51 protein-coding genes and 3 pseudogenes (2 of these 54 running past the window's edge) are annotated in these 57671 nt (G+C 36.2%); 36 read left to right on the plus strand and 18 right to left on the minus strand.

Going from position 1 to position 57671, the window contains the following annotated elements:
• On the plus strand, positions 1-600 hold the 3' end of the coding sequence (locus NST02_RS02095) for an ISL3 family transposase (RefSeq protein WP_340949982.1). Its footprint begins 618 nt before the window's first position; only the last 600 of its 1218 coding nucleotides appear in the window; its start codon lies beyond the left edge, outside the window; it ends in the stop codon at positions 598-600.
• 211 nt (positions 601-811) lie between these two features.
• Complete coding sequence (locus NST02_RS02100; RefSeq protein WP_095314739.1) at positions 812-1519, plus strand: DUF554 domain-containing protein; 708 nt, start codon at positions 812-814, stop codon at positions 1517-1519.
• Positions 1520-1656: 137 nt separating this feature from the next.
• On the opposite strand, the gene yyaC is transcribed toward NST02_RS02100, so the two are convergent.
• On the minus strand, positions 1657-2286 hold the full coding sequence (yyaC, locus tag NST02_RS02105; RefSeq protein WP_095314738.1) for a spore protease YyaC: 630 nt from the start codon (positions 2284-2286) through the stop codon (positions 1657-1659).
• A 320-nt stretch (positions 2287-2606) separates the two neighbouring features.
• Between yyaC and NST02_RS02110 the strand changes: the two genes are divergently transcribed.
• The 6 genes from NST02_RS02110 to rpsR all read left to right on the plus strand — a co-directional run bounded on the left by NST02_RS02110 (position 2607) and on the right by rpsR (position 7804).
• Positions 2607-2804 (plus strand): DUF951 domain-containing protein, encoded by a 198-nt coding sequence (locus tag NST02_RS02110; RefSeq protein WP_095314737.1) that lies wholly within the window; start codon positions 2607-2609, stop codon positions 2802-2804.
• A 157-nt stretch (positions 2805-2961) separates the two neighbouring features.
• Positions 2962-4986 carry a molybdopterin-dependent oxidoreductase gene (locus NST02_RS02115; RefSeq protein WP_212934520.1) on the plus strand — a complete coding sequence of 675 codons (2025 nt, stop codon included), beginning with the start codon at positions 2962-2964 and terminating at the stop codon, positions 4984-4986.
• 131 nt (positions 4987-5117) lie between these two features.
• Positions 5118-6218: a redox-regulated ATPase YchF gene (gene ychF, locus NST02_RS02120; RefSeq protein WP_095314735.1), complete on the plus strand. Its 1101-nt coding sequence runs from the start codon at positions 5118-5120 to the stop codon at positions 6216-6218.
• Between the two features lie 333 nt (positions 6219-6551).
• Positions 6552-6842, plus strand: coding sequence for a 30S ribosomal protein S6 (rpsF, locus tag NST02_RS02125; RefSeq protein ID WP_306428732.1), 291 nt, complete (start codon positions 6552-6554; stop codon positions 6840-6842).
• Between the two features lie 164 nt (positions 6843-7006).
• The gene (gene ssb, locus NST02_RS02130) at positions 7007-7516 is read left to right on the plus strand and encodes a single-stranded DNA-binding protein (RefSeq protein WP_095314733.1); all 510 of its coding nucleotides are present in this window, start codon (positions 7007-7009) and stop codon (positions 7514-7516) included.
• Between the two features lie 45 nt (positions 7517-7561).
• A complete protein-coding gene (gene rpsR, locus NST02_RS02135; RefSeq protein ID WP_019157210.1) occupies positions 7562-7804 on the plus strand; it encodes a 30S ribosomal protein S18 in 243 nt (80 codons plus the stop codon).
• 18 nt (positions 7805-7822) lie between these two features.
• On the opposite strand, the gene NST02_RS02140 is transcribed toward rpsR, so the two are convergent.
• Together NST02_RS02140 and NST02_RS02145 are read right to left on the minus strand one after the other, a co-directional pair.
• Positions 7823-9384, minus strand: a protein-coding gene (locus tag NST02_RS02140; protein WP_340947812.1) for an IS3 family transposase whose coding sequence is annotated in 2 segments (ribosomal slippage) — positions 7823-8739 and positions 8739-9384 — 1563 coding nt in all. Because the reading frame shifts where the segments join, the coding sequence is not laid out codon by codon here.
• 1367 nt (positions 9385-10751) lie between these two features.
• Entirely contained in the window at positions 10752-10901 is a 150-nt protein-coding gene (locus NST02_RS02145) for a hypothetical protein (RefSeq protein ID WP_170211408.1), read from the minus strand.
• On the opposite strand from NST02_RS02145, the pseudogene NST02_RS02150 reads away from it, so the two are divergent.
• Positions 10885-10998: pseudogene (locus tag NST02_RS02150) on the plus strand (ATP-binding protein); the annotation flags it as partial. The gene NST02_RS02145 and the pseudogene NST02_RS02150 sit on opposite strands and share 17 nt — an antisense overlap.
• Positions 10999-11135: 137 nt before the next feature.
• Here the strand turns inward: NST02_RS02150 and NST02_RS02155 are convergent.
• Positions 11136-11429, minus strand: coding sequence for a hypothetical protein (locus NST02_RS02155; protein ID WP_095313862.1), 294 nt, complete (start codon positions 11427-11429; stop codon positions 11136-11138).
• 557 nt (positions 11430-11986) lie between these two features.
• Positions 11987-13153, minus strand: a complete 1167-nt coding sequence (locus NST02_RS02160) for an epoxide hydrolase family protein (RefSeq protein WP_095313867.1) — start codon at positions 13151-13153, stop codon at positions 11987-11989.
• Between the two features lie 408 nt (positions 13154-13561).
• Between NST02_RS02160 and NST02_RS02165 the strand changes: the two genes are divergently transcribed.
• The 17 genes from NST02_RS02165 to rlmH all read left to right on the plus strand — a co-directional run bounded on the left by NST02_RS02165 (position 13562) and on the right by rlmH (position 32900).
• Entirely contained in the window at positions 13562-14092 is a 531-nt protein-coding gene (locus NST02_RS02165; RefSeq protein WP_095313870.1) for a CGNR zinc finger domain-containing protein, read from the plus strand.
• A gap of 214 nt (positions 14093-14306) precedes the next feature.
• A complete protein-coding gene (locus tag NST02_RS02170) occupies positions 14307-15248 on the plus strand; it encodes a YybS family protein (protein WP_095313873.1) in 942 nt (313 codons plus the stop codon).
• Between the two features lie 37 nt (positions 15249-15285).
• Positions 15286-17259, plus strand: a complete 1974-nt coding sequence (locus NST02_RS02175) for a DHH family phosphoesterase (RefSeq protein WP_095313877.1) — start codon at positions 15286-15288, stop codon at positions 17257-17259.
• The gene (rplI, locus tag NST02_RS02180; RefSeq protein ID WP_095313882.1) at positions 17256-17705 is read left to right on the plus strand and encodes a 50S ribosomal protein L9; all 450 of its coding nucleotides are present in this window, start codon (positions 17256-17258) and stop codon (positions 17703-17705) included. Before NST02_RS02175 ends, rplI begins: the two co-directional genes overlap by 4 nt.
• A 250-nt stretch (positions 17706-17955) precedes the next feature.
• Positions 17956-19320, plus strand: a complete 1365-nt coding sequence (gene dnaB / locus NST02_RS02185) for a replicative DNA helicase (RefSeq protein WP_095313887.1) — start codon at positions 17956-17958, stop codon at positions 19318-19320.
• Between the two features lie 440 nt (positions 19321-19760).
• Positions 19761-21053 (plus strand): adenylosuccinate synthase, encoded by a 1293-nt coding sequence (locus NST02_RS02190; protein WP_095313889.1) that lies wholly within the window; start codon positions 19761-19763, stop codon positions 21051-21053.
• A 446-nt stretch (positions 21054-21499) separates the two neighbouring features.
• Positions 21500-22966, plus strand: coding sequence for a M23 family metallopeptidase (locus tag NST02_RS02195; protein ID WP_340947814.1), 1467 nt, complete (start codon positions 21500-21502; stop codon positions 22964-22966).
• A gap of 445 nt (positions 22967-23411) precedes the next feature.
• Positions 23412-24119, plus strand: coding sequence for a response regulator YycF (yycF, locus tag NST02_RS02200; RefSeq protein ID WP_095313893.1), 708 nt, complete (start codon positions 23412-23414; stop codon positions 24117-24119).
• Between the two features lie 8 nt (positions 24120-24127).
• The gene (gene walK / locus NST02_RS02205) at positions 24128-25969 is read left to right on the plus strand and encodes a cell wall metabolism sensor histidine kinase WalK (protein WP_095313895.1); all 1842 of its coding nucleotides are present in this window, start codon (positions 24128-24130) and stop codon (positions 25967-25969) included.
• Positions 25966-27294: a YycH family regulatory protein gene (locus NST02_RS02210; RefSeq protein WP_340947815.1), complete on the plus strand. Its 1329-nt coding sequence runs from the start codon at positions 25966-25968 to the stop codon at positions 27292-27294. Before walK ends, NST02_RS02210 begins: the two co-directional genes overlap by 4 nt.
• A complete protein-coding gene (locus NST02_RS02215) occupies positions 27275-28087 on the plus strand; it encodes a two-component system regulatory protein YycI (protein ID WP_095313901.1) in 813 nt (270 codons plus the stop codon). Before NST02_RS02210 ends, NST02_RS02215 begins: the two co-directional genes overlap by 20 nt.
• 7 nt (positions 28088-28094) lie before the next feature.
• Positions 28095-28889 (plus strand): MBL fold metallo-hydrolase, encoded by a 795-nt coding sequence (locus tag NST02_RS02220; RefSeq protein WP_095313904.1) that lies wholly within the window; start codon positions 28095-28097, stop codon positions 28887-28889.
• Positions 28890-28959: 70 nt separating this feature from the next.
• Complete coding sequence (locus tag NST02_RS02225; protein ID WP_340947816.1) at positions 28960-29523, plus strand: transposase; 564 nt, start codon at positions 28960-28962, stop codon at positions 29521-29523.
• Complete coding sequence (locus NST02_RS02230) at positions 29487-30350, plus strand: IS3 family transposase (protein ID WP_340947818.1); 864 nt, start codon at positions 29487-29489, stop codon at positions 30348-30350. The genes NST02_RS02225 and NST02_RS02230 overlap by 37 nt, the downstream gene beginning before the upstream one ends.
• Before the next feature lie 314 nt (positions 30351-30664).
• Entirely contained in the window at positions 30665-31882 is a 1218-nt protein-coding gene (locus tag NST02_RS02235) for a S1C family serine protease (RefSeq protein WP_137743743.1), read from the plus strand.
• A gap of 312 nt (positions 31883-32194) precedes the next feature.
• Positions 32195-32353 (plus strand): CxxH/CxxC protein, encoded by a 159-nt coding sequence (locus NST02_RS02240; RefSeq protein ID WP_137743744.1) that lies wholly within the window; start codon positions 32195-32197, stop codon positions 32351-32353.
• Between the two features lie 67 nt (positions 32354-32420).
• Positions 32421-32900: a 23S rRNA (pseudouridine(1915)-N(3))-methyltransferase RlmH gene (gene rlmH / locus NST02_RS02245; protein ID WP_340947823.1), complete on the plus strand. Its 480-nt coding sequence runs from the start codon at positions 32421-32423 to the stop codon at positions 32898-32900.
• Here the strand turns inward: rlmH and NST02_RS02250 are convergent.
• From NST02_RS02250 to NST02_RS02260, 3 genes are read right to left on the minus strand one after another with little or no spacing between them, the layout of a single operon-like run.
• Positions 32841-34562 (minus strand): recombinase family protein, encoded by a 1722-nt coding sequence (locus NST02_RS02250; RefSeq protein ID WP_340947825.1) that lies wholly within the window; start codon positions 34560-34562, stop codon positions 32841-32843. The two genes, rlmH and NST02_RS02250, sit on opposite strands and share 60 nt — an antisense overlap.
• A gap of 16 nt (positions 34563-34578) precedes the next feature.
• Positions 34579-34722 (minus strand): hypothetical protein, encoded by a 144-nt coding sequence (locus tag NST02_RS02255; RefSeq protein WP_340947826.1) that lies wholly within the window; start codon positions 34720-34722, stop codon positions 34579-34581.
• A 27-nt stretch (positions 34723-34749) separates the two neighbouring features.
• Positions 34750-35442 (minus strand): helix-turn-helix domain-containing protein, encoded by a 693-nt coding sequence (locus tag NST02_RS02260; protein WP_340947827.1) that lies wholly within the window; start codon positions 35440-35442, stop codon positions 34750-34752.
• Positions 35443-35741: 299 nt separating this feature from the next.
• On the opposite strand from NST02_RS02260, the gene NST02_RS02265 reads away from it, so the two are divergent.
• Complete coding sequence (locus tag NST02_RS02265) at positions 35742-36413, plus strand: hypothetical protein (RefSeq protein WP_145962255.1); 672 nt, start codon at positions 35742-35744, stop codon at positions 36411-36413.
• Positions 36410-37240, plus strand: coding sequence for a hypothetical protein (locus NST02_RS02270; RefSeq protein ID WP_340947830.1), 831 nt, complete (start codon positions 36410-36412; stop codon positions 37238-37240). Before NST02_RS02265 ends, NST02_RS02270 begins: the two co-directional genes overlap by 4 nt.
• Before the next feature lie 343 nt (positions 37241-37583).
• Here NST02_RS02270 and radC read toward each other — a convergent pair whose 3' ends face one another.
• The 4 genes from radC to NST02_RS02290 all read right to left on the minus strand — a co-directional run bounded on the left by radC (position 37584) and on the right by NST02_RS02290 (position 39684).
• Positions 37584-38192, minus strand: coding sequence for a RadC family protein (radC, locus tag NST02_RS02275; RefSeq protein ID WP_340947831.1), 609 nt, complete (start codon positions 38190-38192; stop codon positions 37584-37586).
• Between the two features lie 199 nt (positions 38193-38391).
• A complete protein-coding gene (locus NST02_RS02280; RefSeq protein WP_340947832.1) occupies positions 38392-38721 on the minus strand; it encodes a hypothetical protein in 330 nt (109 codons plus the stop codon).
• 2 nt (positions 38722-38723) lie between these two features.
• The gene (locus NST02_RS02285; protein WP_340947833.1) at positions 38724-39152 is read right to left on the minus strand and encodes a hypothetical protein; all 429 of its coding nucleotides are present in this window, start codon (positions 39150-39152) and stop codon (positions 38724-38726) included.
• A 25-nt stretch (positions 39153-39177) separates the two neighbouring features.
• The gene (locus NST02_RS02290) at positions 39178-39684 is read right to left on the minus strand and encodes a hypothetical protein (RefSeq protein ID WP_340947834.1); all 507 of its coding nucleotides are present in this window, start codon (positions 39682-39684) and stop codon (positions 39178-39180) included.
• 546 nt (positions 39685-40230) lie between these two features.
• Between NST02_RS02290 and NST02_RS02295 the strand changes: the two genes are divergently transcribed.
• From NST02_RS02295 to NST02_RS02330, 8 genes are all read left to right on the plus strand, one after another.
• A complete protein-coding gene (locus tag NST02_RS02295) occupies positions 40231-40467 on the plus strand; it encodes a TIGR04540 family protein (RefSeq protein WP_340947835.1) in 237 nt (78 codons plus the stop codon).
• A 32-nt stretch (positions 40468-40499) separates the two neighbouring features.
• Entirely contained in the window at positions 40500-42572 is a 2073-nt protein-coding gene (locus NST02_RS02300; protein ID WP_340947836.1) for a Druantia anti-phage system protein DruA, read from the plus strand.
• A 16-nt stretch (positions 42573-42588) separates the two neighbouring features.
• Complete coding sequence (locus NST02_RS02305) at positions 42589-44142, plus strand: AAA family ATPase (RefSeq protein ID WP_340947838.1); 1554 nt, start codon at positions 42589-42591, stop codon at positions 44140-44142.
• A 5-nt stretch (positions 44143-44147) separates the two neighbouring features.
• Positions 44148-45617: a hypothetical protein gene (locus NST02_RS02310; protein WP_340947839.1), complete on the plus strand. Its 1470-nt coding sequence runs from the start codon at positions 44148-44150 to the stop codon at positions 45615-45617.
• A gap of 5 nt (positions 45618-45622) precedes the next feature.
• The gene (locus NST02_RS02315; protein ID WP_340947840.1) at positions 45623-50257 is read left to right on the plus strand and encodes an FtsK/SpoIIIE domain-containing protein; all 4635 of its coding nucleotides are present in this window, start codon (positions 45623-45625) and stop codon (positions 50255-50257) included.
• Positions 50258-50325: 68 nt separating this feature from the next.
• Positions 50326-51003: a DNA/RNA nuclease SfsA gene (locus NST02_RS02320; protein WP_340947842.1), complete on the plus strand. Its 678-nt coding sequence runs from the start codon at positions 50326-50328 to the stop codon at positions 51001-51003.
• A 332-nt stretch (positions 51004-51335) separates the two neighbouring features.
• Positions 51336-52757, plus strand: coding sequence for a deoxyguanosinetriphosphate triphosphohydrolase (locus NST02_RS02325; RefSeq protein WP_340947845.1), 1422 nt, complete (start codon positions 51336-51338; stop codon positions 52755-52757).
• A gap of 34 nt (positions 52758-52791) precedes the next feature.
• Complete coding sequence (locus tag NST02_RS02330; protein WP_340947846.1) at positions 52792-53487, plus strand: hypothetical protein; 696 nt, start codon at positions 52792-52794, stop codon at positions 53485-53487.
• Between the two features lie 197 nt (positions 53488-53684).
• On the opposite strand, the pseudogene NST02_RS02335 reads toward NST02_RS02330, so the two are convergent.
• From NST02_RS02335 to NST02_RS02360, 6 genes and pseudogenes are all read right to left on the minus strand, one after another.
• Positions 53685-54515 (minus strand): annotated as a pseudogene (locus tag NST02_RS02335) (IS3 family transposase); the annotation flags it as partial.
• A 30-nt stretch (positions 54516-54545) separates the two neighbouring features.
• Positions 54546-55310: an IS21-like element helper ATPase IstB gene (gene istB, locus NST02_RS02340; protein ID WP_025909801.1), complete on the minus strand. Its 765-nt coding sequence runs from the start codon at positions 55308-55310 to the stop codon at positions 54546-54548.
• A 2-nt stretch (positions 55311-55312) separates the two neighbouring features.
• On the minus strand, positions 55313-56479 hold the full coding sequence (locus NST02_RS02345) for a DDE-type integrase/transposase/recombinase (protein ID WP_237071933.1): 1167 nt from the start codon (positions 56477-56479) through the stop codon (positions 55313-55315).
• Positions 56470-56874 (minus strand): HTH domain-containing protein, encoded by a 405-nt coding sequence (locus NST02_RS02350; RefSeq protein WP_340947847.1) that lies wholly within the window; start codon positions 56872-56874, stop codon positions 56470-56472. Before NST02_RS02350 ends, NST02_RS02345 begins: the two co-directional genes overlap by 10 nt.
• 135 nt (positions 56875-57009) lie before the next feature.
• Positions 57010-57310, minus strand: a pseudogene (locus tag NST02_RS02355) (transposase); the annotation flags it as partial.
• 359 nt (positions 57311-57669) lie between these two features.
• Positions 57670-57671, minus strand: partial view of a HEPN domain-containing protein gene (locus NST02_RS02360; RefSeq protein ID WP_137743761.1) — a 2-nt sliver only. Its footprint extends 631 nt past the window's final position; a 2-nt sliver of its 633-nt coding sequence is all that appears in the window; its start codon lies beyond the right edge, outside the window; its stop codon straddles the right edge of the window (only 2 of its three bases are visible, at positions 57670-57671).

The following is a 57671-nucleotide window of genomic DNA, read 5'->3' on the forward strand; positions in this document are numbered from 1 at the left end:
ATGAGCCCCTCTTTTAAAGCAGCTGTCCAACAGGCACTTGGAAAGCCCATTATTATCGCAGATCGGTTCCATTTTGTTCGCTATATTTATTGGGCACTAGATGGAGTGAGAAGAAGAGTACAGCAGAGTTGGCATGATTACGATCGGAAAAAGTGTAAAAGAATGCGTTACGTCTTTCATAGGAACTCAGAGAAGTTAACGGAAGACGATCGATGGTACTTAGAGCGTTACTTAGGTTTTTCGAATGAATTACGGAAGGCTTATCATCTTAAGGAATGGTTTTCTCAATGGTTTAAAAAGGCGAAAGAAAATGGAGTAAGTCATATCTCTGAGACAAAGGAATCCCTAAAGGAGTTTTATCGGAGTGTAGAAAAGGCGAATATTCCAGAGTTTAAAAAGGCGATTCGAACCCTCCAAAATTGGCAAATAGAAATCCTAAATAGCTTTGCTTATGATTATTCGAATGGGTTTTTAGAAGGGATCAATAATCTAACAAAAGTACTGAAAAGGAATGCGTTTGGCTTCCGAAGCTTTAAGCGTTTTAGAGCTAAAATCTTATTAACACATAAGTATAAAAAAGTGGGTGTTCATATTGGGTAAGGGCGAAGTAAGAGTTACTTCACCCCAACAATTGACGTTGAACCATTTTTTTTACAGTGGTATTGATCTTTTTGCAGAATGGTGGCAACAAAGCCAATAACCCCTTAAAAAACAGCTATTTTTAATCGATTTCATTTATGGACAAATGATAGAACTTGAAACTTGTACCAATTTGACTAAATCGAAATACATATATAACTAGGTGAAGCAGATGTTTTTGTTAGGAACGATTGTTAACGGATTATTGATCATCGTAGGGTCTCTGTTGGGAAAACTTCTTCATCGAATTCCAGAAGGGATGAAGGGGACTGTTATGCACGGCATTGGCTTGGCAGTAGTGGTGCTGGGTTTACAAATGGGATTTAAAAGCGAAAATTTTTTAATTGTTATTTTAAGTCTTGTTTTTGGTGCTGTTATAGGAGAATATTGTAAATTAGAGGACAAGCTTAATCAATTGGGCGCTTGGCTAGAAACAAAGATTGGCAAAGGAAACGGTCAAGGAAGCATTTCTGAAGGCTTTGTCACGGCTACATTAATTTTTGTCATCGGTGCAATGGCGATTATAGGCTCACTTGATAGTGGTATTCGAGGAGATCATGATGTGCTATTGACGAAGGCAATCATCGATGGTTTTACGGCACTTATATTAACGACCACTTTGGGGATTGGCGTAATCTTTTCGGCGATTCCTGTGATGCTGTATGAGGGAGCAATTGCCTCATTTGCTACACAAATTGATCGCTTTATTCCACAGGCTTTAATGGATAGTTTTATTGTAGAAATGACAGCAACAGGCGGAGTGATGATTTTTGCCATCGGATTGAACCTTTTAGGTCTCATAAAAATCCGTGTAGCTAATCTTTTGCCAGGGATTATTGTATGTGCCTTAATTGTCACCATAATACATTTTGTTAGTTGAAAATTCAGGCTTTGTAAATAAAACGATTTCGTGTAAAACCTTGGATTCACACGAAAACATGTAACAAAGTTTACATTAAAAAATTGGGCTGAAACAAGAATATAACGGATTCCTGTTTCGCCCATTTGCTTTCTTTTTCATGTGGTTTGCTCGTGATCCCAATCCATTTTTAAGCTTGACCAGGAATGGTTAGGATGATAGGTGCTGCTTGCTTCATAAATAGCGTTTGCTATTACTTTGGCCATTTTTAGGACTAGATTTAAGCGTGTGTTCTGAAGGACAAAAAATTCCATAAAGCCACTGACATTTACAATACCAGTGATATGATAATCACCGACCTCAGGCAGTTCTTTTTTTACACCGGCTCCTGGTTTTACAGGTCCCTCGCCAATTTGGATGACCCCCACACTTTTTAATCTCCCTAAACAAGCATCAATCCCGATAATAATTGGATCTAAATGTTGCCCTTTAATTTCTTGTATCTTTTCCTCTAAATTTACTGCATGGATTGGATCTTCTAATGTGCCGTATACATGGAAAGGGGTAATTTCTTTTTCATCTAATAAAGTTCCGATTAGTGGACCTAACGAATCTCCAGTGGAACGATCGGTACCAATACAAACAAAAACAACTGGACGATTCACTATACGTACGGGTAACATAGAGACAAGTTCAATGGCAAGCTTCTGAGAGGCTTTTTGCTCATCGTAAAAAATTCTCGACTCAGAGCTTCCGCTTTTATCAAACAAGCTAGATTTAAGATTCATTGGTTCCACTCCTACAAATATAGTAGTAACAGTATACGGATCAATGTGCGAATGTATACGTACTAGTTTTAGGACAAGCTATAAATAGGAGATTTATACTAGCTGAAGGGTGGACTTTAGAGTTGTTTTTGCCCAAATTGTTGATTGCTTATGAACGGTGAAACGAAGATTTCAAATATCAGCATCAACTTATAACAAATACATTTTTTAAAAACAACTACTACAAACGAACTGAAAAAATTGCTACAATGGTTATACTGTTAAAAGCTTGTCGATATTTGAAGATTTGATATACGGTGTTGATAAAGGAGTGATTCACGTTGGAACAAAAGGAATTCGGCTTAAATGATATTGTTGAAATGAAAAAACCACATCCTTGCGGAACGAATCGGTGGAAGATCATCCGTTTAGGAATGGATATACGAATTAAGTGTGAAGGTTGTTCCCACAGTGTATTGATTCCTCGAAGAGAATTCTCGCGAAAAATGAAAAAGATCCTCGTAAAGCATGAAGAGTAATCTTTATGCTTTTTTTACTACATTAAATTGAAGCCCTAATCAAGATGCTGCCTCCAATATCAATAGTCATAGGCACGATTCATGAATTCGAATATTTGCATATAGGAATTTTCTTTTATAAAATTCAAAAAAAAACGATCGGAATGGAGGGAGAAAAATGGCGAAGGTATATGCGTCTGCGTGTCCATTAAATTGCTGGGACAGCTGTGGTTTTAAAGTGACAGTGGAAGACGGAAAAGTATTAAAGATAGATGGAGACGAGTCTCATCCCATTACGAAAGGAAAAATCTGTGGTCGAGGACGGATGCTTGAGAAGCGCACGAATTCTGGAGAAAGATTGCTTTATCCGTTGAAAAAGATAGATGGACAGTTTACTAGAATTCCTTGGGAGCAAGCATTAACAGAAATTGCTGAGAAAATGCAAGCGGTGAAAGAAAAGCATGGTTCGACAGCGGTTCTCCATAGTCATGATTATGCGAACGGCGGTTTATTAAAGAATCTCGATCAACGCTTTTTCAATTGTTTTGGCGGTGTCACAGAGCTAATAGGTTCTATTTGCTGGGGCTCCGGTATAGAGGCGCAAAATTGGGACTTTGGAGATGCCTATAGCCATGCCCCTGAAGATATTTTCCATTGTAAAAACATTATCGTTTGGGGTAGAAATGTCGCGAGAACAAATATGCATCTCTTTCAAGCATTACAGAAGGCAAAAAAACAGGGAGCAAAACTGATTGTGATTGATCCAATTTTCAATGCCACGGCGAAAATAGCCGATCTCCATCTTACCGTTAAGCCGGGAATGGATGGTTTTTTAGCTGCTGGAATTATGAAGGAAATTCTTAGATTAAAATTGGAAGATCAAGCATTTATTCAAGATCATTCTGTTGGATTTGAGGATCTAAAGGACTTATTGATTGGAGTTACGTTAGAAGAGCTTTCCCAATTAGCGGAAGTCTCAGAAGAATTAATGACGGAGCTTGCCAAGATATTTTGTGATCGGCCAACCGCTACTTTTATCGGTTTGGGGATGCAGCGTTATGAAAATGGCGGAAATACAATTAGGCTTCTTGATGCACTAGTTGCGATTAGTGGCAACATAGGCATTGCTGGAGGAGGAGCCAATTATGCCCATAAGCAAGTGGGGCAAAGCTTTAATACTGCTTCATTAACTTTGCCTGAAAAAAAGGAACAGCATCGCAGTTTCACGATGATGGAACAGGCGGAACAAATTCTTGCTGCTAAAAGCCCGGAAATCAAAATGATTTTTGTTACTTGTGGAAATCCATTGACACAAGTTCCTGATACAAATGTTGTGAAGAAGGCTTTTTCATCTGTTGACACCCTTGTTGTGATTGACCAGTTTATGACTGATACCGCTGAACTGGCTGATTATGTGTTGCCAACGACAACTGCTTTTGAAGAAGAGGATATATATTATTCTTCCATGTATCATGCTTATGTTAATTATGGTCCAAAACTTGTCAATGCTCCTGGGGAGGCATGTTCGGATCTATGGATTTGGACAGAATTAGCGAAACGACTTGGTTTTGGTGAAGATTTTAACTATACAAGGGAAGATTGGATTAAAATGGGCTTGGGAGCGTTGCAAGAAAAGGGGATTACCCTAAAGAAGCTAAAGGAGCATGCCCACCTTGAATTACCAGTCGATCCTATTCCATGGAAAGATCGTCGTTTTAAAACCCCAAGTGGGAAATTTGAATTCACGTCGCAAAAGGCTGCACAAAAGGGGTTTGAAGGAAAGTTAACATTGGCTCTGCCAAGAGAATCAAAATGGTCCAATGCTTCGGTTGCAGAAAAGTATCCGTATCAATTATTGACGATTCACCCGCTGCGTTCCAATCACTCTCAGCATTATCATGTTATCAGCCCAGAGCCGAAGGTGAAGATTGAAATTTCCAAGAATATTGCTGCTGATTTGCAGCTAAGAAATGGAGATTATGTCAGGGTTTGGAATGAGCGTGGGGAGATAAAAGGGTATGTGAGCATTTTCGAGCAGGGAGTACATGCCAATGTCATTAATATTGATGAAGGAATCTGGGCGAAATATGGCGGCACTGTTAACCAACTGACGTCTAGTCGAGTATCGGACAACGGTTTAGGAAGTACATTGTACGATTGTTTAGTTAATCTTTCCTTAGTAGAGCGGGCATCTGGGAATTAGAACTTTCTTGTCTTTTATTCAGTAACTCTCTATAATTGGTTAAGGTTAAGTTCTTTAGCATGATCCATTTGTCGAACAGACAGATATAAAATAATGAATAAATAGTTTATTGTGATGAGGAGTGACTTTGGATGGCCTTAACGGCAGGAATAGTCGGGTTACCGAACGTAGGAAAATCTACTTTATTTAATGCAATTACACAAGCAGGCGCAGAATCAGCCAACTACCCATTTTGTACGATTGATCCAAACGTTGGGATTGTAGAGGTACCAGACGATCGTTTGACAAAATTAACAGAATTGGTACAGCCGAAAAAGACGGTTCCTACTACTTTTGAATTTACAGATATTGCTGGGATTGTAAAAGGAGCAAGTAAAGGGGAAGGGCTAGGGAATAAATTTTTGGCTAATATTCGGGAAGTGGATGCCATTTGCCAAGTGGTTCGTTGTTTTGAGGACGAGAATATTACCCATGTCTCAGGAAAAGTAGATCCATTGGATGATATTGAAACAATTAATTTAGAGCTTATTTTAGCTGACCTTGAATCTGTTGAGAAGCGGATTGGCCGCGTTGGCAAATTAGCAAAACAAAAGGATAAGGAAGCTGTGGCAGAGCTTGAAGTGTTAGAAATGCTAAAGGATGCATTTGAAGCGGAAAAACCTGCAAGAACGGTTGATTTTTCTGAAGAACAATTGAAAATTGCGAAAGGCTTGCATCTATTAACCATTAAGCCTGTTCTTTATGTGGCTAATGTTGGGGAAGACGATGTAGCAGATCCATCTTCCAATGAATACGTTCAAAAGGTAAGAGAATTTGCTGCTGGAGACAATGCAGAGGTAATTGTAATCTGTGCCAAAATTGAGTCTGAAATCGCGGAACTTGAAGGGGAAGAGAAAGCTATGTTCCTGGAGGAGTTGGGCATCGAAGAGTCTGGCTTGGATCAATTAATTCGCGCTGCGTATCACTTGCTTGGTCTAGCGACTTACTTTACTGCTGGTGTCCAAGAGGTTCGCGCTTGGACATTCCGTAAAGGGATGAAAGCACCTCAATGTGCGGGTATTATCCACTCTGATTTTGAAAGAGGATTTATTCGCGCCGAGACAGTCTCTTACGATGATTTGCTTGCGGCAGGAAATATGGTTGCAGCTAAAGAGGCAGGGAAAGTACGTCTTGAAGGGAAGGATTATGTCGTCAAGGATGGAGATATTATCCACTTCCGCTTTAACGTTTAATTTTTAGTGTATAGGCTATCCTTTTATAAAAGACAAGAAAAAGAGCATCCAATCGGGTGCTCTTTTTTGCCTTCCAGTGTCCAACAGGTTTAAAAATCGTAGCACGTAATGGCCAAATCGACGCAACCTTGTGGAAAATATGGAGTAATCCTCATATTTATTTCACCAGGGGATCACTTAAGAAAAATTACATGCAGGATAAATTCAATTTTTTATTATATGATTCCAGCTGTTGTGTTTGCTACATATATATGGTATAATTTCTTCTTGTGAGTAATGAATATTGCTCCTTGCCCTTTATGAAAAGGGCCGTTAGTCCAAAAGGAGGTGAATGTGATGAGAGCGTACGAAATTATGTACATCATCCGCCCAAATATTGAAGATGAAGCTAAAAAAGCACTTGTTGAGCGCTTTGACGGCATCCTTACTGATAATGGAGCGGAAGTAGTTGAATCGAAAGAATGGGGTAAGCGTCGTCTTGCTTATGAAATCAATGATTTCCGTGACGGTTACTACCATATCGTTAAAGTTAACGCTGATGCAGCAGCTGTCGAAGAATTCTCTCGTTTAGCTAAAATTAACGAGGATATCATCCGCCACATCGTAATTAAAGATGAAAAGTAATTTGATATAGAAATGTTTCACGTGGAACATTGAACAACGGTTTTTGTATGGTGTTGCGAAAAACCGCATCCTTTTTTATACACTCCTCCAATTAACGTATGAAAATGCTTAAAAGAAGGACGTTGTATGAATATAGGAATTTAAGAGGAGAGGGGTTGATTCTGATGATGAATCGTGTAGTTCTCGTTGGACGATTAACGAAAGATCCTGATTTGCGATATACACCAAATGGTGTTCCTGTTGCTACTTTTACCCTTGCTGTGAACAGAACGTTTTCAAATCAACAAGGTGAAAGAGAAGCTGATTTCATTAACTGTGTCGTTTGGCGTCGTCCTGCAGAAAACGTGGCGAACTTTTTGAAAAAAGGTAGCCTTGCTGGTGTTGATGGACGTATTCAAACCCGTAATTATGAAGGACAAGATGGTAAACGCGTCTATGTTACAGAAGTTGTAGCTGAAAGTGTACAGTTTCTAGAGCCAAAGAATGCTTCTGGAGGAAATCCAGGGGGATTTGGCGGTCAGAGGGAACAAGGGAACCCATATGGCAGTAGTGGCAATCAGAATCAACCATTCCGTGAAAACAATAACAACAACCAAGGCTATACACGAATTGACGAGGATCCATTTGCTGGTGGAGGACAAATCGATATCTCAGATGATGATCTTCCGTTCTAATTCGGTACAGCAATGACCTAACATCTAAAAGAGGAGGGAAATATAATGGCAGGTGGAGGACGCAGAGGCGGCCGCGCTAAGCGCCGTAAAGTTTGTTACTTTACAGCAAACGGAATCACTCACATCGATTATAAAGATGTAGATTTACTTAAAAAGTTTATCTCTGAACGCGGAAAGATTTTACCTAGACGTGTGACTGGAACAAACGCTAAATACCAACGTAAATTAACTGTTGCAATTAAGCGTGCACGTACGATGGCATTACTTCCATACGTTACTGGAGAATAACAATAAAATAAAAAAGTTCTAAACGGCTTTAGCTCTATATTCTATAGGGCTAAGGCCGTTTAATCGTTTTTGATATCTTTCATGATTATAGAATTGTATGTACTCATCTATAGCTAACGATAGTTCTTCAAATGTCGTGAACTTACGCCTATAATATTTCTCACATTTGAGTGTTCCCCAAAAAGATTCCATTGGTCCGTTATCAATACATCTACCCACTCGGGACATGCTTTGTTTCATTTTTGCTTTATCTATTTTTCGTTTAAATTTCTTGGAGGTGTATTGAAATCCACGGTCACTATGAATAAGAGGACGTTCTCCATTCAAAAGTGCTGTAGCTTTGTCAAGCGTCTTGAATACAAGGTTATTATTATTGGAATGCCCAAGGACATAGCTAACAATCGATCCATCGTATAGATCGCGAATGGCGCTTAAATAAGCTTTTTTAGTTCCATATTTAAGTTCTGTGACATCTGTAACCCATTTTTCATTAGGCTTTTCTGCTGTAAACTCGCGATTTAGGACATTTTCTGCCGCATGCTGAGGGGTAGAGGGTTTGTATGATTGTTTCTTCTTTACCCGAATAACCGAGCGTATGTTTGCGATCCCCATTAATCGATAGATTCTTTTGTGATTAATATCCTCTTCAAACTTTCGATTCATATGTAACGTCATTTGACGATAACCAAAGGTTCCATCTACTTTCTCTTGAAGAGTTTTCATTTCTTTCATAATTTCTTCATTCAGAAGTTCTCGATCTGTGGGTACGCGTTTTAACCATTTATAGTAAGCAGCCCGTGATATCCCAGCTATTTCACAAAGTAAGATAATGCTTAAATTCTCTTTTTCATGAAGCTCCTGAATAGCGATATACTTGTCCTCAAATCGGATTTGGCTTATCTTCGCCTCCTTTCGATCTCCTCTAACTTTTTTAAGAATAGGTTTTCTGCACGTAGCCGTTCATTTTCCCGTTCTAATCTTTTCATTTCCAGCTGGATCTTCTCTTCTGGGGATAGCTCGGATTCTATTTTATTTCTTCCACGTTTATCTTTTAGTGCTTCGTCTCCGCCATCTTCATACTTCTTAACCCACTGGTACACTTGTTGATAAGAGACCTGGTAGGTCTCAGCTGTTACTTGATAATCTTTTCCGTTCCCTAGACAATCGAGTACAATTTGAATCCTCTCATCCCAAGTAGTTTTTCTCCCTTTAGTCATAGATCTCGTCCTTCCTTTTGACGTATCCTTTAATTCTCTATGACTATTATTATACTGCTTAATCCACCTTTGGAGGACGGAATGACTGGATATTTCATACTTTTCGACAACTCCAATTAAAGAGTGAAGACCTGACATATAATCACTGACAGCTAATAGTTTTAATTCCTTCGTGTATCTTTTCCAGGTTGAACATTCCTTTAAACCTTCAACCCCATATGTATCAAATTTGTATTTCCACTTCCTAATTGTAGATTCACTCACCTTATACCTTTTACCAATCTCAACTAATGTAGCTGTGCCATCTTCCCACATTTTTAAGATTTCTAATTTTATTTCAGGTAGATAGGATCTTTTAGACATAAAAAACTCCCCATTAAATAGCCAGATTTTTATTTTTTAATCTGTCTACCTAATGGGGAGCATATCAATCTCTAAACTGCCTTTTTATATTTAATAGTAATCAAACATGATATATCTTTCATTTTAGGATGTGAGACTAGGTCTTGTAACTATTGTTATTGGTATAATATGTAAGTTTAGCCAAGAGGAGAGGGATTTTATTCCTCTCGCTAGTGGGGGGAGAAGAAATGAGGGTTGAAAAAACGCAATCTTCAATGGTATTAGTAGATCTTGAATGGAGGATTGTTCCAAAAGTCTTAAACTTTACAACCATGTTGGAATAAAAGGGGATATCACCCAATACTATTAGTGGCTACTAGAGGTGGCTTAGAAAAAGAGATAAAAGAAAAACTAACAAAAGAAACTGGTATTTTAGATAGATATAATTATTCATCTACTGGTGTTTTTAAAGAGCTGGCAGTTACAGGTATAATTAGAGTTATATTACATTCCCTTTAGAATATAGAATTAGTACATTATCCTTGTACTAGCTATATTATTAAAGTAAGTATGAGCCATTTTACATCTTGAAGCAATTAGAGGGTTTATTACAAAATAATCGAGCGAAGAAACAATGATTTGATTTGGGATATTATCACTATTCTTTTAATAATTTTTCAAAGCTACATTGTCTTCAAAAACTTATTCTATTAGTTTCTTATCAAACAATTGGTAGAGTTGGGGAAAGTTATAAGTAAGGATAAATTAAAAGAGTTAATACAAATCCTATTCCTGAATAATGACAAAGAGTTATACTACATGGTAGAAAAAATAAATGCAGCTTCAAAATCATATGGAATGATTACCATTAATAAAAAAGTTACTAGTGTTATTAAAACAATATTATATTTTTGATTTTAAGAAGTGGAACTCAGCAAGTTCCACTTCTATACTTGAACACCAATATTACTTAGGAAAAATCTCTTCTCACTGTCCATCCAAATAGAAACAAATATCATATTTAGTAGAATATGGTAGTGTCAGAATAAAATTAGGTTTACTAGAATTAGCAAATTTTCAGTATGTTTATCACAATTCTTAGCATGCTAAAACACCAAAATTGATCAAATATTATGTACCTAATAGATAAAAAAATATTAATAAACAAAAATAGAACAGGAACTTTTCACTTTTTTTCCTCTTCTTTTCAATAAGTAGGAATAGAATTAACACAATGAAAACAGACGAAAGTATGTCTATAACTAACATAATTAAATTCACCACTTTCTAATTATTCTATATTAATTGTACTCAAAAGTATATCTTGTTCTTATGTAAATAGGAACCTTTCTTTATTAAAGAAAGGGTTCCTAAAATTAAATCTTATTTTAATATGCTTGATGTGATATTGTCCCAAGAATTTCATATGCACGTTGAATATCACCATGTGCCGAGCTAGAAGTGTTGTACATTCTTATAGCCAATGCCCCAACTGCTCCTGCAACGGTAATTGCTCCCACAATTGTAGCCACAGCCATATTGGATCGCCTTCTCCACCATGCGACCACTTTTAATGTAAAAGGGAATTCTTATCGGCTTCGAGAGAAGCAAAAAGCCGGTGTCACACCTGTATAAGTTTAGCGATGATAAATAGGAATTTAGAACCGTTGAAAAGAGGGAATTTCAAAACGTTGTTGACACCAAAAAATTAAGACATTCTTTTGTTGAGTAAAACGACTTTATCTAGAATAGTAAATTGCATGCGAAAAAGGTCAGTAATCCATGCTAATAGATATATGTTCACCAGTGTCCCAAGAATATTGGCATTTCAAACAGCTTAAGTGATAATATTGGCCAACAATAATAGAATCTGAATTAATGTGAACTTCATGATCGTAATTCGGATTTGAACAATTTCTAAAGTACTCATCTGTCAAATATTGAGTTTTGCCAGCATTAGAAGAGACAATCAGTGCTACAACTTTTCTGTGAGTAGTCTCTTCTGCGTCATCGTATTTAACAAACTCCTGTGCTGAATTGAAGCTATTAAAAAACTCAACTTGCACTTCATTAAGGTACTCCTCTAAATTTGAATGTACTTTGCTAGGATTATTGGGCTCACTAAAATCTTTTGAACTACTAGATAGAAATTCTACCCTATTATAATTGATACCGAATTTTTTTTTAATTCTCTAGGTTAATATAAAGTAAATGGGCGAGTAAAAAATTCATTGCATTAAATTGAAAAACATATACAAGTAAATCACAAAAAATGGATGTTTATCAATATAGACTAGAGAATATGAAAAAGAGGGTAGTTTTCTATACTAGTTAACTATTAAAAATATGGAGTGCAAGGGGTGCTGAATGTGAAAATGGCTTTTTTTTGAAAGGGTTCAATACTGTTGCGATCAAGCGTGCACGTACAATGGCATTACTTCCATACGTTACTGGAGAATAATATTAGATGGTATTAAAAAAAGCACAGTAATCTTATGATTTGTGTACCCCAAAAGTTAGAGTGAAATTTAACTTTTGGGGTGTTTTTATGTCTAAAATATAGCTGTTTAATGAAGAGGGGAAATTAAGGTATTTTCTGTTAGTGAAAATACGGGATAACTTTTTATAATGAAAGATTATACTTAACCTTATTAAAAAAATAACGTATGCTTTTAGCAACTAATTCAGGTTCTTCGGTTGCAACAAAATGTCCACCAACATTTAAATCTTTCCAATAAACAATATTAGGGAATAATCTTTCGACATACTCTTTTGGCGGACGCTCGTGGTATTGGGTAGCATTTAAGGAAACACCTAAAGGGACTGTTGAAAAATCATTTTTATCTGGCCATTTCGTATATTTTCCTTCATAGTAATATCGGTTTGAAGCATTTATGGTTTCGGTTAGCCAATAGATTGAAACATTAGCCAGCAAAGTATCTTTATCAAAGTGATTTAAGATATTTCCACTTGGTGGATCCGTCCACAAGTACCATTTTTCGAGAATGAAAGCTGCTAAACCTACAGGAGAGTCATTAAGAGAATAAGCTATTGTTTGAGGTTTTGTACCTAGTAGATGGGCATACCCAGCTTCGTCATTATACCACTGCTTACAGTATGCAAGGAACTTTTCTTCAGCTTTTGTTAAAACAGTGTCTTTCGAGATGTAAGGGCTAGGATTACCAGGTGAAGTTGTATGGTATCCTATCATTTTTTCTGGATAGTCTAAACACATTAATCCTAAAATACTGGCTCCTAAATCATATCCATGAGCTCCAAACTTATCGTAACCTAATAGATTCATTAATTTTACAAAAATATCTGCCACTTTTCGGTCATCGAAGCCAGGTCTTAAAGAGGATGATGAGAATCCGTGTCCAGGAATAGATGGAATGACAACATCAAAAGATTCATTGCGATCACCGCCGAATTTTTCAGGAGTTGTCAAGTAAGGAATGATATCCAGCATTTCGTAGAATGAACCAGGCCAACCATGGGGGATAATAATAGGTAAAGGGTTAGATCCACTTCCACGAACGTGAACGTAATGGAGTTCGATTCCATCAATATTCGTCTTATAGTTAGGATACATATTCATTTTTTCCTCTACCATTCTCCAATCAAAATGATCCTTCCAATATCCAATTATGCTCTTCATAAACTCTAATGGTATGCCATAGTTCCATTGGGAACCTGGAATTTCGTCTGGCCATCTAGTTAATTCTATCCGTTTTTTTAAATCTAATATTTGTTTATTGGAGATTTTAATATTAAAAGGTGAAATATTCATATAACGTCCTCCCCGTAATATTTAAAAAAGTAGTTTAATAGTTTGCTCATTGAATATTTGTTGATATTCGCTTATTTAGAATCAAGATTACATAAAAAAACGAATATATTGGCCACTGAAATGATCCAATCCTATGTATTTTAAATAAATGGTAAAATTCAAAACATATGTTGTCGACATAATTCCACGTAGAGTTTAATTTCCAATTAGGCCATTATCTAATTATAATGAAAGCAAGAAATGCCAAAATTATTGCACACCTGATAAACTGTACAGCAAATGGCTGTTATTATATTTTTTTGTCCATATAAGATAACCCCTCCTGACCATTAAAATTATTTTATTGGTTAGTGACCGTTAAAATAATTTTAATGGTTAAGTTTTTATTAGTCAATAGGAGTGTTCCAAATGGGAGATAAATACCGAAACCTTGAGGTAATAGCAGGTTTTTTAAATACTTATGATAAACGTATGCGTTTTGAGGGGGATCCTGGGGTAGAACTTTTAAACGGTCCTGAAGATCTATACTCATTTTTATTAGAGCACAATTTAATTTTAGAACAGGAAAAAGTTACTGAACAGGATTTAGAACTTGCTATAAAGTTGAGGGAAGAGACAAGAAAAACAATAAAAAATCCAAATGAAATGGATACTTTAAACGAGCTTATAGGTAATTTTACCTTTACAATTTATTTTTCGGAAGAGTCTGAGGAAATTCACCCCGTTCATAGAAACGGAAAAAAGGGTTTAGCCAAATTAATTCTCCTCATGTATGAAATAAAAAGGGATGATTTATGGCATAGAATTAGAATTTGTTCAGCGGATGATTGTCAGTGGGTTTTTGTCGATCATTCCCGACCTGGAACTGGAAGGTGGTGCTCAATGAAGGCTTGTGGGAATAGGGCTAAGAATAGAACTTTTAGGAAAAGGAATAAATAATAATTATTGGTTTGTGATGTACTTGAGTCATGACATTTCTCACTATCTTTCCAAATGAAAAATGTAAGCTTTCGTAATAAGTCCTTACTTCTCCTTTATCAAAATAACCGTCTTCGCTTATGTGGTGCTGTTCAAGGCACCTTTTTTCTTATTGGTTGAAGATAGAATGGATGGCAGATACAATAGGGAGTAGGACTTATCAGGAGGTTGAGATGTGAAAAATGCTCATAAGTTAACGGAAGGCGCCTTGTTTTTGGCGATTTTTGCCGTACTGCTACTTATAACGATATACATACCTGTATTAGGGGTAGTTGTAAATTTATTTATTCCACTGCCTTTCATTATGTTTTCAGCAAAAAATGATCGGAAGAGCTCGCTCGTCCTACTTTTGGGAGCTATATTTATTTCCTTTATCGTTGGGACGGTTCTGGCCATTCCATTAGCTTTATCCTATGGGTTAACAGGGATTGTCATTGGGGACTTTATTAGGGAAAAGAAAAGCAGGGTGGCAGGGTTTATTGCAGGGGCGATGACATTTTTATTGACGCTCGTGATTCAATATGTTATTTCGGTTGTTTTCTTGGAAATGGATATCATTCAAGAAACGATGCAAATCTTTGAGCAGTCCATTTCTCAGGCTATGAATATGCTGGAGGCGTTTGGACAAGCTCCAGATCCGCAAATGGTCGAACAGTTTGAGACAAGTGTTGAAATGCTTAAAGTATTAGTTCCGAGTATATTCGTCATGCTTTCCTTTACTACGGTTTTTATCATTGAATTGCTTTCTTTTCCGATTGCAAAGCGATTCGGAATCGCCGTTCCAAAATGGAAATCATTTCAAGAGCTACGATTGCCAAAAAGCCTTCTATGGTATTATCTACTCGTGCTAATCATATCAATTCTATTAAACCCGGAGCAGGGAACCTTCCTGTATACGGCTACGATGAATTTATCGTTTATTCTCCAGCTCTTTATGGTGCTGCAGGGACTTTCATTTATTTATTATCTTTCTTATGTGAAAGAAATGCCGAAGATTATTCCCATTTTAGTGACAGTTTTCACATTCATTTTCCCTATAGTTCTTTATATTGTAAGGATATTAGGTATAATTGACTTAGGTTTTGATTTGAGGAAACGATTAGAGACAAAAAAATAAACGAAATTAGATGTATAGAAATGTGGGAGCTGAAAAAATGCCTTCTTATTTGGAAAAAAGGTCTATTCGCTATCCTATATATGCATTAATGGCTATAACCTTGGTATTTCTAGTGATACTTGCGTTCTATAATTGGATTATTAGTCTCATTGGATTTGTCCTTTCTGTTATTCCTTTCTACTATCTGTTTATCGTTGATTATCAACAACGGAAGGATACAGAAAAGTATATTGCTACTCTCTCTTATCGACTGAAAAAAGTCGGTGAAGAAGCGCTGATGGAAATGCCAATTGGAATTATGCTGTTTAATGATGATTATTATGTAGAATGGGCCAATCCATTTTTAGCATCTTGCTTTGAAGAGGAAACATTAGTGGGCAGATCTCTCTACGACGTAGGGGATTCCTTAATCCCGCTCATTAAGCAGGAAGTGGAAATGGAAGTCATTACGATTATGAATCGTAAATTTAGAGTGATTCATCGCTCAGAGGAAAGATTGCTCTATTTCTTTGATATAACAGAACAAATAGAAGTAGAGAAAATGTATGAAGATGAAAGAACAGTCATCGCAATCATATTTTTGGACAATTACGATGACATAACACAAGGAATGGACGATCAGACGAGAAGCAGTTTAAATAGTCTCGTTACATCCATTTTGAACAAATGGGCTCAAGATAATGGTGTCTTTTTAAAAAGGGTTTCATCTGAACGCTTTATCGGTGTGTTCAACGAACAAATCTTGCACTCATTAGAAAAAGGAAAATTCTCCATCCTTGATGAGGTTCGAGAAATAACAACAAAGCAAAATATTCCACTTACATTAAGCATTGGGGTGGGAGCAGGAGTTCCTTCTTTGCCAGAGCTTGGCGAACTGGCCCAATCTAGCTTGGATTTAGCTCTTGGACGCGGTGGTGACCAAGTTGCAATCAAGCAAACGAACGGGAAAGTGAAATTCTTCGGAGGGAAAACGAACCCTGTTGAAAAGCGAACGAGGGTGCGTGCTCGTGTTATTTCACATGCTCTAAAGGATTTAATCATTGATAGTGATAAAGTCATTATTATGGGCCATAAAAACCCTGATATGGATGCAGTTGGGGCTGCCATCGGGATTCTTAAAATTGCTCAAATGAATCAATGTGAAGGGTATATTGTCATTAATACCCATGAGATTGATACAGGGGTACGACGGTTAATGGAGGAGATTCAAAAGCATGAGGAGCTCTTTGAGCGCTTTATCACTCCTGAGCAAGCGTTGGAGATCGCGACAGAGGATACGCTCTTAGTAGTAGTTGATACCCATAAGCCTTCATTGGTGATTGAAGAAAGACTGATCCATAAAATGGATCATGTTGTAGTCATTGATCATCATCGTCGTGGGGAAGAGTTTATTGAAAACCCACTGCTCGTTTATATGGAGCCGTATGCTTCCTCAACAGCAGAATTAGTGACGGAACTGCTGCAATACCAGCCGAAGCGCAGCAAAATCGATATGCTTGAAGCGACAGCGCTTTTAGCAGGGATTATTGTTGATACCAAAAGCTTTACTCTTCGAACAGGTGCAAGAACCTTTGATGCTGCCTCATATTTAAGAGGACAGGGAGCAGACACTGTACTTGTACAGAAGTTCTTAAAAGAAGATGTGGAAACGTATTTAAAACGGGCAAAGCTGATTGAAACGGTGTATTTCTATAAAGAAGGAATTGCCATTGCCAAGGCAGGAGCAGAACAGGTTCTAGATCAAGTGTTAATTGCCCAAACTGCAGATACATTGCTGACGATGGAAGGAGTGCTTGCTTCCTTTGTGATTTCTAAACGTAATGATGATGTGGTCGGGATCAGTGCCCGTTCTTTAGGGGATGTCAATGTTCAGGTCATCATGGAGAGTTTAGGAGGCGGCGGACATTTAACGAATGCCGCAACCCAGCTTCCGGAAATGGAAATAGAGGAAGCGGAACAGCAGCTATTGGATGCAATAGATGAATATCTAGAAGGGAGAAAGAAAGAATGAAAGTGATTTTTTTAAAGGATGTTAAAGGAAAAGGCAAAAAAGGTGAAGTCAAAAATGTCGCTGATGGATATGCACATAATTTTTTAATAAAGCAAGGTTTAGCCATTGAGGCGAATCAAGCGAATATTAGCTCTCTTAATGCTCAAAAGAAGAAGGAAGAGAAGGCAGCAGCAGAAGAACTCGCTGAAGCTAAAAAGCTGAAAGAAGAGATTGAAAAGCTAACGGTGGAACTAACCGCTAAGGCTGGAGAAGGTGGACGGCTGTTTGGCTCCATTACAAGTAAGCAAATTGCGGAGAGTCTCCAAAAAGCGCATGGAATTAAAGTGGATAAGCGGAAAATTGAGCTGGATGATGCCATTCGCGCTTTAGGATACACAAAGGTCCCAGTGAAATTGCATTCTGAAGTAACAGCGACTTTGAACGTACATGTGAAGGAAGTAAAGTAATGTCGAACGAAGGATAAGCTAATATTGGAAGTACCATTTGTATGAAAACATGATAAAATGAAGGATAGAAATGTGATCGGTTATTGAGCTGATCACATTTTTATGATGGGTTAATCATGCTTGACGTACAATAGAATCGCAATAACAATAATGATATAGATTGTGTTCATCGCCAAAACGATAGGCAAGCGTTTGGTGATGATTGAGTACATTTGATTTTTGTCATCTGTAAAAGGAGGTTTTTCCTAGCATGAGTGATTTATTTGCAGATCGACTCCCCCCACAAAATATTGAAGCTGAGCAGGCTGTCTTAGGGGCTATTTTCTTAGAACCTTCTTCTCTAACTCTAGCAACGGAGATTTTAATCCCAGAGGATTTCTACCGTGCAGCACACCAAAAGATTTTTAATGTGATGCTGACGCTGAATGACGCAGGGAAAGCAGTCGATTTAGTAACTGTTTCTGAAGAACTCGCTGCAGCAAAGCTACTTGAGGATGTTGGTGGAGTTGGCTATTTAAGTGAATTGGCTGGTTCTGTGCCAACAGCCGCTAATATTGAATTCTACGCCAAGATCGTGGAGGAGAAGTCATTATTAAGAAGACTGATTCGGACAGCTACTGATATTGCTACAGACGGTTACCAGCGGGAGGATGAAGTGGAGACTCTCCTTGTTGAAGCTGAGAAAAAAATTATGGAAGTATCAGGCCGGAAAAATGCTGGAGCCTTTCATAATATTAAAGATGTCCTTGTGCGCACCTATGACAATATTGAACTAATGCATAATCGCGTCGGAGATATTACAGGAATTGCCACTGGGTTTGCTGAACTTGACCAAATGACTGCCGGCTTCCAGCGAAATGATTTAATCATTGTCGGAGCCCGTCCATCCGTGGGAAAAACAGCATTTGCTCTTAATATCGCCCAAAATGTGGCAACCAAAACAGGGGAAAATGTAGCTATCTTTAGCTTGGAGATGGGAGCAGAGCAGCTCGTGATGCGGATGCTCTGTGCAGAAGGGAATATTGATGCACAAAGGTTGAGAACGGGCTCGTTAACAGATGAGGACTGGGGCAAGCTCACAATGGCAATGGGCAGCTTGTCTAATGCGGGAATCTATATAGATGATACGCCAGGCGTGCGTGTTCAGGACATTCGTTCGAAGTGCCGCCGTTTAAAGCAAGAGCATGGAATTGGCATGATCTTAATTGATTATTTACAGCTCATTTTAGGGAGCGGCCGTTCTGGGGAAAATCGTCAGCAGGAGGTTTCTGAGATTTCCCGTTCTTTAAAACAGCTTGCCCGTGAGCTGGAGGTTCCAGTTATCGCATTATCTCAGCTTTCCCGTGGAGTGGAACAGAGACAGGATAAACGCCCTATGATGTCCGATATTCGTGAATCAGGAAGTATTGAACAGGATGCTGATATTGTCGCATTCTTATATCGTGATGACTACTATGATAAAGAATCCGAGAATAAGAACATCATTGAAATTATTATCGCGAAGCAGCGGAACGGTCCAACGGGGACAGTATCACTTGCTTTTGTGAAAGAATATAACAAGTTTGTCAATTTAGAGCGGCGATTTGATGACGCTGCTGTGCCTTCTGGCGCATAAGAAGAGATTAGCGATGAGCTAGTCTTTTTTTGTTTTAGGGTTTTAGGATAGCTCCAGCTTTATTTCGTGTGTCCTAACACACCTCAGTTCGTTCAATTTTGGAGAAATCTCCGTTTGCATTTTGATTCGATCCTTGGCAGTAAGAAATGAGTTTAAATGGCTTTTGAAGAGGTGTTAAAACGCGGTTGTTTTTACCAATTGAAGAAAAAGAATCAAAATAAATAATGAAATTACGGTTTGAAAGGGTTCTTATACGGCACTGCTATTTAGGGAATATTATCGACAAAATCATCCATATTATCGATATTTTACGAACAAATCAGTAATTATATTTAAAAAATGTTCGTGTTTTATTGACTTTTGAAGGGGAATATTGGTACACTAGGTGTGTTTGAAAAGGAAAATAAAAAGTTTGTTTACCTTATGGAGGTGCTTCTTTAATGTCATCAGTAGTAGTTGTAGGAACACAGTGGGGAGACGAGGGAAAAGGAAAAATTACCGATTTCCTTTCAGAAAATGCTGAGGTTATTGCACGTTACCAAGGTGGTAACAATGCCGGGCATACGATTCGTTTCGACGGAGAAACATATAAATTACACTTAATTCCTTCAGGGATTTTTTATAAAGATAAGATTAGCGTCATTGGGAACGGAATGGTGGTCGATCCAAAAGCGTTAGTAAAAGAACTTGCTTATTTGCATGATAGAGGGGTAACGACGGATAATTTACGCATTAGCAATCGCGCCCATGTAATTCTCCCTTATCACTTGAAACTTGATGAAGTTGAAGAAGAAAGTAAAGGTGCCAACAAAATTGGAACAACGAAAAAAGGAATCGGCCCTGCTTATATGGATAAAGCAGCCCGCATCGGAATTCGTATCGCCGATCTTTTAGATAGAGAAGTGTTTGAAGAGAAGCTTGTTCGCAATTTAAAAGAAAAAAATCGCTTATTAGAAAGAATATATGAAACAGAAGGCTTTAAATTAGAAGATATTTTGAATGAATACTACGAGTATGGCCAACAAATTAAGCATTATGTAGCTGATACATCTGTTGTGTTAAACGATGCATTAGATGAAGGGCGCCGCGTGTTATTTGAAGGTGCTCAAGGTGTCATGCTTGATATTGACCAAGGAACATATCCATTTGTTACTTCCTCAAACCCTGTTGCAGGAGGAGTAACGATAGGTTCTGGGGTTGGTCCTACTAAAATTAAGCATGTTGTCGGTGTTTCTAAAGCTTATACAACGCGTGTAGGTGATGGGCCATTCCCAACAGAGCTGGAGAATGAAATTGGTCAGCAAATTCGTGAAGTTGGCCGTGAGTATGGGACAACAACTGGAAGAGCACGTCGCGTAGGTTGGTTTGATAGTGTAGTTGTCCGTCATGCCCGTCGAGTTAGTGGAATTACCGATTTGTCTCTTAATTCAATCGATGTTTTAACAGGAATTGAAACATTGAAAATTTGTGTTGCGTATCGTTATAAAGGTGAAGTGATGGATCAATTCCCTGCAAGCTTAAAGGTGTTAGCTGAGTGTGAGCCAGTCTATGAAGAACTACCAGGCTGGACAGAGGATATTACAGGTTGTAAATCATTAGATGAGCTTCCTGCTAATGCTCGTCATTACCTAGAAAGAGTATCACAGTTAACGGGGATCCCATTATCAATTTTCTCAGTAGGTCCTGACCGTTCGCAAACGAATGTGGTCTTAAATCCTTGGCGCCAAAATTAATTATATGTGAAGAAAGCTGTTCTTTAAGCTCTAGGAGCATGAAGAACAGCTTTTTTATGCTCCGATTAAACAATTTATCCGCAATAGTATCCTCTTTTTAGAAACACGGTTTTGTTGTTACATGATTGCAACATTAAGGTAAAAAAATTAGTAATATTCCTACTTTTTATCCAAATCATCCCATCTTACTAGTGCCGAATAAAAAATAGAGAAATATCCCTATATTTCGCCATTTCATTGGGGAACTTGTCCTTAAGTAAATAGTAATTATTTACATTATTTGTTGTATATTGTTAGCTATTATACATTTTTGTTACATTCTTGAGACTAGTAATCTCTAAATATCGAATTATGGTAAAGTTAAGAAGGCAAAAAAGCGTTGTTAGATGCTCCGTTTTTGCCTAAAGCAATATTAGGGTTGTTTCGGTAGTCTAGGAGGATTAAAAATGAATGACCGTTTTAAACATCTGTCCAAACTAGCGGGCAATACAACTAGAGGACTTAATAAAGCAGCAATAACAACAGTTGCATTGGCAACTTTGACATTTGGAGTAGGAGTGCATGCTTTTGCTGATCTTGCCTTTAAAACCGTTTACTATGTTTATGTTGACGATCAATTTGTCGGCACTGTTTCCGATAAAGAAATTGTTGAGAATGTAGTGGAAACCAAGGTTGAAAAGACAAAAGATGATTTCAGCAATCAGCTTCCTCTTGCGATAGGACCAAAACTTACATATGTTCCAGAGCATGTTTTTGAATCTTTCTCAAATCAGGATGATAAAGTCGTAGCAGAAAAGCTAGAGAAGTTATTATCAATTGAAGCAGTGGCAACGGAAATTTTGATTGACGAAAAGGTTCCTGTGTATGTGAAGGATGAAGCAGCGGCAAATCAAGTAATGAAGGCGCTGAAGCTTAAATACGTGAGCGAAGAAGAATGGAAACAATTAGAAGCGCAACAAACATTGAATGAGAAAGAGTCTCTGCCTCCATTAAAGGAGGGGGAAACTCGAGTAGTGGGTGCCCGGTTTTCAAAAGAAATGATATTATCACAAAGCAAAGTATCTCCTAAACAAATATTAAGCGTTGATGAAGCGGTTAGTTATATAACAAAAGGAACGCTTGAGGAGAAAAAATATAAAGTGAAAGAGGGGGATGTTCTTGGTCAAATTGCAAATGACCATGACATGACTCTCGAGCAATTGCTCAAACTGAATCCAGGTTTGAAGGAAGACTCATTATTGAAAATCGATCAAGAGTTGAATGTGACGATTTTACAACCTTTAGTAGAGGTAATTGTAGAAAAAGAAGTTTTCCAGAAGGAAACAATCCCCTTTGAAAAGGAAGTTGTAGAAGATTCATCCATGTATAAGGGTGACACGAAGGTAAAGCAAGAGGGCAAGGATGGTTCAAGGGAAGTTACCTACAAGGTTTCTGAACAAAATGGTAAGCAAACGCAAAAAGTCGTGATCGATGAGAATATTTTACAAGAACCTATGTCCCATATTGTCATTAAAGGAACAAAGGTCATTCCTTCACGGGGCGATGGCTCGTTTGCTTGGCCGGCTGTTGGTGGCTATATTTCAAGTAAGCAAGGGCAAAGATGGGGAAAGCTTCATAAGGGAATTGACATTGCAAGACCAAGTGACCGGACGATAAAGGCATCAGACAATGGGATTGTCCAATCGGCTGGTTGGTCTGGCGGGTATGGAAACAAGGTTGTCATTAACCATCAAAACGGCTTTGAAACCGTGTATGCTCATCTTTCTTCCATCGATGTGAAGGTAGGGCAAACAGTGAGTAAAGGCATGAAAATAGGGGTTATGGGCTCGACTGGGAATTCAACGGGAGTACACCTACATTTTGAAATATATAAAAACGGGAACTTAGAAAACCCGTTGAACTATTTAAAATAATGGATGATAACGAGTCTCTAGAATCGCTAGGGACTCGTTCTTTTAACTTTGAAAGTTTCAAGAAGAGATTAGTCTTGATTCGCTGTGCACAGCGAATTTCTTTTATTGAGTTGAGCAAACGATTTTTGGCTCATTTTGTATGAAACTAAGGTTTCACGCTCTTTTCAATTATGTTGAAAAGCCTCTTATTGTCTTGAAACGGTAGGAGCAAACGAGGTTTCATGAAATCAGACAGACAATGTGCCCAAAAACCAACATTCTCACCTTATTAAAAGAAAACGGGATTGCTTGAGTCTTTTTTAGAGAAGAGAACTCAATTATACAAAAAGATGAATTCACTTTGATAAAATGATAAAGTAATGAAAGAACATATTTTGTAAAATTGATAATGAATCTTAGTTTTGAATGAAATTCAATTCGATCTTATTCTTAAAGGAGAACAGAGATGGATAAAAAAATATTAGTTGTCGATGATGAAAAGCCAATTGCTGATATTCTTCAATTTAATTTGAAGAAGGAAGGCTATGACGTGTATTGTGCTTACGATGGAAACAAAGCACTGGAAATGGTCGAGGAAATTAAGCCAGATCTCATTTTGCTTGATATTATGCTGCCGCAGCGAGATGGAATGGAAGTGTGCAGGGAAGTTCGGAAAAAGTACGAAATGCCCATTATTATGTTAACGGCGAAGGACTCCGAAATTGATAAAGTATTAGGGCTGGAACTGGGAGCGGATGATTATGTAACAAAGCCGTTCAGTTCAAGAGAGCTGATTGCTAGAGTGAAAGCGAATTTAAGAAGGCATCAGCATACAGCTTCACAGGCAGAGGAAGATGATTCAAATGAAATTACGGTTGGATCATTAATCATTCACCCTGATGCTTATATCGTTTCAAAGCGTGGGGAGAAAATCGAATTAACGCATCGGGAGTTTGAGCTTCTTCATTATTTAGCGAAGCATATTGGACAAGTGATGACGAGGGAACATTTGCTTCAAACCGTATGGGGCTATGATTATTACGGAGATGTTAGAACGGTTGATGTAACGATTCGGCGCCTTCGTGAGAAGATTGAGGATAATCCTAGTCATCCCACTTGGATCGTGACAAGAAGAGGGGTAGGGTACTACTTAAGAAATCCTGAACAGGAGTAATCCTAGCGATGAAAAAGGTTGGTTTTTTTCGTTCTATTCATTTAAAGCTTGTGTTGATTTACGTATTGTTAATTTTAATTGCGATGCAAATTATCGGCGCTTATTTTGTTCGTCAATTAGAGGAAACATTATTAAAAAATTTTGAAACATCGATTCGTGAACGGGTGGACTTGCTCTCTTATTATATCGGTGAGGAGATGACGAAGGAAAGAAATCCTGAGGCAAACGGTCCCACCTTAGAAGAGGATGTTCGCAATATTTTGCGTGACTTTAATAACACTGCTGATATTTCTGAGGTTCGTGTGATTGAGGGGACTTCGTTGAAAATTATCGGCACCTCCGATCCATATAAACAGGGAGTAGTGGGACAGCGCTCCACGGATCGAATGATTTGGCGTGTCATAGCTTTTTCCGATGATGATGGTGATCATCGAACAATGATTGACCGCCAATCAAGCAATCGAATTTGGATCTTAGTTGATCCGATTAAAGTGAAGGATGAGGTAATTGGTGCCATTCATTTGGTAGCGAATGTTGAAAATGTGTACTCGCAAATGCGGACAATTAACGGTATTTTCGCGTCTGGCACCGCCATCTCCCTTGCGATTACTGCTATTTTAGTCGTTTTGCTGGCGCGAACGATTACAAGACCGATTACGGATATGAGAAAGCAAGCGATTGCGATGTCAAAGGGCAATTTCTCAAGAAAGGTTAAGGTATATGGCTATGATGAAATTGGTGAATTAGCGATGACCTTTAATAACCTTACGAAAAAACTGCAGGAAGCTCAGGCCACAACAGAGGGGGAAAGGCGCAAGCTTTCATCCGTTCTGTCCTATATGACGGATGGAGTGATTGCGACCGATCGCAAGGGGCGCGTCATTCTCATTAATGAACCTGCTGCCAAAATGCTGAATGTTTCACGTGAAACAATTTTGTCGACCTCCATTATTACCTTGCTTGGAATTGAAGAGGAATACACATTAGAGGATTTAATGATGGAAAGGGAATCTGTCATTTTAAACTATAGTACGGAGAAAAAGCCATATATTTTGCGGGCTAATTTTAGTGTGATTCAAAAGGAGACAGGCTTTGTTAATGGTCTTATCGCTGTACTTCATGACATTACCGAACAAGAAAAGATCGATATGGAGCGTCGAGAGTTTGTCGCCAATGTTTCTCATGAATTAAGAACGCCGTTGACGACGATGAGAAGCTATTTAGAAGCGTTAGCGGAGGGAGCTTGGAAGGATAAAGAGATTGCTCCACAGTTTTTAGACGTTACTCAAAATGAAACAGAGCGAATGATACGTCTTGTTAATGCTTTGTTGCAGCTATCAAAAATGGACAGTAAAGATTATGAGTTAACGACAGAATGGGTCAATTTTGTAGACTTTTATCATCGCATTATCGATCGATTCGAGCTAACAAAAGAGCATAATGTTAGTTTTGAACGGCAATTACCGGATCAGCCGACTTTTGTAGAAATCGATCCGGATAAGCTCACGCAAGTGATGGACAATATTATTTCAAATGCAATGAAGTATTCTCCCGAAGGTGGAAAAATAACCTTTAAGATGGAGGAAGAAATCGATCAAATTGTCATTAGTGTTTCTGATCAAGGGGTAGGAATACCGAAAGATAATTTGGAGAAGATTTTTGAACGTTTTTATCGAGTTGATAAGGCAAGAACAAGAAAGCTTGGCGGAACCGGGCTTGGCCTTGCGATTGCGAAAGAGATGGTGGAGGCCCATGGCGGGAAGATATGGGCGACCAGTGTGGAAGGAAAGGGAACGACCGTTTCTTTTAGTCTTCCATATGTTCAGACGGAAGAGGATGATTGGGAATGACATATGAAAATATAAAATCGATCATCTTAACCATTCTTGTGTTGTTAAGTGTCTTTTTAACATGGAGTATTTGGACGTATCAACCAAACTATGAGTCCCTTGATGAAAATAAAATTACACCTGGTGTCTTAATAAGTTCTCCGAAGGAAGTCAGGCAAATTATTAAGGCCGATCGCGTGTTTTATCATGTCAATGACGAACGTTATGGGACTGTGTATCCAGGTGAAATTGAGCGAATTATAAAGGAACTTAGCACTTGGAATTATCGCCATTTTGAACAGGTGACGATTCAAGAAGAAGACTTAACAAATTTTCTCTATGAAAATGATCATGCTCAAATCTCGTTTCCAAGCTCCGTTCCCATGGAAATCTATAAGAATATTTTAGGTATACAGGACGAGGATATGTCCGGGATTCACTTTGATCAAATCATCATTGAATTGAAAAATGTGATGAAAGACAGCGGGTATGTTTATTTCGTATCATTGGACGAGAAAAAGGTATACCGCTCTCGAGTAAACTCTTCTTTTGTGATCAACTTTAGAGAAGAGTTTTTCCAAGAGGCAGATTCCAATCGCGATTTTATGAAATACTCGTTAGAGACGTTAGGCAATGATAAAAAGCTATTAGTTCCTTCTGAAGCCATATCCAGGCCAGCTCATAACTACTTAATTGAAACCATTAAAGGAACTGAATTCAGAGACGCCCTGTTTAGAAGTCCAAGCTTTGTCCAGCGCAATGCAACAAGTTATGGAGAGGAGTTTAAGGATTCAACTACTTTATTAAGTGTTAACTTTGAAACCAATATGTTGAAGTATGTCAATCCTACTCAAGAAAAAGATATTTCGGGGAGGGTAAGTACTTTATTGCAAAACAGTATTGACTTCGTTAACGGCCATGGAGGGTGGACAGATAATTACTATTTTGTCGATATTGATCAATTGGAGCAAACGGTCTTATTCCGACTGTATGAAGCTTCAGGCTACCCGATATTCAATAATAATGGCATGTCGGAAATCCTGCAAATATGGGGACGAACAGCGATTCATCGATACGAGCGGAACAATTTTCAAATGAATCGACGCGTAGAGTCAACAGAGAAAGAACTCAAGTCTGGAGTCGATATATTGCAAGAACTTAAAGAGCGGAAAGATATTGAGCCTGAGTTTATTCAGGATCTTGTTATTGGCTACGAGATGACCAGAGCCTCAAAAGATCCACTGATTCATTTAGAGCCTAATTGGTACTATAAATATCAGGATCAATGGCTGAAAGTAAATAATGAGCCTGAGGGAGGGAATGAATATGGATTGGAGCAAAATTAAAACAATCTTTATTGTCACCTTCCTCATCCTTAATATTTATTTGCTGAACGAATTTTATAAAAAGTATGACTCGAGCCAATATGATTATGTGTCGGAGACGTCCTTTGAGAATAAATTGAAGACGGAAGAAATTGAATATGTTGAGTTGCCGAAAAATGTAAAGAAGAACGCTCTTATTAGCGCAACGCCAAGGAAATTTTCTAAGGATGATCTGATGGAGCTGACCAATACGATTTTAAAAGGGCAGACGATCACAATTAAGAATGAGACGACGATTGAATCGGAATTGCAGGAGCCGTTTCCGATTAAAGAGGATTTCAATTTAGAAGAACTAGCACCGCTGTTAAAAAACCATGTGTTCCAAGGGGAGCAATATCGTTTTTGGAAAGTGGATGAGGCGGAGCAAACGATTACGTATTATCAGCAAATTGACGGCAAGCAGCTTTATAAGAACGTAAGCGGAGAATTAACTTTTTATCTAGATAAGGAGAATAGAATTACCGGCTATAAACAAACATTGCTCGAGAATATTGAGGAGCTGTCAGAAGAAGAAAACATTCATCAACCAATTAAAGCGATTGAGACGTTGTATGAAAATGGAAGATTGCCATTTGGCAGCAAAATCACGAAGGTTGAGCTCGGTTATTATACGCTTGTACACTTAACATCGTCACAAGTGCTGACGCCTGTCTGGCGCGTAGTCCTCGATAAAGAGGAAGATATATTTGTCGATGCATTTTTTGAAGGAAATATTATTCAATTAGATAATGAAGACCAAAAGATAGTGGAGTGAGGAGAAAATGGGGATGCGGTTTAGTGTACTCGCCAGTGGGAGTACAGGAAATGCGGTTTATGTAGAAACAGAGGAGCATTCCTTCTTAGTAGATGCCGGACTAAGCGGCAAGCAAATGGAAGCATTATTTGCCCATATTGGCCGCGATATGGACAAGCTTTCAGGCCTGCTTGTTACCCATGAGCATAGTGATCATATTAAAGGGGTAGGAGTAGTGGCAAGAAAGTATAAGTTGCCCATTTATGCCAATGAAAAAACGTGGAATGCAATGAATGGCCTTATTGGTGAGATTCCTACAGAACAGAAGTTTACCTTTGACATGGAATCGGTAAAAAGCTTTGGTTCTCTTGATATTGAATCATTCGGTGTCTCTCATGATGCGGCTGAGCCGATGTTTTATATTTTCCATCACGAAGGAAAAAAGCTTGTCCTTGTAACCGATACGGGATATGTGAGCGACCGGATGAAGGGAATTATTGCAAATGCTGATATGTTTGTCTTTGAGAGCAATCATGACGTGCAAATGCTGCGGATGGGACGCTATCCATGGAATGTGAAACGGAGAATTTTAAGCGATGTCGGCCATGTATCAAACGAGGACGCGGCGATTGCCATGAGCGATGTGATTGGCGATCAAACAAAGAGAATTTACTTGGCCCATTTAAGCTTGGATAACAACATGAAGGACTTAGCAAAAATGTCTGTCACCCAGACATTGCAAAGTCAAGGAATTGTTGTTGGCGAACAAGTTGATTTGTTTGATACAGACCCGAAAATACCGACAGCATTAACGGCCGTCTAAAAAAGTGTGGAGCTCTGGTACTGCACCCCAGAAGTTAGAGTTAAAAATCTAACCTCTGGGGTGTTTTTGTATGGCGAAGTATAGTGAAGAATTTAAATTAAAAATTGTAATGGAATATCTAAGGGGCAAACTAGGATATTACTTATTAGCCCAAAAATATGGTATTCCTGCTGAATCTCAAGTCAGAAGATGGGTTCGTGCTTATAAAGAATTTGGAGAAGACGGACTACGTAGGAAGCATTCTAAACAAGTTTATTCTGTCAAATTTAAGTTAGATGTATTAAACTTTATGAAACACACAGGTGCTTCTTACCAAGATACTGCGATTATCTTTAAGATGAACAATCCTTCATTGATTACCCATTGGTACAGAACCTTTTTGGAGGAAGGTATAGAAGGCCTGCAGGATAAAGTGAAAGGGCGGTCTTCTATGTCTAAAAATCAGAAAGCAAAATTACCAAAACAAGAAAAAGAGTTATCTCGTGAAAAACGATTAGAACGAGAAAATGAACTTCTACGTTTAGAGAATGCCTATTTAAAAAAGTTAAAAGCTTTTCAAGAAAATCCGAATGCCTCCCTCGAAAAGCACAAACAGCGTTGGCATTCGAACTCAAAGAAGAAGGATTCAAATTAAAAGATGTTTTAGAAATAGTGGGGATTCCAGAGGCAACTTATCATTACCATGTGAAGCAACTACAGAAAGAAGATCCAGATAGAGAATGGAAGGAAATAATTACTGAAATTTTTCAAAAGCACGAGGGTAGATACGGGTATCGTCGCATTTGTTTAGAGTTAAGAGGTCAAGGTTATATCATTAACCATAAAAAAGTTCAACGAATAATGAGTGAACTAGGGTTGAAATGTGTAAAATTCACACGTAAATCTCGTTATCAATCGTATAAAGGCACGATTGGTAAAGTAGCCAAAAACCGCTTGAATCGTAGATTTAATACATCTATCCGTCTCCAAAAACTAGTAACAGATGTGACCGAATTCAAATGTACTGAAAATCAGAAACTATATTTAAGTCCCATTATGGATTTATACAACGGCGAAATTATATCTTTTGGTCTATCTAACAGACCAACATTAGACTTCGTTCTAGAGCCATTAATTGAAGCATTAGGAACCATTACAAATGAAGCAGAATATCGCACCACCATTCATTCGGATCAAGGTTGGCATTATCAACATAAGACTTGGGTAAAAACATTAAAGAAAAATAAAATCTTTCAAAGCATGTCTCGAAAAGCAACCTGTGCGGATAATGCGGCAATGGAAAATTTCTTTGGGGTCCTCAAGCAAGAGATGTATTATGGAGAAGAATTAGTATCTTATGAAGAGCTAAAAAAACAAATTGTTGAGTACATAGATTACTACAATAATAAGCGTATAAAAGTAAAATTGGCTGGTTTAAGTCCAATACAATACCGAACTCAAACCAGCCAATCAGCTGCTTAATAAAAACTCTAACTTTGTGGGGTCACCACCTCTCCACGCTTTTTTTATTGACTAGGGTACAGTTATGGGAGTGTATTTTTAAGTCTTTTGCCAGCAGCCAAAGCCTAATATGCTTCTTGCACGGCCAGTAACAACAGGTTCCCTCCGTTCAGTATGAAGCATGCATTAAATTGCGGCTAATTTATGAACAAATTTAAAAGGGAGAGGAATTTAAATGCTTATGATTAGTTTTTTGTTCTTGTAAGATTATAATTAGGTATATATAGGAAGAATAACTTTTAGCGATCGTTCTTATGAAAGGAATGGTGAAGAATATGGGTTATTACGACCAAGATTATGAAAGTCGTTATAAAAAGCAGAAAGGAAACAGAGGGGGCTACTTTTTAGCGAGCCTACTAGGTGTTGTACTTGGGGGATTCCTTGTCATTCTAGCCTTTCCGAAACTGGTGGATTATCATGTTCTCCCTTACGATGTGTCACCATCTCAGCAGACTGGCGGAGAGGAGAAAAGTGCGATTGAAACGCAGAATGTTGCTGTGAATGTGGAGAGCGATATTACGAAGGCGGTTGATAAGGCAGCAGATGCGGTAGTCGGAATTTCGAACATCCAGCAAACAAGCTTTTGGCATGGCAATACGTCAGACGGACAAGAAGCCGGAACAGGTTCAGGGGTTATTTATAAAAAGGAAAATGGCAAAGCCTATGTTGTTACAAACCATCATGTCATTGAGGGTGCCTCCTCTTTGGAAATTTCCTTAAACGATGGGACTAAAATCCCGGCAACGCTAAGAGGTAGTGATGTGTGGACTGACTTAGCTGTATTAGAGGTCGATGGCAGCGAGATTGAGACCATTGCCGAGTTTGGTGATTCAGACTCCTTGCGCACAGGTGAGCCTGTTATTGCGATTGGCAATCCGTTAGGTGCCATCTTTTCCGGCTCTGTCACACAAGGGATCATTTCCGGCTTAGAGAGAGCAATTCCTGTTGATATCAATCAGGATGGGATTGTCGACTGGCAGGCGGAAGTATTGCAAACGGATGCTGCGATTAATCCAGGTAACAGCGGTGGCGCTCTTATCAATATCGCCGGTCAAGTCATTGGCATCAATTCAATGAAAATTGCTGAAAGTGCCGTTGAAGGCATTGGTCTAGCGATTCCGATTAATTATGCCATTCCGATCATTGATGATTTAGAGAAACACGGGCAAGTAAATCGGCCATATATGGGGATTGAACTCCAATCCGTCAACGAAATCCCATCTTACTATCAAAAGGAAGCATTAAAGCTCCCGAATGATGTAACGAATGGTGTAGCGGTTATGCGCGTTGAACCAAATTCTCCAGCAGCTCAAGCAGGTTTAAAAGAACTCGATGTAATCGTCGAAATGGATGGGGAAGAAATTAAGGATACAATCGATTTAAGGAAGCACCTTTATACGCAGAAGAACGTGGGAGATACGTTAGAAATTAAATTTTACCGCGATGGAAAGCTTCAGGAAACGACCATGAAGCTGGCTGGAGACACATTATAATCATCAAGATTGTTACGATAAAAGCAGGGGCAACCCTGCTTTTTTTCGTGTTTAAAGGCCGGAGCTTGCTATTGTTAAAGCCTTATTATGTATAGCAGAGTTAATTTGTGGCATAACTGCAAGACGTGTGAGACCTTCGTTTTCATACGAAATAAGCCGAACAAGTTTTTTTAACAAGTGGGATAAATCGTGATTTTGGCTTTATCAGAAACAAGGAACGAAAAAAATGGTAAAATAATTGTGGATAAATGCTGAATAACAATTTATCCACAATTTAAAATATTATTTTTATTAGAATGGAGAATAAATCCGATGATATATTGCTGCGAAGAACACGTAGAAATCGCGATAGATACGATTGTAGACGACTTTGAGACGTTTCCGATATTAAATAAAATTGACGATGAAAAGTTATCAACAACCTGTGAATATTGTCAAAAACATGCTGTATATATGGTGGCGAACGCGTGATCTCATACAAGATGTGGATATGTGGATAAACAATGTGGATATCTTGTTCGTAAAGTGAGGATTAGCTGTGAATATCTCAATCATTACCGTCGGAAAACTAAAAGAAAAATATTTAAAGCAAGGAATTGACGAATACTTAAAAAGAATGTCAGCTTACGCAAAGGTTGAAATCGTTGAAGTAGCCGATGAAAAAGCGCCTGAAGTTTTAAGTGAAAATGAAATGCTGCAAGTAAAGGAGAAAGAAGGAGAACGCATCCTGGCCAAGCTCCACCCCGATACATACGTCATCGCCTTAGCAATTGAAGGAAAGCAAAAATCCTCAGAAGAACTGGCCGACACACTAGACAAACTGGCCACCTACGGCAAAAGCAAAATCGCCTTCGTCATCGGCGGCTCGCTCGGCTTGAGCCAGCAGGTGTTGCAGCGATCAGACGAAAAACTATCATTCTCAAAAATGACCTTTCCCCACCAATTGATGCGCTTGGTTTTAGCGGAGCAGATCTATCGGGCGTTTCGGATTATGAGGGGGGAACCGTATCATAAATAAGGGTAAAATATTAAGGGAAGATAAGGCTTCCCTAAAGTTTTCCTCCTTTGAAAATTGCTCTTCCATGAAGGTTGTATCGAGAGGTGCAATGCAGTTTATTTCAGACATTTTATTAATTAAGACACTAGAGCTACCTTGTAAAGCCTCAATGGTGAAGTCAAACATCAAATTGATACACTTGATTTGTCTGCCTTCCTTATGAGATACCTTTTCTTTGGTTATTTGGATATCCTTTATAAAGAGTGAAAGCAGCTCCTTCTTTTCTGTAGCATCTGCTTTGTCCAGAAGAGTATCAATGTTTTTGAGTAGATGAGTCAGTGCTTCAGCATCGATGGGATCTTTACTGATAGTTTGTAGCTCTTTTTCAACCTTCTCTATATGACTCTCAATGGTAACAAGTTGTTTTTTCTGTTCTAGCATTTTCTTACTATAAATATCCCTTAAATCGGGATCATCCATTAGCAATGTAACTAAATTGTCTATCTGCTTTTCAGTTTTCTTTTTGTTTTTAAGCAGCCGTTTATTCTCATCTAGTAATGGAGATTCAGCATTCAATCTCTCGTCATTCATTTTATTGACTAACTTCTCAATAAAATAGGGAAGTGTTACAATACGATTTAATTCATTGATTACATATTGTTCAGCCTTGTCCGCATTTATGGTATGGGCTTGGCATGCAGTTCTACCTTTGTTTTTATACTGACCACATTGATAAAGTCTATATTGTTTGCCATTTTTACCCCTGGACTTTGCTGCAGTCATTCCATATCCGCATTCGGGACAACGAAGTAATCGACCTAAGAAGTATGGTTTTGACGATTGTGCTGGACGGAAGGAGCGTGTTTTCAATTTTTGCTGCACTTGATTCCAAAGCTCCATCTCGATTATTGGAGTATGTATGCCATCTCTTATTATCGGATTATCTTTTTTACCTTTTCTTCTTTTCTCAGACCAATTCTCATGCTGATTATAACGAATTTTTCCTATGTATAATGGATTCTCTAAAATACCTTTTATAGTAGCAATGGAGAAGTCCTTTTTCTTTTTTGTTTTATAACCAAGCTTGTTCATTTCATAAGCAATTTTCTTATAGCCATGGCCTTTACTTGCTAAGATAAATATCTCTTTTACAATCTTTGCTTCATCTTCATTGATAATAAGTTCCTTGTTAATCACATCATAACCAAGCACTATTCCACCATTCCACATTCCTTGATTAGCTCGTTGATTCATTCCCATCTTAACACGATCAATTATCGTTGCCCGCTCCATTTCAGCAACAGAACTCATTACTGTGTAGAACATCTTTCCACCAGGTGTAGTAGTATCAATGTTCTCTGAATAACTCATTAGTTGAACATTGTGGCGTTCAAGAGTTTCAACAATTTCAAGTGAATCCCTTGTTTTACGTGCCAATCGGTCTAGTTTATATGTTATAACAGTATCAAATTCTCCATTTTTTGATTCCTTAAGTAGACGCTGCATTTGTGGTCTACCCTCAATACTTTTTCCACTTCTTCCCTCATCGATATATTCATCAATGATCTGAATGTCACGTTGTTTTGCATAATCGTAGAGAAGGTGTTTCTGTGCTTCAATACTGTATCCTTCTGTTGCTTGTTCCTCTGTACTTACTCGTGCGTAGATTACTCCTTTAATCATTAAAACTCCTCCTTAATTAGCGATTCTTTTCGTTGTCAGTTACATCACTCTTAGATAAAGTACTTTCAATAATAGATGCCAGTTGATCTAAAAAAGCTTCTCTTTTTTGTTCCTCTACTTTTAGTTCTTCAACGAGACTGTGGGTTGAGCTATTTTGCACGTTTTATCCCTCCATAAGATACTTAATTTATTTGGTCTCCTTATTAGTAAGAAGATTTAAAAGTTCATCAGCAGACAGAACCTTGTTGTGACGATTGATAATTTCAACGGCTTCTTGTAATGGATGAACAGCTTTAGATGTTTCAAATTTCTTTTTAGATAGGGTTGTAGTCTCAAGAAGAAGCCTCGAAATCAAATGTTCTATTTCATCATCAGTTATGTCTTCCTTAAACTGAATATGATATATAGGTTCAATTTCACTTCTGCCTAAGCAGTTATATAGTAAAATCCCCTTTATTTCATCAAAGTCAAAAAAGTTCTCATCCTTCTCGTTTTCATCATTAATAACAGTACTATATTCATCTGTATCCTCAATGATGAAATCTTCATCGTCAATGATTATTGGTTCCTCAGGCTTACCTATAGCAAATAACCTTTCCTCACTCATATAGAATTCATCTGTAACGGATTCCAGAGGTACTCCATATTCTTTTGTTAGTTTATGAACAATAAGAAATGAGGGGTTCTTGGAACTACCTCTTTCAATTGATGAAATTGTTTGAGGAGATACTTCAAGGCGAGAACCAAGAGATGTAATTGTAAAATCATCCGAATTATGACTGTACTGCATTATGTGATGACGAAAGAATTTCAACCTTTCACCTATAGTAGACCTTTTAAGATATTGAAAATCATATGTATCAATATGTATTTTAGGCATCGTGCATTCAACTCCTGTTTATTTAATTCTTGATTTTATTTTACCAACATTGTACTATATAGTCAATTATATAATAGAATTATTAAATTATATAATAACAAGTAAGGAGAATACCATTGAAAAATTTAGCAAGGTATATTGTGAACGACACAAAACCTAACCAATTTAACATATCTAGGAATGGTCAGTTTATTATTCAAAGAAAGATATTTTCAGATATTTACCCAGATTTTCCTGACCTTATTACTTTTAAACTTTATATATACCTGTGTAGGTCATATGAATGGAGATATCAGAGGGTGAAGAAGGCCAAAAGTGAAATGCAGCAGGATTTGAATTTGAATCGTTCTCAACTTAATAATGCATTGGGATGGCTAGAGGCTCATTATTTTATAGAGAGAACCAATTCCCATAAACAGCAAATGTTTCAAGCAGAATTATTAACTGCGCCAGATTACGATCCATTTACCAATACATATATAAGCTGCAAATCTATAGCGTTCCATACAAGTGAGTTGAAACAAAGGAATCAAGGGTATATTATGCTGCCGGCAGATGCAGTTACTAATATAATGCTAGAAAACACGTCCACATCCGATAGAATATGGACATACACAAAGCTGAAGGTTTATCTACTTTTGTATGGTAACTGTTGGTTAAGCTATTTTGGTGGAGTAAATCCTGACTCTGTACATATAGAAAGTAATGCAATTCATGTCGAACCTTCATTCTATTACAATGTAAAAAAATCGGAGAAACAGGTGATTAAAACAATAGAGCTGTTATTATCTATGGATTTATTTAAAGTTGTAAAGGTTGGCTTTATAAAAGGTGAATACATAGGGGACAGTTTAGTAGTACCTAAAAGCAATGGCTTAAAGGAACATTTCGTTTTACGACCATATCATTTATCTGAGAAAAAAGTGAAAGACAAGAAGTTAGACAACATAAGGGGATGTATGATTCTATGACATACAATAAGATTAGAGCAAAGATTATGGATAAGAGTGTATTAATAGAACATGACGGGGGTAGTCATATAGTTATACATGATCAGCCAATGGAGATGCCACATTCAAGCTCAAAAGGAACCGAACGATTACAGAATACCTCTATGATGGATTTTCAGGGAAAGATATCCATGGTATTACGCGCAATTTCCAACCAAAAGAACATTCAGCTACCCCTTCCTAAGGGTGTTTATGGTGTTGATATAAATATCACAACATCAAGATCTCATAAGGAGCTTAACCTACTTGATTCAGTAAAAGCTATTGTAGATGCAATTAACCGTGAAATAGTATTTAATGATGCTGAGATCTATTCTTTGAAAATTAACTTGTATTTGACTAGTTCAGGTTCAAGAAAGAGGACTAGTATTCCCTCAGATAGTATTGATCTTCGTATTTATGACCATTTAACTCAAAATACTATACTTCAGTTTAATAGCCTTACTACGTATATTGTGTCCAAGAGTAAACCGATGCTTTCCGGTGGCTTTGATGAGGAGAATTTCTATCCTCACATTGAGTTATTACATCATCATGTGGGACAACTTATCTACAAGGATGGATTTAAAATCGTGGCTGCAAATGAATATGCTGTAAAGCTGCACTTTAAAGGAGCGGTACAATCCAAAGACTTAGATAACATGGCAAAGACATATCTACCAATCTTATATGGAACACAAGTAGTAACACCGCATAATATAGTAAAACTTGAACTATTGAAAGAGCATGAATCAAATAGAACAGGCTCTATTGATATACGAGTAAATTGTAATAATGTGCAACCATAGATAAAGTCTTGTATATCAAGGAAATATGACACTTTTATACACTGTTACTATGCAACATATACTAGAGGTATTTCATTGTATTACAAAATCCAATGTTACAATTTGGGGTTTTAGCGGATTAATATATAGTAATTGAGCAATTTTAATTTTTGGCGGATTTTAGTATCTATACAAAATTCTTAGGAAACCCCTATATACCAAGGTTTAAGGTTATTTCAATAGCGGTACCCATCAAAAAAGTGATGATTTTTTCAAACTTTAGCCCATAACTTAATGATTTTAGGAGAAAGCCAGTGTTGGTGCTATTTCTAACACCTTCACTGACTTTCCTAAGAAATATTTTTTATAGATATCCTTTTTCTTTCAAACTAGTATATTTCTCATGGCCCACAATGATATGATCCAAAATCTCAATACCCATCATCTTTCCAGCCTCACCTAGACGTTTTGTTACATTAATGTCTTCCATACTTGGTGAAACGTCGCCACTAGGGTGGTTATGCCCGACAATTGCACTAGCGCAGCTGCGGCGGACTAAATGATTAAAGACCTCCCTTGGGTGTACTATACTAGCATTTAGTGAACCGACAAATACTGTTTCACGAAATACTATTTGATTTTTAGTATTTAAGCCAAGAACTACAAAATGCTCTTGATTTAAATATTGCATATCCTTAAGGTAATTATAAGCATCTTGAGGGGAGCGGATTGTAAATCGTTGTTCAACAGGGCAAGGATTCATACGTGCAAGCTGTAAAGCAGCAATTATTTGTTTAGCTTTTACTTTTCCGATTCCCTTTATTTGCAACAGCTCATCCTCAGTTACAGCTAATAATTCTTGAATAGATGGGTAGCGGCTGAATAATTCGCTAACTACATAACTATCTTCCTTCTCACGAGTTGTTGTAGCTAATAGATTTCTAAAAGTGATTTTATCGATTGAATTGTTCATTATAAATTCCTCCATTATTGTTTGATAAAAATAAAAAAGGAGAGACGATATACGCCCCTCCTGATTGAGTGAAAACTTCTGTTACGATATACTGTTGTTGAATGATATTTAGTGTAGATGAGTTCATTGGCAGAATGAGCTCATCTATTTTTGTGCAATAAAAAAGCACATCGACCGCATCTCTGCAATCCATGTGCTTTCAATCAATATGGTTGTGTTCATCCATCGTTCTTACCTCCTTCAGCATCAGTAAATCTTGAATAAAGTCTGATGCCTGTTTCTTGGTTAGCTGTGTACTACGCTCAACTCCAAAAGTCATCTTCATCAATTCCTTTGCAACATCCGTCGGCATATCCATTTCATTGACGATACGGAAGATCTTCTGTAGTTGAGCCTTTGTTGCTTGTTCACCACCTCCTTTAATAGCTTTAGTTTTTGCTTGTGGAAAATCTTCAATGTCTTGTGTGAAGATACCACTTGAACGTGTTGCAGATAGAACTGCATCAATTAACGCTCTCTTTTTTGCCATCTTCAATACGGTGTTGACGATTGTATAAGGGTCTTGTTGCTGAAAAGAAGATTCCTTGCTATTGCATGATCCAGGCCCTCAGCTTCAACGAGTCCATTGTCTTTGCGTATTAGTGTCATCTTCACTTCATAAGCAAATATACCTGATTCCCATTGTTCGATACGATTGACGACATCTGCTGTTTTCAAGAACCCAAATACATCGCATAGCTTTTCGGCACCTGGCTTAAGTAATGTAGGCTTTGAAAATCCATCTACTAAACCATAATCAACACCTTTCACCATCACCTCTTCAACAAACGTTTGGAGTTCCTGTACACGGCGTTTGGATTCGATAGTCGATACAACAATATTAGGTAGTGAAACTATTTCAGATTCATGATTAGAGAATGGTACTATATTGTCACTTTGGAAATGCATACTTGATTTCATATGTTTCTCACCTCCTTTCAATAGATTAAGATTTTTTATTAATTGCATCTGCAAGTTTTGATAGTCCTTGCGACGTTTTCTTCACAAGAAACTTTCCTGCCTTATGATTTATTTGATTACCTTTACTGAATGCTTTAGATGAGAAATCTAATGACTTAGTTACCAAGCTATGTGTAGACTGATTCATATTTTCTAAGCTCTTAATAACGTTTAAAAGTACATCTTCTCCTCTTGATTCCAGTGATTCAGCAGCATTGGTTAGTGCATAAGAAACTCGCTCTTTAGTAGAAACATAGTTTTTCAAATCATCTTCATGTAAGGCCACAACTTCCTTTAGCGCTGTTTGGATCTTACTTCTACTAGCTAGTAAATGAGATAGCCTAACGTAGTCATTGCATTCAATAGCATCTACTATCTCATTTTTAATTCTTTCATCTTCATTTAATAACGATTGATAGATTGTTTTAATCTCTGGAATAGGAACTCTTTTCCCATTAATCAATTCATGATCAAGCCATAAGTTTTTCCGCATAATAAAATTCCTCCTAAATGTTATTGGATAATCCTAATTAGCAGTTGAAGTGGTGATAACCCTTGAGTGTTAACTTCAATACCATTCCATCTGACTTGCTTTTCATAGTCAGAATGAGTCCATCATCCTCAAGTTTTGATAGATTAACCTTTTGAATGTCGTACTTTACTAGAAACTTGGCAGGTATCCATTTGTTCAGTTTCTTAGCCTCAATTAGGATCTTGACCAATGAGTTGTTCATCTTCATTCCTCCTTTCATAGTGCGCTCCTCTCACCACGCAAGTCGTCTCTGTAATGCAAAAAAACCGTTATCTATCCAAATGGATAAACAACGGTTTATATAAAGGGGTGGGGCATGAAACGGATGGGTACCCCTTTTTTGATATGAAACTAGGTGCATTGGAAAATTACATGTAATTTAATTAAGTATAGACACTTGTTAATTTTAGGAAATAATAGTTTGTCTTTATTGGACATAAGACTTATAATTTTAATAGAAGAATTATAAAAATATTATTAGAATTTTATGAGAGTGTGAAGAAGAAAATGGAAACAATTAATACATTTTGTAAAAATCAAAAAGAGGTATCGACTCTAATTAATAGGGTTATTGATGAGTATTGGAATTCGGTAATAAGTGAAGAAAAAATGATAGGATTAATTAAAACAATAGTTGCTAATAATGAAAAGTTAGTTCTAAAAGAGAAAAAATTTACTAGTGCTGTTAAGCAAATATGTGGTAAACGTAGGCTTGAAATCGTATCAAAAATAATTAACTATTAATCATTAATGTTATTAGAAAGCGCGGGATATACATGGATAGTAATGCAATAAAAAGTGAACCTTCATTAGTTAAAGTGGAATCTGAGGATCTTGAGGAATTCTCTCCGTTCAATCCCATATTGAACGATTACTATAAGAATGTTTTTAATCGAGTGTCCCATACTACTGCAGAAAAATTACATTCTCAGAGAGTAGATTATCTGAAAGGGGTAATTAATGAGTACAATTATCTTATTGACGATGAAAATCTTGAAGGATTAAAGCTAATAACTGCTTTTAGTATTATGAAGGACTTATTAGCGCAAGGATGGAGAATGCGAAAAGGTAAAAATGATGAGATACTACTGGCTCCTCCTAAGTTACTAAGAGGAGATAGTAAGCAATACCTACGTCAGCAATTAGAAAATGAAAGAAATGCACAATTTAAGATAGAAAGTATTAAGAAGTTCATTGTTAAGATGGAAAAAAGTAAAAAATATAAGGGTAAAACAGTAAGTGTTTTTAATCTGATTGGTAACGAAGAATTTCTTAAGGATGCTGTCTGTGAGATAAAGAGTAATGTGGAATATAAAGATAAGTTTGAGTTAGCTAAAACATATGTCAAGCCATATATTCAACTTGTGGATGATTCAACTTGTTCACATACAGGATATAAATTAAGAGATATTTGGAGGTATTTCCGTTATACCTGGTCAATACCATACAAATCTACTCCAGGACGAAATCTGTTTTATCTGATTCGCGACGGTGCTCAGGAGAACCATCCGGTAATGGGGATAGCTGCATTAGGAAATTCAGTCCTACAGCTATCCCACAGAGATAATTATATTGGCTGGAATACAGAGTCTTTAAAAGAAACTCTTAGAAAGAGGACAAAAACAGAAACTTATGAGGAAATGATTAAGGGGCAACTTGGTTTAAAAAGAAAAGTTGAAAGAGTGATTGAACTTGAAAGTGACGAAGAACATAAAGAACGAGTTCAAAAGGAAAGCAAAAGAATTGCTCCGTTATTAATTAAATTTTTAGACGATGCTATTGGTGACATAAATCTTGACGGTCTTCTTTCCGAGCAGGAAGTAAAAAATATATCTGAAGAAACAATAAGTAAACTGAAAGCAGTGGCAGAGGATTTAAAAAATAAACAGCTAAATAATAAGAGGTCGAGCAGTGATAATATTGTTTGGACACAAGAATCAAGATCTCCTTTATACACAAAGAAGAGGGCGACAGAACTTGCAAAGTTATTAGATGCGAAGTTTAGAATAACAAAAACTTTAGAAACTGAAGGGGATGAATATTTAGCATTAAAGAAGTTACTAAGTGCTGATAAAGGAAAATCAATAAATGTTGCAATGCAAGCAAATCGCAAAAAAAAGATTGGTTCAAATCTGATGGAAATTATAGTTTGCGGTGCTATACCTCCATATAACCAATTGTTATCAGGGAAACTTGTTAGTATTTTGATATGTAGTCCAAAGGTTATAAAGGATTATAACCAAAAATATTCAACACAGGTTAGTGAAATTGCTTCAAGAATGAAAGGTGAAAAGGTGGTTAGAGATTCGCGATTAGCATTTCTTGGAACCACAAGTTTGTATCACATGGGCAGTAGTCAATATAACCGTATTAAAGTTCCGGTTTCTGATGGTAAGTATTTAGAATATAAGAAGCTAGGGGAAACTGAGGGATACGGGTCAGTATTTTTCACACAAGAAACTACAAAAAGTATTAGTAAAATGGTTCAAATTATTGATGGGGGAAGAAAGATAAACAATGTTTTCGGGGAGGGGACGAGTCCTAGACTAAGATTACTTAGATCTGGACTTTCAACGTTAGGGATATCATCCGAGAAATATTTAAATCATCACACCCGAAGGATTGTATATGGAATTCAATTAGCCTCTAATACAAGTGAGTTTTTAAAAGGCGAGACTGATAATTTGGACTACCTATTTCCAATGGATGGAAATGAAGAAATATATACAGAGGAACTAATAGATTATTGGAGAAAACGTTGGTTTTTAAGAAGGGTAGAAAATGTAGATATACTAGAAAGACTTAGCTCATTTGAAAAAAAATCAGTTGCATTGAGTAATTACTTTTAGTATTGGGGGGATTGGGGTGTCTTTTGATTTAGATTTTATTGCAAAGCTTTATAATAACAGAAATAGCTATGCTGATGTTTTCACTGATGAGGAATTACATGCTATACACGTTGAGTCGGGTATTGAGGATTTAATTAAAAATTATATTGAACAAGGAAAGCAGATATTTCTAACAGGAAACCCAGGCGATGGAAAAACACATTTAATTAAATCCTTATCAAAATATCTTGAAAAGCATAATGCATTTGTTGAATTAGATGCTAATAGTATAAAGGACGAGGAATTGTTCTTACGCAAGCTAAAAAATGCAATTAAAGATAATAGACCGAGCATTATAGCGATAAACGAATTCCCTCTATTATCACTTTTGCAATCTTTAGGAGATAGACTACCTGGATATAAGCAAATATCGTCTCAACGTGAGAAAGGTATTGTTTATAATAAAGGAACTGAAGATTTGATTCAAGATGTAGTTGTAATAGATTTGAATAATAGAAATTTATTAACTGTGGATATGGCTGAAAGAACATTAAATAGAATTTTAGAGGTTAGCAATATCTGTAATGATTGCGCTATTAATAATATCTGTCCCTCAAATCAAAATATAATTAAATTGAAAAATAGTCTTGTCCAAGATAGATTGCTTTTGTTAATAGAAAAAATAGGTAGTACAGGTGTTCATGTTGTAATGAGGGATATTCTTGGCTTTTTTGCATTTATACTAACCGCAGGAAAAAAATGCTCGATAAGAAGGGCAGAAGAATTTAACCAGAATCAGTATTACAATCTTATTTTTAGTGGTAATAATCAACTGTTTACTGCGATTTCATTGTTCGATCCTTTCCATTATTCTCATCCAGAGATTGACGAAAAACTTTGGAATGGAACACTGAAAGATGGTTGGGTATTTGAAAATGAATATACGGCTCCAGAAGATGCAGATGATCCAATTGAAGCCTTTAAGGAAATAAAGAGGAAGTTTTACTTTGAAAATGAGAGAGGTAAAGAACTACTAAGTCTATTACCAATAGAGTATCACTCATATTATGAGGTGTTAAAAGATGAACATGATAGGGATCAAGAAATTATTAGAAAAATAATTTCCGGAATAAATATATATTTTAACCCAGATGATAATGAAAATGATAAATTAAAAATTTGGACTACTCATAAGTATGAACTAAGAACTTACCCAAAGGTGGCAGTTTCTAGTAAGTACGCCTATTCCAATCAAGTTGAAATTTTAGTTCCTAAACTTCCTGCATATTTATTTGGTATGGAATATGTCCCCGATCACTTCTTATTCCGCGTGTATAAGTCCAAGGGGGGAGCTTATGTTGAATTAAGAATCGACTTAAACTTATATCGTGTACTATCTCTGGTGGGGAATGGATACCCTTCACAACTTGTACCTGAACAGCATCAATTCAAATTAGTTCGTTTTATGAATGAACTATCTTCGTTAGATGATGCCTTTAGCTCAAATGATTTCATTATCAGAGATATGGATAACCAATCATCGTATAATGTTAAGGTTAACACCTCACGGTACCAATTAAAGCGGGGGTAAAATAAATGAAAAATAGATTAAAAGATTATGGTAATCAGGTGTTTAATGAATATATAGGATATAGACCTAATTCATCATCAGTTAAACCAGTTCACATTGCAAATGGTTTATTTAGACTAATAACTGGAGAAAGCTATTCAGTCGATGCACTGAACGAATGGATTATAAGATGGAAGCAAGGTAAAGAGATACGTACAGCCTCTGATATTAGAGAGAAATACTATGATGCGTTTGATGAAACAGGCTTTGATGACGATGAAATTAATAAGTTAAGACATTTTTTAAATATTGTTTTTAATGCTGATAACGCAGCATATCCAAGTGCGAACAACACTGTACTAACAATCAGTTCCAAAACACAAGTTCGTAGTTCTGTATCTCTTGAATCAAATATTAACTATTTCCTGTATAATCTTCTTTCAGCAAATATTGATGGTAAAATCTCAGAGTGTATTGATTTGATTAAAGATAGTTTAAATGATGAAAGTGATGATTTGAGTAGAGTAGTTGCTCCGCTAACTAATTTTGCTAAAAAGAATAGTGTTGATATTAGGAAAAATGCTTTTATTTCAGGTGATGTTGAAAGAAGGTTAAGGTCATCTTTTGATTTATTAGCTATAAATGAGAGACAGTCTGGTAATAAACTACTCTCATTAGAGAGAATAATAATATTCAGTTGCTTTGCAGTTATTAATCACCTTTCATCAAAGATACTAGATTTATCGAAAAGCTATAATAAAGATGATCGAGTGCCAATGCTATTTTGTGCAGATGACTCCTTAGCTGCTGTGAGGTATGCGAGTGAAGAAACAATTCTTATTACAAAGCTTACTATAGAAGAGTTTTTTGATAAGGGCCTTGAAGAGGTACTAAAAAAAGAAGGTTATGATAGGTTTTCCCATGAAGAAATACTTGATCGAATTAATCATTTAAAAATGGAAGATAGCTCTAAAAGGACTACTAACAGGCAAGATGAGGATGAAAAGCGAAAGAGTTACAAAGCTTTATATCTAGGTTTTTATGAGCAAGACCGCGATCCTTATAAAGCATTTATAAAAGCAACACGATTCAAACTTTTTGCTGATGAATATGATACAGATCCAACTAGATTTGTTATAAGTTTAGGTGGAAGAATGGCCTTGCTAGCTCCAAGGGCACAGGGTGGGGGACGAAAAAGGTATTCTCCAGACCCGCTTATCCTGGAGGTACTTCTATATACAATATTAAGATCTAAGCAACGTCTTACCCTAAGCGAATTTGGGAAAGTGCTATGGGAAAGATTTGGAATCATAATTGGAGCTAACCCTGAAGAAGATTACGAGAACCTTACAAAGTGGAAGGTTAGTCAGATTACACCGGGTGATCTTGCTGGTGAGCTATCCAGAAATGCAGAAAAAATTGCTGATGTTTTAATCTCAATGGGATATGGAAAGCGTTATGCGGATGGTGTTACTGTTATCTATTTAAGGAGGTAGGCTTTATGTCAAGGTCAGTGCTATCAGATATATTGGCATCAATTGTTGCCAAAAGAATTATGAATGAAAGCTATGGAATGCTTCTTAAAGATCTCCCTAGTTACTCCTATACATTATTTATTGAGACACTGGATTTACATATACGGGAACATGACTTATTAAGGCCTAATATATTTTTTGTTGGTTTTAGAAAAGACGAGATTAGGGAATTGAAAGAACAACTTGGAAGTGAATATTACTCTGTGCCTGTTTATTACTCTGTTGAAGAGGCAGAAGATTTTAGAAATGATGGTCTTATAAATAGTACAAGTATAGTTATTGCTAAAAGGGCTGTACCTAAGCTTACTTCGCTTAAGTGGTATGAAACAATTACAGCAGAAGAGATATATAAAGAGTTGTGTAGTAACGCAGAAAAGCAATTTGGAGTCATTAATGATTCTTTGAAAAACTTGTGGAAAGCCCTTAATTCTAAAAAGATAATGAGCATTATTTCTCTTAATATGCTAATAGATTATTATCAATATCTTACTATAAATGATGAAAATATCCCTCGAGAAACTGTGGAGCAATTATTTAGATTAGGACTACTAATTGACGATAGCTTACTTATAAAAAAGCAAGTTGATTCTATAAGACAGCGACTTATAAACAACTCGGTTGTAGTCTCAAGAATAAGTAATTTAAATAAGGAGGATAGAAAGGCCTTACAGTCCCAACCCGATTCAGATATATACTATTCGACCCGTTCAAATATATTGCAATTTTATACTTCAAGAGACACAAGAGTCCTTGGTCAAATGAAGTATAATGAGGTTTTGGATTTATTATCAAAGGTACGTAGTAAAAATAAGAATAATCCACCAAGTAGATCTGATGATAATGGTCAAGTAAGTACAACTACTGGTCAACAAAGACCAAAAGATAATTCGCCAGATACAACTGGTGTTGAACTTATTATCGAACATGGTACTGAAAAGGTAAAAGGATTATTAGAAGGTATTGAAGAAGAGTATAATGAGTGGGAAAAAGGCAAAAAAAGCAGAGTTAAAGTTGAGAATGAAGATATTAGAACACAGGTAGAATTTATTCCAGAGATATATAATTTAGTTGATACATTTGTTGGTGAAGATGCTTTTGGTGGCGTTATTTTAGCAGATGTAAAAAATCCTACCGATGCGCTACGCTCTATTGATCAATTTAAAATAACTGTATTTGGTAAGAAGGATATTGAAGAAATTAAGGAGATTTTACTGCAACTTGAAAATGAATTTGAAGAAGCAGATGGTTTAAGTAAGATTTTTGAATTATTTATCTCCAGTAGGAATATGCTGATCTCTGCAGTTCATCGTTTAGCTGATAGTCCTATTTTAAAGATTGTTGAAACTGAAGAAATGCTACGGATATGCAATAAGTATATTGATAGTTATGGTAGACTTCTTAAGAAGATAAAGGAACACTACAGCCTATTTTCCTCATTTAGTCCGAGGGGATCTAAACAGTTAATTGCAAGCATCAACTCTATCGACATGATATATATTATAGGAGCAAACAATATACATTCGACTATGACACCTTTATATCCTTTATATTTGTGGAAGTATGTTGAGTTAACTGTAAGGTTAAGGGAATCGTCATCCAGTTTAAATGATATTGATAAAAGTTTCTTAGTTCGTAAGTCGGAAGAGATTCCGAACCCACTACCTACAATTTTTATTAGTAATTATATATCAAATAAGGGAGATAGGATCATACCTGAGGTAAGTTTTTTAGGGAATTTGCCTCTATACTCTAGTGAACAACAGGTCAACCAAACAACAGATGGACTTAAGGCAGTGGAAAATTCTATAGCAAAGTTTATTAAAATTTATCCTCATAGTGCCTTTGGGTTAAGGGTTGCATTTGTTAATCCACCAAGTGTTAAACATGTATTAGACATCTTTAAGGGATTTGTAAAAGAAAATGGCATCGAGTTTAATGGTGCTCATATTCAAATATATAAGACAAAGGAAACGCCTGAAAACTGGGCTAGTTTTGATGAAATTGATGATATAATACTTAATAAATTTGCCGTATCAAAAGATCCTAGCTTTTCAGTAAAGGTAGAAAACGCTATTATCGGTTTTGAGCAATTAAGAGAAAGTATTAAAATAAGTAATTTTCATGTAGTTGCTATGTTTGATCCTAGTGGTAAGTCAGTTTCCAATATTAAGAGGGATCCATTATTAAAAATACACCCACTATGTGTACCAAAGGTTTTTGATTACGACCCTATAGCTGATAAAGTCGAAATAATACCTGCTTCAGATGGAAATATATTTTCAGACCATCATGATTTGTTATCAAGATTAAATGATAAGCCCCAGGGCTGGCATCATACGGTGGTTCTAGAAATGGAATCAACTAAAAGGGAATTCGAAGAGTTAATAAACTCAGTTCCATGGCTAATTATAGCGGATTCTAATTTAAAAAACCTTGAACTAAGCGTTATAGGTTCTGAAAACTGCATATATTATGAGTCAAAAGCGTATAGAGATATAGGAGTGTACACAAAGGATTGGAATAAACTTTCTACTGGTATGATAAAATCTATTCGATCTATAGGAAATTATGATCCAAATCCTAATTGTGTTGGCAAAATTTTGAGAACAATGCAAGGGTTGAATGAAAAAGGGGTACTTCAACTAGCATCATCTAAATACGACCATACCTTTAATTTAAATCATACCAAAGGGGCATTAGGTACTACAATATCTGCAATTTATGCAAGACAGGATAAAGCTAATTATATCCTAGTAAGCCTTGATACCGATCTCTCACAAAATTGGCTTGATGAGAGAGAGAATGGGGATTTCTCTGATTTAGTAGGAATTAGATTTAATGATAATTATGCAGATATTGATATTATTGAAGTGAAAACTTATGATGGAGCTTATAAAAGGCATGAGAGTGGTAATGAAATAAGTGGAAAAGCAGTTGACCAAGTTAATTCAGTAAGGCAGTTAATAAATGAAATTTTTTCAGAACGTGACAAAATTACAAGTACATCACGCAGGGAGTTATTGAGATTTCAGGTGTTTAGAGCTTTTCACCAATTGCCTCTATCAAAGAAGGATAAGAAGGAATGGACTTATCAACTAAATCGTTTGTTTGCTGGTGAAATCCCGGTTAATATACACTCTTACATCCATCATGTAAGATTTAGCGAGCAGGGATTGACTCAAACAAATCAATATACCTCAGAATATCTTATTAACTTGGTAGAAATTCGTGATGACTTTATTAATAAGGTATTAGTAAATTGTAATGACATAAAATTTGAAAGTACTTTTAATGGATTAAATAGCAATTATGAAAAGCAACCAGAAACTATTAAGAAACGCAATTTAATAAAAAGTGATGTTGATAAAGATGGCAATTCAATAATTAGTAATTCTAAAGAAAATGGCTTACAAGGAAATATAAGGGATTTGGATGAAAAAGAGGTCAAAAACATCAAACGACAAAAGGAAAATCCGGAAAGTGCAGATGATGTAATTACTAAGGAAGATAGTAATGATGAGTTGACTAAATCAATAGAAAGAATAGCGAGCACTTTATTTAGGGCAATGAAAGACTATTCGATAGATGTTGCTTCTGTTGATCCAACACTTGCGCTAATTGCTGCGCGCTTTGTAAGATTTAGAGTTAGGTTGCGTGCAGGAGAAACTCTTCAAAAGGTATTAAGATACCGAACAGATATTAGCAGAGAGATTGAAGCTGAATCTGAAATTTTAGTAGGAAATGAACGGGGTACACAGTATATATTTGTAGATGTACCTAGAAAAAATAGTGATTCTATAATGCTTATTGAACAATTAAAGATGCTTCCTAACAAGGAGCAGGTTGGAAATTTAAATGTTATAATAGGGCAAGATCCTAGCGGGGAATATAAGATGTTAAATATCGCTCAAGCACCTCATATCTTAACTGCAGGTTCTACGGGTTCAGGGAAGACTATCTTTTTATATAGTATTATTGTTAGTTTAATATCACAGTACAACAAAGAAGAACTTGAATTTGTTATTATTGATCCCAAACAAACTGATTTTATATTTTTTGATGGCCTCCCTCATCTTAGGAATGGAGAGGTAATTTTAGATGCTGAAAAAGCAGTGGAAATTCTTACTGACTTAACGGAAAATGAATTGGAAAAACGGACGGAAATGTTAAGGCAATCCAGAAGTAGGGACTTATTCAGCTATAATCAAAAGAATCCGGATAATCCGATGAAACCCATCGTAGTAATAATCGATGAGTATGCTGATTTGGTACAGGTTGCTGACTTAGAGGGTAGGAAGAAGGATTTCGAGAGACAAATGATCAGGTTAGCTCAACGATCAAGAAATGTCGGAATTCATTTAGTTGTAGCAACTCAAAGACCAAGTGCTGATATAGTAACATCAAATTTGAAGACAAATATCCCATGTAGAATTTCCTTTAGGTTGCCGGCGCATCAGGATTCCATGACTATTTTAGATTCTCCTGGAGCAGAAGATTTATTAGGAAAGGGAGATATGTTGTTTTCTATGAATGGGGAAATAACCAGATTACAAGGCCTATTTATTAGTGAAGAAGAACTAGAAGATTATTTAAATGAATAATACACAATAAATTGAATACCGTTAGGAATTCCTGGCGGTATTCTTTCAGCTAAGGGAGAAAAATAATATTGAGGTTTAACCAATTAATTGAAGGCGTTTTTATTGAGGAGAGTAAAAATAGATTTCTATGTAAAGTACTTATTGATAACAAAGTCTGTGAATGTTACGTACCCAGTTCCTCGCGAATTGAGAATTATTTAAATGTTAAAGGGAAAAAAGTGTTATTAACACCAAATAAATCAAATAGTCGTACTAACTATTCATTATTTGCAGTGAAATTTTATAATAAGTATATTCTTTTAAATCTCAATCTTACTAATAAAGTTGTTGAGTCTATTATTAGTAGAAGGAAAAAAGAACTGAATAATTACAAGATTTTACGTGAAAAAACATACCACGGTTATAAGACAGACTTAATGTTAATGTCTAATGATGAAATGATTATCGTAGAGATCAAGGGAATAATTGCTTCACGTAGAACGGTAAGTTTTCCGTCAGTATATTCAGAAAGAGCAATTGAACAATTAAAAAAAATAAAAGAGATTCTAAGAATGGGAGTAAGGGTTGTTTATATCATTACATCTTTAAGTCCAATGGTAAAAAAGATAGTATTAGACTACCATTTTAAAAAATATCATCAGCTTTTAAATGAATGTATAGAATTAGGTATGGAAATAAGATCCTTTTCGTTGAAGTTTGAAGGAAGCGAGATTAAATATAATAACAGGGTTAAATTTATATTATGAATAAGTTTTAAACCAATAATACACAGGTACTCTTAGAATTTTTAAAAAATATAAAAATAACGCCTTAATTTTGTTCAATTATTATAAACAATTCCGATAATATAATAAATACTCTTACTTATAAATTTCAATAAAGCACCTAAAATTAAATAGGCTTGGATATCATTGATACGCATCTATTGCACCACAATCTCTAATAGAGCGGATAAAAAGATTTTGTACACTTCACGAAGGGCTAATTTCTTATTAACTTGGGGACTTAGACCTCAGTGCCAAGAAAGAATGAGAAATAAGAATCATTAAAACTAGTAAATATATTTGGAGGTAACTAAATGAGTACAAGATTGAATTGGGATCAACTTTTAAATAAAAAAAGACAACGAACATCAACTTCTTTTACAAATCTCCATCGTAACGAATTTGATAAAGACTACGATCGTATAATTTATTCGTCTTCCTTAAGACGCCTTCAAGATAAGGCACAGGTATTTCCTCTTCAAGAGAATGATTTTACCAGAACAAGACTAACTCATTCCATGGAAGTGGCAGCTTTAGGCAGATCAATAGCTTGGAACTTGGGCACCTGGTTATTAGATAGAGATGAGCTAAAAGATTTTTGGCAAGTAAAAGAATTAGCTTCTTTAGTAGAAGTATCCTGTTTGGTACATGATCTGGGTAATCCACCATTTGGACATTATGGAGAGGATATAATTAGAAATTGGTTTAGAAACTGGTTTGATAGTGAAGATTTTAAGAGTATTGAAGATTGTTATAGAGATAAAGGTTTTAGTACATTAAATCCACAGCAACTAAATGACTTTAAATATTTTGAAGGAAATGCACAAGCAATTAGAATTTTAGCAAGGCTTCAGTTCCTTAATGACCAGTATGGGGCCAACTTTACATACGGTACTCTTGCTACATTAATGAAATATCCATGGGCATCTGATCACCCTAAGGCTATAGATAAAAAGAAATTTGGCTATTTCTTTTCAGAGACCGACCTATATGTCGATTTGCACAATGAGGTTGGAATTGGAGAAAGAAGACACCCTGCCACATACCTTTTGGAAGCTGCGGATGACATCGCATACTTAACTGCAGATGTTGAAGATGGGGTAAAAAAAGGTATTGTTAAATGGGAAGAAGAATATGAATATATATCTAATTTCCTTGAACAACATTATCCTTCTGTTTTCAATCGTTTAAAGGGTTATAGAGAACAAGCGGACGAGAATAAAGTCCCAAATAAAGACCTTGTTAATGTTCAAAATTTTAAGGTCGCTGCACAAGGAATAATGATTAATGCAGTTATTGAAGTTTTCAAGAATAGGTATGAAGAAATTATGTTAGGGAATTTTGAAGGAGGACTCTTAGAGTCTTCAACTGCTAAAGACTTGGGAGAAATATTGCAAAAGATATCTAGGAAATATTGTTACAGTGATAACGAAGTACTTACGCTAGAATTAGTCGGAGATCGTGTTTTAAGTGACCTACTAACTTTATTTGTAAATGCGGTAATTAAAATTGATAAAAGTCCAAAAACTAAATTAAAAAAGGAGAAGCTTTTTCACTTAATCTCTGAGAACTTTAGACATATACAATCGCTTGACAATAACGGTCTTCCTAATATAGAATTTGAAGACTTACCTTTATATGATCGATTATTATTGATTACAGATTTTATTTCGGGAATGACAGATTCATATGCCGTTAACTTACACCAGAAACTATTGGGCGTAAAATTACCTTGATTAAATATTAATCATATTGAAAAGGGTGAATTGTATGGTATCAAAGACAACAATAAAAGTAGAAATATATAATTTGTTGGAAGATTACCCAGAAACTTTAAGATTTATTAATGGACTTTCCGAATTTGGAGATTTATTATTCTTTGGAGGATCTATTAGGGATTATTACCTTTATAATGAATACAAAAAAATGCCAAGAGATTTTGATATTGCAGTTAAACTACATTGTAAAACTGAAAAAACATTTGAAAGCTTTGTTGAAAAATATAATTATAAGAAAAATCGATTTGGTGGGTATAAAGTTAATATAGAAAATATCGAATTTGATTTATGGAATTTAGAAAACACATGGGCTTTTAGGGAAAATAAATTATTAGCAGAAGAAAAAAATCTTGCAAAGTCCGTCTTTTTAAGTGTTGATGGTATTGTTTATAACTTTAACCAGGACACCTTATACGATGATGATTTAAGGTGGTCAATCGAAAATAGACAGATAAATATTGTCTTAAAAGATAATCCACAAAAAGAACTAAATCTATTGAGGGCGCTAGTATTTAAAAAGAAATATAATTTGGGATTTTCCCCGGAATTAAAAGAAGAGTATAAGAAGTCAATAAACATGAATAGTAATTTTCATGAAATTCTGTACAATCTACAATTTTCTCATTATAAAAATGAGTATCTTACAAATAATGATGTTCGTGGAGAATTAGAGAGTATTCTTTATTGAAAAATATTTCACAGGTAAGGGGCAAAAGACCAATCTTTTGTCCCTTATTTTATTAGTTTACCCTATAAACCGGTACGGAGAACCGTACCATAAGTGATAGTAAAGCGAAAGTTTGAAATTGATATTTAAAAATATTCTTTCTTAGATAGCACTTTAGAAATTATACTTATACTACGTAATGGATTGTCAACACAAAACTAGACAATTTTTTTAAGGTGTCTTTGCTTATAATCAATTGGGCTTTCATATCCAAGGGTCCCATGAATTCGTATGCTATTAAACCAGTGAACATAGTCTTGTAATTCCCTTGTTAGTTCATCTAAACCATTAAAATGCCTGCCTTTCACAAACTCTGTTTTGATGATTTTGAATGTTGCCTCTGCTACTGCATTATCATACGGGCAGCCCTTCATACTTAAGGATCTTTGAATATTAAATGTCTTTAAAGCATCATCAATCAATTGGTTTTTAAACTCATTTCCACGATCTGTATGAAATAGCTGTATCTTATTTAGATCGACCTTGATAGAAGCTAGCGCACGATATACGAGTAATGCATCTTTATTTGGTCCTGTACTAAAACCAACCATTTCTCGATTAAAGAGATCGACAAAGACACATACGTATTTCCATTTTTGATTAACTCTTACGTACGTTAAATCGCTTACGATTGCGCTCATCTCTTGTTTCTGGGCGAACTCACGATTCAATTCATTTTTCTGTTCTGATTCATTACAGGTTTTCGTATGTGGTTTAAATTGAGCGGTTGTGTAGGCAGAAACAAGGCCCTGCTCCTGCATGATGCGGCCGATTCTTCGTCTGGAAACGATAAGACCACGCTTTTTTAATTCTACTTTGATTTTTCGTGTTCCATAGTTTTGACGGCTTGCGTGAAAGATATCAACCACATCAGAGACAACGGGATCCTCTGCTCTTCTTTCTTTTGCTTCATAATAATAGACACTTCTAGAGATTTGTAGGACTTTGCATATTGCTGATATCGAGTATTTGTGTTGATTATTTGTGACCGTCAAGTAGAATGAAACAATTTTTGCTCGTTATTTTGAAACACTTTGTTCCCCAAATATGGTAGAACGATGCTTCATACGATAACTATCTTCATTTAAATGAATGATTTCTACTCGGTGAAGAATCCTATCTAGAATTGCTGTTGTTATAGCTTGATCACCCAATAATTCTCCCCATTCTTTTGGTGCCTTATTAGAGGTCAAGATAATGGAAGACTGATTATACAAGTCATTAATTAAATGAAAGAACATATTAGCTTCTTGTTGATCCATTGCCATAAACATTAAGTCATCTATTATGACTAAATCAGCCTCTCTAATTCTTTTCATTCTTGCTTTTGACTTTCGTGTGATTTCTTCTGTTTTCAGGTTATGAATTAAATCTCCCATTGATGTGAATATCGCTTTATACCCTTGGTTAATAGCCTCTATTCCTAGGCCTACGGCCAGGTGAGTTTTACCTACACCTGGTGGCCCTAATAAAATCAAATTGTACAGCTGTTCTATCCAAGTTAAATCTTTTAATCTATTTAGTTGTTTGTTGCTTAAAGACTTTTGTTCTTTTAAATTAAACTCCTCAAGTGTTTTGCTGAAAGGAAAAGTTGCCCACTTTAATCGGTTGTTTAGTTGCTTTTCTTCTCTTCGAGTTTGCTCATAAGAAGTGACATCTAACAGGAATTGAGTAAATGAAAGGTCTTTTTGCTCAGCTTCTCTGATCAAATGGGGGAGATGCTTGGCAGTTTCAACGAGTCTTAACCCTTTCATTATGTCTTGTAATTGTTGGATTTGGCTCATCGCTATTCAACCTCCATTAAAACCGTGTAAGTATCTACTTTTCTTTTGTATGCTTCTGTTTCTAAAACCCATTCTGATAGCCTGTTCAAAGTCTTAACTTCTTTCTTTTTATCAATAACTGTTTCATGTACCTGGCGCTGACGTTTCACATATGCAATGATATCACCAAAATCAGTTGCACTGTATAATTTCCTTTTTAAACACTCTGCTAACGCTTTAGTCAGTACTTCGTTATCGATACCTTTTGTTTCGCGCAAGATGATTTGCAACTGGTCTTTAATGTAACGAGGATTTTTTTCCCTAACCTTCTCTAAATATTTAAAGGCTAGTTCTTTATCTTCAAATCTCTCAGCCACTGTATTAATGAATGCTCCAACACCTTTTGTACGATCCCTACTATGTTTTTTATCTTTTATTAACATCCCTTTCCCTTCGGGAATTGAATGTTTTGCAATAATTTCGCCAGTATCAGGTATATAAATAACTAATTCTTTAGTCTCCGTTTCCTTGATACATACTTTTTCATATTTGTTATAAGTTCCAAGTGGAAGAGAGTACCGATTAGATTGGTAACGAATAGTATTGTCCTTATGAACACATCTTGCTATACTTATCTCATAGTTATTTTGAATATCTATATTTTGGGAGACTGGTTTTAAGTGTTGCTTTTCCAGGAGGAACACTTCGAATGGTCTCTTTTTTGTTGTATTGTGTATTTTATAGTTACCCGTTCTGTTCAGCCATTCCCATCCTTGCTCATTCCAAGAGTCGATGTTATGAAACACTCTATGTTTGGCATAGTTTTGTTTGATAAATCCAACTACATTTTCTATTCTTCCCTTACTCTCAGGGTCAGCTTTTCTACAAACCCGAAGGTTTATTCCTCTGGATTCTCTATACTGCTGAAATTCTTTAGTTAAAATTAGATCTCCACCATTTTCGCTAACAACAATTAAACTATCTTGGTCATAAACGATCTCATTGGTCATTCCTCCATACCATTTAAACGCGTTCTCATGGGCTTGTATAACATCCCGTGTTGTAAATGGTCTATCCAACCACTCTTTATACTTTTGTCTAGAATGTGATAAGACAAAAGCTATAAAGTTGAGTTTGGCTTCCTTATTATCAACAGTTTTTTGTCTCGTATGACCAAAATCTACTTGCATTTGTTCTCCCATGGGGGATCAGGAATTGCCTCATACATTCGAGGAGATGTTTCCTTATTTATTTTGTATTCTTCTCTTAATGCTTTTACATATGTTCTTACTGTACTTTCTCCAACAGTTAGATCTTTATATTTCTCTAAAAGCCAATCATAAACTTGTGCTGCTGACATATCCGGATGCATTCTCAACCAAGATAAAATCAGTTCTTTATATGGATCTAATTTTTTCTTTTTATACTGAAGAGAATCAACCCATTCCGCCATCTCCGAAGGAGATCTCTTTAAGTGCCTGTAAACAGTTGTTCGAGAAACCCCTAACTTTTCAGCTATCTTTGTCTGACTAAATCCTTGCTTTAATAATTGCTTTATCTCCATGTACATTTCCCACTTATCCACCTTCGCTAACCTCCACTGCAAGTATGAACTATGATCATTTTACAGTGATAGGTTGATATTTTTTGCTGGTATATTTGGGTAAATAAGCGTTTCATCTTATCAAGCAAAAACTGTACACTTTATTCTAGCAGTCACATTATTCTTGATTACAATTACTTTCGTCCTAGTATCAGCGCGGCTTGCTTTAAAATATCATTTTCCATTTCTAGTTGTTTATTTCTTTTCCGGAGTTCCATCAATTCTTTTTGATCATTTGTTAGATTGTCTTTCTCCTTAAAAGAACCTGAATTTTGGCTCTGACTCACCACTTATCTAAAGAAGAAGGAGTAAGGTCATATTCACGAATAATCTCTTTTCTCGATTTTCCATTTTGGTACAATTGCACGATCTGTCGTTTGAAATCTTCAGTAAATGTTCGGCGTTCTCTTTTGGCCATGTAGATTCTCCTCACTTATATTATCTGTAGTCTACTTGACCTTAAAAATTCTGTCCAACTAAGTGTAGCCTATCCAAAATGAGGTTTGAATACAAACAGTCTATAAATCGTAATAGATAGAAAACGTAAACGGAAGCTAAAAGTGATGGCGATTAAAATATCGATATTGAAGCTAACACTGGAGGTTTAATGCTAGTAGTATCCAATCTTTAAAAATAGCAAATCACTAGTAAAGTTTAAATAAAAGGTAAAAGGAGTAGACGAAATTACTATGGTCTACTCCTTTTTTATATTAGTTTACCCTTTCCAACGTTAAGTTGAACCGTACATAAAAAGTGGGGAGAAAGAGTAGGATGGTGTT

It is taken from the genome of Robertmurraya sp. FSL W8-0741, assembly GCF_038004005.1.
Classification (GTDB): domain Bacteria; phylum Bacillota; class Bacilli; order Bacillales; family Cytobacillaceae; genus Robertmurraya; species Robertmurraya siralis.

Bases quoted from the DNA above. Each gene is read 5' to 3' on its own strand.
- NST02_RS02300 (WP_340947836.1), top strand. From the start codon at position 40,500: ATGGATAGTAATGCAATAAAAAGTGAACCTTCATTAGTTAAAGTGGAA.
- NST02_RS02315 (WP_340947840.1), top strand. From the start codon at position 45,623: ATGTCAAGGTCAGTGCTATCAGATATATTGGCATCAATTGTTGCCAAA.
- yyaC (WP_095314738.1), bottom strand. From the start codon at position 2,286: ATGAATCTTAAATCTAGCTTGTTTGATAAAAGCGGAAGCTCTGAGTCG.
- NST02_RS02310 (WP_340947839.1), top strand. From the start codon at position 44,148: ATGAAAAATAGATTAAAAGATTATGGTAATCAGGTGTTTAATGAATAT.
- NST02_RS02290 (WP_340947834.1), bottom strand. From the start codon at position 39,684: ATGCGGAAAAACTTATGGCTTGATCATGAATTGATTAATGGGAAAAGA.
- NST02_RS02190 (WP_095313889.1), top strand. From the start codon at position 19,761: ATGTCATCAGTAGTAGTTGTAGGAACACAGTGGGGAGACGAGGGAAAA.
- yycF (WP_095313893.1), top strand. From the start codon at position 23,412: ATGGATAAAAAAATATTAGTTGTCGATGATGAAAAGCCAATTGCTGAT.
- NST02_RS02295 (WP_340947835.1), top strand. From the start codon at position 40,231: ATGGAAACAATTAATACATTTTGTAAAAATCAAAAAGAGGTATCGACT.
- NST02_RS02270 (WP_340947830.1), top strand. From the start codon at position 36,410: ATGACATACAATAAGATTAGAGCAAAGATTATGGATAAGAGTGTATTA.
- NST02_RS02220 (WP_095313904.1), top strand. From the start codon at position 28,095: ATGGGGATGCGGTTTAGTGTACTCGCCAGTGGGAGTACAGGAAATGCG.
- NST02_RS02165 (WP_095313870.1), top strand. From the start codon at position 13,562: ATGGGAGATAAATACCGAAACCTTGAGGTAATAGCAGGTTTTTTAAAT.
- ychF (WP_095314735.1), top strand. From the start codon at position 5,118: ATGGCCTTAACGGCAGGAATAGTCGGGTTACCGAACGTAGGAAAATCT.
- walK (WP_095313895.1), top strand. From the start codon at position 24,128: ATGAAAAAGGTTGGTTTTTTTCGTTCTATTCATTTAAAGCTTGTGTTG.
- NST02_RS02235 (WP_137743743.1), top strand. From the start codon at position 30,665: ATGGGTTATTACGACCAAGATTATGAAAGTCGTTATAAAAAGCAGAAA.
- NST02_RS02330 (WP_340947846.1), top strand. From the start codon at position 52,792: ATGGTATCAAAGACAACAATAAAAGTAGAAATATATAATTTGTTGGAA.
- NST02_RS02100 (WP_095314739.1), top strand. From the start codon at position 812: ATGTTTTTGTTAGGAACGATTGTTAACGGATTATTGATCATCGTAGGG.
- ssb (WP_095314733.1), top strand. From the start codon at position 7,007: ATGATGAATCGTGTAGTTCTCGTTGGACGATTAACGAAAGATCCTGAT.
- NST02_RS02215 (WP_095313901.1), top strand. From the start codon at position 27,275: ATGGATTGGAGCAAAATTAAAACAATCTTTATTGTCACCTTCCTCATC.
- rpsR (WP_019157210.1), top strand. From the start codon at position 7,562: ATGGCAGGTGGAGGACGCAGAGGCGGCCGCGCTAAGCGCCGTAAAGTT.
- NST02_RS02240 (WP_137743744.1), top strand. From the start codon at position 32,195: ATGATATATTGCTGCGAAGAACACGTAGAAATCGCGATAGATACGATT.
- NST02_RS02160 (WP_095313867.1), bottom strand. From the start codon at position 13,153: ATGAATATTTCACCTTTTAATATTAAAATCTCCAATAAACAAATATTA.
- istB (WP_025909801.1), bottom strand. From the start codon at position 55,310: ATGAGCCAAATCCAACAATTACAAGACATAATGAAAGGGTTAAGACTC.
- NST02_RS02285 (WP_340947833.1), bottom strand. From the start codon at position 39,152: ATGAAATCAAGTATGCATTTCCAAAGTGACAATATAGTACCATTCTCT.
- NST02_RS02115 (WP_212934520.1), top strand. From the start codon at position 2,962: ATGGCGAAGGTATATGCGTCTGCGTGTCCATTAAATTGCTGGGACAGC.
- rplI (WP_095313882.1), top strand. From the start codon at position 17,256: ATGAAAGTGATTTTTTTAAAGGATGTTAAAGGAAAAGGCAAAAAAGGT.
- NST02_RS02210 (WP_340947815.1), top strand. From the start codon at position 25,966: ATGACATATGAAAATATAAAATCGATCATCTTAACCATTCTTGTGTTG.
- radC (WP_340947831.1), bottom strand. From the start codon at position 38,192: ATGAACAATTCAATCGATAAAATCACTTTTAGAAATCTATTAGCTACA.
- NST02_RS02325 (WP_340947845.1), top strand. From the start codon at position 51,336: ATGAGTACAAGATTGAATTGGGATCAACTTTTAAATAAAAAAAGACAA.
- dnaB (WP_095313887.1), top strand. From the start codon at position 17,956: ATGAGTGATTTATTTGCAGATCGACTCCCCCCACAAAATATTGAAGCT.
- NST02_RS02260 (WP_340947827.1), bottom strand. From the start codon at position 35,442: ATGCCTAAAATACATATTGATACATATGATTTTCAATATCTTAAAAGG.
- NST02_RS02250 (WP_340947825.1), bottom strand. From the start codon at position 34,562: ATGATTAAAGGAGTAATCTACGCACGAGTAAGTACAGAGGAACAAGCA.
- NST02_RS02175 (WP_095313877.1), top strand. From the start codon at position 15,286: ATGCCTTCTTATTTGGAAAAAAGGTCTATTCGCTATCCTATATATGCA.
- NST02_RS02280 (WP_340947832.1), bottom strand. From the start codon at position 38,721: ATGGCAAAAAAGAGAGCGTTAATTGATGCAGTTCTATCTGCAACACGT.
- NST02_RS02345 (WP_237071933.1), bottom strand. From the start codon at position 56,479: ATGCAAGTAGATTTTGGTCATACGAGACAAAAAACTGTTGATAATAAG.
- NST02_RS02225 (WP_340947816.1), top strand. From the start codon at position 28,960: ATGGCGAAGTATAGTGAAGAATTTAAATTAAAAATTGTAATGGAATAT.
- NST02_RS02195 (WP_340947814.1), top strand. From the start codon at position 21,500: ATGAATGACCGTTTTAAACATCTGTCCAAACTAGCGGGCAATACAACT.
- NST02_RS02145 (WP_170211408.1), bottom strand. From the start codon at position 10,901: ATGGCTGTGGCTACAATTGTGGGAGCAATTACCGTTGCAGGAGCAGTT.